We start from the raw sequence: 57,671 nt of genomic DNA, 5'->3' as shown, positions 1-57,671 counted from the left end.
TGAGCCTGAAGTACAACCTGAAGAGGAACCGGTAAAAGAGGAAGAGCAGACTCCTGCGCCTGAGCAGGCCTCATCCAGCATCCCGGCTTTTGTGATCTGGGCTGCGGGAGCCATCATTGTATTGTGGGTGGCTTATATGTTCTGGCGGAATCGCCTCTCACTTCGATTCTTCGTGCTTCGACTGCGGACAGGTGGACCGCTGACACCTGAACAAAAGGTTGTGGCAGAGACCGAGCGCTGGATTCGTTATGCGAAGCGCAAAGGATTAACCCGGAGCGGGGACGAGACACTACGTGAATCGGTAACCCGCTGGAGTCAGGCGAAGCCAGCTGCAGCAGCGACATTGTACGAACTTCTCGCGAAGTTTGAGCAGACTCGCTATAGCCCTGCGTCTGTAACTGCAGACGACTGGAAGGCCGTCTATCAGACAGCCTCGAAGCTGCGTAAGGAACTTAAAGCGGAACGGGCTTAATGTTGCCCGTCCCGTTTTTCCTTTTTTCCTAAGCTATCAGGCGCTGTATGCATTTTCAGGAAAGACGGATTTGTGATATAGTGTGTCGTATGAAACTGAGGTGACTTCTTTGTTTGAAATGTTAATGCCCAAGCTGCGTGTAGACACGGTTTTTGACATTAATCTGGAAGAGCTATACGCTCAAGGCTACCGTGGAATTATAACTGATCTGGACAATACGCTCGTTGGGGCCAAAGCTCCTGACGCCACGCCCGAACTGATCGAGTGGTTCGCACGCGTCAAAGAGGCTGGTTTCCAGCTCATGATTGTGTCCAATAACAATTTGAATCGTGTATCCCTGTTTGCGACGCCACTGGATATCCAGTTTGTGCATAGTGCACGCAAACCATCGAATGTTCCGTTTCGTAGAGCAATGAAAATGATGGAGTTAACTCCAGAAAAAACGATTGTGGTAGGCGATCAGATGCTTACGGATGTCTATGGAGGTAATCGGCTGGGACTCTATACGGTTCTGGTGCTGCCGATCTCCATTGGAGATGAAGGCTTCATGACCCGCTTCAATCGGCGCGTGGAACGGATTGCTCTAACGAGTTTGCGCAAGAAAGGCTTATGGCTTGAGGAGGAAAAGAAGAAATGACAGAACCGCATAACGGCAATATTGCCGTAAGGTGCAGCGGATGCGGAGTGCATCTGCAAACGGAAAACCCGGAATTACCAGGATTCATCCCTGAGAAAGCGTTGGATCGTGAACCTGTTATTTGCCAGCGCTGTTTCCGTATCAAAAATTACAATGAGTCATCATCCGTTACAGTGGATCAGGATGAATTCCTGGCCCTGCTGAGCAAAATCGGGGATAAGGATGCACTTGTCATCCATATCGTTGATCTGTTTGACTTTGATGGCAGTATCATCTCTGGTTTACAGCGTTTTGTAGGCAACAATCCGGTATTGCTTGCCGTGAACAAAACGGACTTGCTCCCGAAAGTAACCAATTGGAACAAGGTTCGCAACTGGGTACAAAAGCAAGCCAAAGAACAGGGCTTGCGTACGGTAGACGTCGTTCTGTGCAGTGCGAAGCAAAATCAGGGCTTCGATCGATTGCTTGAGCTAGTCGGAACGTATCGCGGAGATCGTGACGTATATGTGGTTGGCGGTACGAATGTGGGTAAATCCACACTGATTAACCGTCTGATTCGTGACTACAGTGATCTTGAGCAGGAACTCACAACATCCCGTTATCCGGGAACGACGCTGGATATGGTTAATATTCCGCTGGATGATGGAAAAGCTATTATTGATACGCCGGGAATTGTATACCCTTGGCGTTTCAGTGAGATTGTATCCCGTAAGGATCTGGCTGCCATTATGCCTGAAAAACCGCTTAAACCTGCTGTTTATCAATTAAATTCTGGTCAGACGCTGTTCTTTGGCGGCATGGCTCGTTTTGACTTTGTGGAGGGGGATCGTCAGTCCTTCACTTGTTTTATCAGCACTGCGCTTGATATTCACCGGACGAAGCTGGAACGTGCAGACGACTTGTACCGTGACCATCTGGGTGAATTGCTGTCTCCGCCAACGCGTGAAGATGCAGCGGATATGCCTGAGTGGACCAGACATGAATTCCGTATCAAACGTGGCAGTCAGTCGGATGTATTCATTTCCGGTCTGGGCTGGATTAAGGTTAACGGAGAGAATGGGGCGCTTGTTGCTGTTCATGCTCCAAAAGGTATTCGTGTACTGATCCGTCCATCCTTGATCTAATGTAATCTCAGCAGCATTTTACTCAGATCGGAGGCGGAAGTATGTCGGAACCGAAAAAAGCCAATCCTTCACTCCCCGTCCTGCTTGGCGTTATGGGTGATCCCATTGCACATTCCAAATCGCCTGCCATGCATAATGCGGCCTTGCAGGCCGCAGGAGTGAATGGAATGTATATGCCATTGCATGTTCATCCCGAGCAGCTGGAAGCAGCCATTCGTGGCATCGTGGCGCTGGGGTACCGTGGTGTGAATGTAACTATTCCTCACAAGGAACAGGTCATGCAGTATCTTGATGTGATTGATGAAAGTGCACGTCTGATTGGTGCGGTGAACACCATTGTCAATGAAGAAGGCAAGCTGACAGGGTATAATACGGATGGCATCGGTTATGTGCGTTCTTTGAAGGAAGAAGCTGTTCCGGAACTCGCAGGTAAGCGTATCGCTGTTCTTGGGGCTGGAGGAGCAGCAAGAGGTGTGATCTATGCCCTCGCTTTGGAGAAGCCTGAACGAATTAATATTCTTAACCGTACAGCCGACAGAGCCGTCGCGCTTGCTTCCGATCTGCAGGCTCATGGACTGGGTGAAATCACAGGTGGCGGAATGGAAGAGGCCGCTGCGGTGCTGGCTTCGGCCGATATTGTGATTAACACAACAGCCGCAGGTATGCATCCGCATATAGATGACGTACCTGTTGATCCTGCTCTCATTCGAGCAGGCGCAGCAGTAAGTGACCTCATCTACAATCCCCTGGAAACTCGCCTGCTCCGTGAGGCAAGGCAGCGTGGATGTACTGTGCACGGTGGCCTGGGTATGTTTATATATCAGGGCGCGGTAGCGTTCGAGCACTGGCTCGGCATCCCGGCTCCCGTGGAGACGATGAGACGAGCTGTATTAGACAGTTTTTGATATTGTAAAATGAAAATAAGATTACACGATGACGAAGAGTGCAGAACCAATCTGAAGATCGCCTTTATCACCGGATTTCCCCCTTTAGAAAATGAAATGAAGAAATCCGGGGATAACAGCGATCGTAAGATGGTACTGCAATCGTAGTCACACTGTGTAAACTTTGTTAGTTCGTTTTATGAATGTAAAAATATAATTGAACGGTCAAGCCTCGGACAGACATTGTACTGTTACTGAGGTTTGCTCACCATAAGGAGTATGGAGTATTCATGTTAAACGGTAAACAAAAGCGCTTTTTGCGTTCACAAGCACATCATCTGACCCCTGTGTTTCAAATTGGTAAAGGGGGAACGAATGAGCACCTGTTCCGTCATATCGAAGATGCGATTGAGAAGCGTGAATTGATGAAAGTGCAAGTGCTGAACAACAATCTGGATGACAAAAATGAAATCGCGGAAGAAGTTGCCCGTGAAACAGGAAGCGAACTGGTGCAAGTCATCGGTAGCACCATCATCCTGTACAAAGAATCACGTGACAACAAACAAATTGAACTACCTAGGTAAGGGAGAGTGACACGGGTGAAGATCGGCATCATGGGTGGTACGTTTGATCCGATCCACATGGGGCACCTGCTGGCAGCCGAAGCGGCCAGGGATGCATATGCATTGGATGAAATCTGGTTCATGCCTTCCCATGTTCCCCCTCATAAACGCGGAACCGGGGCATCGGGACAGCAACGTCTTGAAATGACGGAAGCGGCTGTGAAAGATGTGCAGCATTACGAAGTGCTTGGCATTGAGATGGAGCTTGGCGGCGTGTCTTATACCATTGATACGATGAAGGAGCTTTGGAACCGTTATCCGGAGCATGAATTTTACTTCATTGTTGGAGCGGATATGGTGAACTATCTTCCCAAGTGGGAACAGATCGAAGATCTCGCCGAACGCTTGATCTTCATCGGTGTGGGACGCCCGGGATTCCAGCTGCATCTGGATGACCTGCCTGACGTATTACAGGATCGGGTACTGTTGGCAGAGATGCCTTTGGTGGACATATCATCCACGGCAGTACGCAGACGTTTCTCCAAAGGGCATTCCGTGCGCTTTATGATTCCTGACGCGGTCCATCAATACATTGTAAGGAGCGGTTTATATGGAACTAAGCCGTGACGAACTGATCCGCGCTGTTTCCGGTCAAATGCCGGAGAAGCGTTGGAAGCATACGCTTGGTGTCATGGAGTCGGCAGTAATGCTGGCTGAAAAATACGGTGCTGACCCTGTAAAAGCGGATCTGGCAGCGATATTGCATGATGTGGCCAAGTATTGGCCTGTATCGGAGATGGAAGCGGTCATCCGTGACAATGGATTGAACGAAGAACTTTTGCAGCATGACAAGCAGCTCTGGCATTCCGAAGTGGGTGCTTTTGTTGCAGAGCGTGACTACGGCATTGATGATGCCGAAATTATTAATGCCATCCGCTGGCATACCTCAGGTCGGGTGGGCATGAGTCTGTTGGATAAAGTGGTATGTCTGGCGGATTATATTGAGCCTGGGAGAGACTTCCCGGGAGTGGATCATATCCGTGAACAGGCTGAGCATAGTCTGGAAGAGGGTTTAATTGCCGGTTTTGACTCGACGATCAGCTTGCTGATCTCGCAGCGCCGTGTCATTTATCCTTTGACCATGTTGTCGCGAAATGACTTGATTGCACAATTATAGATTAAATTATGGAGGTTGGTTCATGACAGTATCATCGAAAGAACTTATGAATATGGCGGTTGCTGCCGCTGACGATAAAAAGGCATCTAACATTGTAGCGCTGGATCTGATTAACATCTCGCTGGTAGCGGATTATTTTGTTATCTGTCACGGGAATTCCGATACACAGGTACAGGCGATTGCAACAGAAATTCGCAAACAGGCACATGCAGCCGGAGTAAACATCAAAGGCATCGAAGGTATGGATTCTGCACGTTGGGTATTGATGGATATGGGTGATGTGGTTGTTCATATCTTCCACCGCGACGAGCGTGAGTATTACAACATTGAACGACTGTGGTCTGATGCCAAAGTGGTGGAAACGGTATGAGTTTGATCGCAGGAACAGTTGTCAATTTGCCGGTTTCACGTGAAGTGTCTCCGTTTGGCTACTTTTTGACGACAGGATCGGAAGATGTACTGCTTCACTATACGGAGCTTACACGGGACGTTAAAATTGGTGAAATGCTGGAGGTCTTTCTGTTCTTTGATACGGAAGATCGTCTCGCGGCAACCATGAAAAAACCATATCTCACACTCGGTGAAATGGGACGACTGGTTGTGGCTGATATTCATCCACGCCTCGGCTGTTTCCTCGAAATGGGGCTTGGACGGCAATTGCTGCTCCCGATTCGTGAATTGCCTGAGTTGGAAGAATTGCGTCCCCATGTGGGGGATGAAGTTTTTGTTATTATGGAGCACGACAAGCAAGGACGTTTGCGGGCAAAATTGGCTGGGGAACGTGAGCTTGCGCCATTGTCTTTCCATGCGCCAACCTCTTGGGTGAACGAATGGGTTGAAGCAACAGTGTACAAGCCACTTCAGATGGGTACTTTTGTACTTGTTGACGGTGGTGTGCTCGGCTTTGGCGCGATCGGCATGATTCATTCCTCGGAGCGAAATCGTATGCTGCGCCTTGGTGAAAAGGTGAAATGCCGGGTAACCATGGTACGTGAAGACGGACGTGTCAATCTGGCGATGTCTCCTCTCAAAGAGGTAGGTCGCAATGAAGATGCGGACAAACTGCTCGCTTTCATGAAAGAGCGCCCTACGGGCGGCATGCCTTATTCGGATGCTACCCCGCCGGACATTATCAAGGAGCGTTTTGGCATCAGTAAATCTGCTTTCAAGCGTGCCTTGGGCAAACTGATGAAGGACGGTCTGGTCACTCAAAAGGAAAACTGGACCTATCTGACAGAGTCTGTACCCCAGGATCAGAACGAGGACAAGTAAGCAAACAGCTATCATGGATCAAGCATGTGCTTGAATCCACACGTAAAGGCAGGGCAAGGCTGGGTGAACTCCGGACGCCCCTGCTTTTTCTTTTGTTCAAATGAGCTTCGAAAATGAAATTGAAAGTGCGGTGCCTGACATGTCTTACCGGAAATTTGCCTATGTGTACGATGAATTAATGGAGGATATGCCTTATCCGGACTGGATAAGGTTTGCGAGAACAGCTTGGGAACGGCATGGCATGCCGAAAAGTGTGGCTGAACTGGGCTGCGGTACGGGTTCAATTACGATCCCCCTGGTCAACTCCGGCTTCGAAGTTACAGGCATTGACCTGTCAGCGGACATGTTGTCTGTTGCACGCAGTAAAATGGAGGCTACACCTCAAGGTCACCGCTTATATCGGGAGGGCAGCGTCCGCTGGGTGCAGCAAGATATGCGGGACTGGAGAGTACCGGAGCCCGTGGACTCGGTGATATCGTTCTGTGATTGCGTGAATTATTTGCTTGAAAAAGAAGATGTTGTCCGTACATTTCAGCGTACTTACGAGATGCTGAAGCCAGATGGGACTTTCCTGTTCGATGTACATCATCCGAATACCCTTATTCGATACGAAGAGGAGCAACCTTTTGTGTTGGATGAACGCTCCGTGTCGTATATTTGGACCTGTGATATGGATCATGATCGGTGTGAGATTGAGCATCATCTGAGTATCTTTTCACGTACGGCTGAGAGCGGCAAGGATATGTACCAGCGGTTTGAAGAGGTTCATGTTCAGCGTGCATACGATCCAGACTGGATGAAGCTGGAGCTCACCAAGGCTGGTTTCAGAGATGTGCGTGTGTATGCTGATTTTGAGTGGAAAGAAGCGGGAGAAGGCGCACAGCGTCTGTTCTATGTAGCTGTGAAATAAGATTATGATGTTGAACTGTCCTTATGATACATAGGGGCAGTTTTGTTACAACAGATAGCAAACGGAAAATAAGAAGGTTATATGAACTCTACTTTGATCTGGCGCTGAGAATCGAGTGGCCTTATTGTCATACGATAACAAGGAACACATTCAGTGGACGATGGATAACCTGGAAGAAGGAATCAAGCGATTCCGGTCGTCTTGAAGTGTATACTCATGCATGGCATTGTTTATAGTCAACAAACAGTGTAATATTGACTTTAATGCTTCTTTTTTATATAATGTTCCCGATCATATCGTATACATATTTCGATGATAAGGATCAGTAGTGAGTCCTGTACATTACAGAGAGCCGGCGGTTGGTGCAAGTCGGTTGACAGTATTTCACGAACTCGCCTTGGAGAAATGCGGTGATTACACCATCTTGCAACCGACGAAGCAACACTCGTGTTCAGGAATGGAAATCCGCATCGGTTAACCGCCGTTACAGGTCCAAAGGGAGTGGATGACGAAGCACGATAAGTCCGCTAACTAGGGTGGTACCACGGGAATTCAACCTCTCGTCCCTAGCGCTGCAAACGCTACGGGATGCTGAGGTTTTTTTGTTGCAATAAATGTGAATAACCAGAGGAGGAACAATAGATGAGCGAGAATCAACAGCCAAAACACGGCTATAAGCCACAAGTTATGGAAAAAAGTTGGCAGCAATACTGGGATGTCAATAAAACGTTTAAAACGGGTGAGGACCCTTCTAAACCGAAGTTTTACGCACTGGATATGTTTCCGTATCCATCCGGCTCAGGCCTGCACGTAGGTCACCCGGAAGGATACACGGCAACGGATATCGTATCCCGTTTCAAACGTATGCGCGGCTTCAATGTACTGCATCCAATGGGTTGGGACGCTTTTGGCCTGCCTGCCGAGCAGCATGCATTGGATACGGGAGAGCATCCGCGTGATATCACCTTCCGCAACATTGATAATTTCCGTCGTCAAATCAAATCACTCGGTTTTTCCTATGACTGGGATCGGGAGATCAGCACAACTGACCCTGAATATTACAAATGGACGCAATGGATCTTTATCCAGCTGTACAATAAAGGCCTGGCTTATGTTGATGAAGTACCTGTGAACTGGTGTGAAGCTTTGGGTACGGTACTGGCGAACGAAGAGGTTATTGACGGCAAGAGTGAGCGTGGTGGACATCCGGTCGTTCGTAAACCGATGCGCCAATGGGTATTGAGAATTACGGAATATGCAGAGCGTTTGCTGGAAGATCTGGAGGAGCTGGATTGGTCAGAGAGCATCAAGGATATGCAGCGCAACTGGATCGGCAAATCGACCGGGGCAGAAGTTACTTTTGCCATTGAGGGTCATGAAGAAGTTATCAAGGTGTTTACGACACGTGCAGATACGTTGTTTGGCGCTAGTTATGCTGTATTGGCACCTGAACATGAGCTGGTGGAAGTCATTACAACCCCAGAACAGCGTGAAGCAATCAAGGCATATCAGGAACAGGCTGCTCGCAAGAGTGATCTGGAACGCACCGACTTGGCTAAAGACAAATCAGGTGTGTTCACAGGAACTTACGCAATCAATCCGGTAAACGGAGCGAAGGTGCCAATCTGGATCGCCGATTATGTTCTGGCTGGTTACGGCACAGGGGCAATCATGGCCGTTCCGGGGCATGACACTCGTGACTGGGAGTTTGCGAAACAGTTTGGTCTGGACATCATCGAGGTTGTACAGGGTGGCGACGTAACCCAAGAAGCTTACTCTGGAGACGGACCGCATGTGAACTCCGATTTCCTGAACGGATTGAACAACGAAGAAGCGATTGCGAAGATGATTGCCTGGTTGGAAGAGAACGGTAAGGGACAAGGCAAAACGACCTATCGTCTGCGTGACTGGTTGTTCAGCCGTCAGCGTTACTGGGGTGAGCCAATCCCGATTCTGCATCTGGAAGACGGAACGATGAAGACGGTGCCGGAAGATCAACTGCCTTTGCTGCTGCCGGATATTGACCAGATCAAACCTTCGGGTACTGGAGAATCACCGCTGGCTAATGTTACAGAATGGGTTAATACCATAGATCCGGAAACAGGAATGAAAGCACGTCGCGAGACGAACACGATGCCACAATGGGCCGGTAGCTGCTGGTATTACCTGCGCTTTATCGATCCACACAATGACAAGGAACTGATCTCTCAGGAGAAACAGCAGCAGTGGCTGCCGGTTGATCTGTACATTGGGGGAGCTGAGCACGCGGTGCTTCACTTGCTGTACGCTCGTTTCTGGCATAAAGTGCTGTATGATCTGGGTGTGGTGCATACCAAAGAGCCATTCCACAAATTGGTCAACCAAGGTATGATCCTGGGAACCAACAACGAGAAAATGAGTAAATCCCGTGGTAATGTTATTAACCCGGATGAGATCGTCAATGAATTTGGTGCAGACACATTGCGTCTGTATGAAATGTTCATGGGGCCTTTGGAGGCTACAAAACCGTGGAACGCTAACGGGGTTGAGGGCATGCACCGCTTCCTGTCACGTGTATGGCGTCTGTTCATCAATGAAGATACAGGTGCAATCAATGACAAGATTACAGCAGATGGTGGTACCGATGAGTTCAAACGGACGGCTCACAAAACCATCAAAAAGGTTACAGAGGATATGGAACATCTGCGTTTCAACACAGCAATCAGCCAGTTGATGATTTTCATCAACGATGCATACAAAGCAGATACGCTGCCACGTGAAGCGATGGAGAACTTTGTACAGTTGCTGTCACCACTGGCACCACATATGGCAGAGGAGCTGTGGAGCCGTCTCGGTCATGAAGGTGGAATCTCTTACGTAGCTTGGCCTGAGTATGATGAGTCCATGACGGTGGATGCCGAAGTGGAGATTGTTGTTCAAGTGAATGGCAAAATTGTAACTCGTGCTACGATCGCGAAGGATCTGGACGCACAGGGCATGCAGGACTTTACAATGGAACTGGCACCTGTGAAACAGGCACTGGAAGGCAAGACCGTTCGCAAGGTCATTGCCGTTCCAGGCAAACTCGTTAATATTGTTGCCGGTTAATCTCACCGGCTTTGAATAGCTCATCCAGCTTCAATAAATCTTCATCATATTTGTCATGAGTCGTCTGGATCAGGCTGTCAAAAACACCATCTAGACTCACCTTCAGCAGGGCAAGTGCCTGTGCGGTGATGCCGCCAGGTACAGCCACGCGAGCCTGAAGTTCTTGCGGGGTATATCCTCCTTCGGTGAGCAGCTTGCCTGTTCCCAGGAGCATCTCGCCAGCAAGAGCGCAGGCATCGGCTCGTTTGATATCTGTAAGCTTGACAGCACTCTCGATCCATTGCTCCAGAAAGAACGATATGAATGCAGGTCCGCAGCTGGAGAAGTCGGATGTGATCCGGGTACAGGCTTCATCCACTTGATAGGGTCTGCCGATATGACTGAGCAGCCCTTCCAGCAAAGCGCGGTCTTCGGTAGTCATTCGCTCACCGTGTATACACAGGGACGCTCCGCTGCCGACCTGGTGCGTAACACTGGGGATAACTTTGGAGACTTTGCAAGGAAGTGAAGATTCCAGATGGCGCAGCTGCACGGGACTGGTGATCGAGACGATTATATGATTGGGATTCACGACAGGCAGGATGTCGTCAATAACATGTTTAAATTCAAGCGGCTTCACGCATAGAAAGACGATATTGCTGCGGATGACGGTTTCCCGGTTGCTCTGTGATTCATGCAGACCAGGGTAACGGAGGGCTAGCTGCCGTACTTTGGAAGGGGTTCGATTGCTGGCGGCAATCTGCCGTGGCTCAAGTGCACCGGATTGAATCAAGGCATAGATCAGCAGGCTACCCATGCTGCCGGTTCCGATAAATCCAACCTTCATTGTTCAGGCCTCCTTTCATGCTTTACGGTAATGGCGCAGTTCTTTCCCTCTAGTGTATGCGTCAGGACCTGCTTGACATGACATGAAAAAAGTACAGCTTGGTTTACCAGGCAAGTCCAACGGTTCGGAAGCACCGCCCGTGTTCAGAATAGATTTATTTTGAAACTAGGGAGAGGTGTGGAAGACATGAGATGGAACAAGGGAATGACCATTGTTGCTGCGGTGGTTGGATGTATATTGATATTATGGTCGGGCAAAAGTGAACAGCCACCTTCTGGCTGGGAACCTATGCAGCTCGCCACCGAGAAGCCGACGATAGAGCAGGAAACCTCTGCTGTACAGTCGGCTACTTTGGTTCAGGAACAAACGAAGGCTCCCGGTGCAGATCAAAGACCTTCAACTACTGAGGCCTCCGCAGAGACGAACCAGATTAATGCCACGACGGAAAAGGTAGCTAATCAGAGCGTTGCAGGCAACAACCAAACGGATGTCTCAATAGATGTGGCAGAAACGAAATCGGATGTACCTGTGGTTTCACCAGACAATAATCAAGCATTGGTCGGCAATGAAGCTGTTGACAATGGTAAAATTGATGTCAATACAGCTCCGGTAGCCAAGCTTATGGACCTCCCTGGAATTGGGGAGAAAAAGGCGCAAGCCATTATTGATTATCGTAATTCGCATGGACCTTTTACCAAAGTCAGCGACCTGACCAAAGTGAAAGGAATCGGAATGAAGATGCTGGAGAAAATGGCTCCTTATGTGCAGATCAGGTAGTAACAATATATTAAATATTACGATATAAGTTGGATTTGATAAGTTGGATTCGAAATGACATTACAGCAATCGAAAGGTTTTCTGTACGCTGAGTGTCTAGATGTCAACTATATGGATTCAACTTGTATCAGACGGGAGGGAAACGGTTATGAGTACAACAGACGTACGCAAAGACTGGGATACGTATTTCATGGACATCGCATATATGGTCTCAACCCGTTCCCGCTGTTCACGCCGTCATGTTGGCGCCGTACTTGTTCAGGGGAAGAAACTGCTTGGAACAGCTTATAATGGTGCGCCCATGGGAGTTCCGGACTGTTCTGAAGCAGGGTGCATGATCTCGGAAGAATATGAGCTGGTAGTGACCGACGGTCAGGAGGAAATGGTCAAAAAGCAACGCTGTATTCGTACCATTCATGCGGAGCAGAACTTGCTTTTGTTCACTGATCGCATTGACCGCGAAGGCTCTTCTGTATATGTTACGGATGAACCTTGCTGGACTTGCTCCAATATGCTCGCGAATAGCGGCATTACAGAAATCGTATTTCATCGCCCATATCCCAAGGATACAGGCAAGGTTACGGACATGATGAAGCAAAAAGGCATTACGTTTCGCCGACTGGAAAATTACCAGCCTCCGCGTGAGACGATGATGACGGTAAGTGACTAGAACACATATAATATCAAATTTGCGGGGAAGAACCTCCGGTTGCTGGAACAGCTGCCGGGGGTTTTTTTGCGTTCATACGCGCAAAAAGAAGGAGGCAAAGAAAATGAAAGGCAGACCTTTGCTGGTATTTACCGTCTGCTGGTTATGCGGTAGCGGGATAGCATGTGCGTTATCAGGGTGGTCCCTGTTCGTAGGAATGATCGGGGCGCTTGTTTGTCTGCCGTTGTTGCTACGAATGATTGATATACGCGGTTGGTCCATCTTGTTACTGATCGGAGCACTCATCGGCGGTGCTGTGCACTGGGAATGGAATGATACACGTAATCGGAGCAGCCTGCCCGAGATCACACATACGGCTGCCGAGAATTTGGATGGTTATGCAGCTACATTTGAAGGAACCCTGATGTCGGATGTACGCATAGATGGGGATCGGGCCGATTTTGAAATGCAGATTACCTCCATGCTCCCGCAATCCGATACAACATCGGCACCAGCGTCGGAAGCGCGAACTGAGCCTAACTTGAGAGAACGTCTAATGGTCCAAGTTCGTCTGGCTGAGGAAAAAGAACAGCAGGTAGCAGCAGGCTGGAAGCGAGGGGATACGATAACGTTGACGGGTGCGCTTGCGCTTCCCGGCGAAGCCAGAAACTTTGGCGGATTTGACTATCAAAATTACTTACGGACTCTTCATATCCATTGGTTGTTTAAAGTGAAGGGTGCCAACTCGGTAACCAACATTCCGCCTGAAGGGCTGGAGAAATTCAATATTCTCCGGTGGAATGACGTGGTCAGATATAAGCTCGGCGCAGCGGTAGAACAGTTATTCCCCGAACCTCATGCAGGCTATATGAAGGGTCTGATAATCGGGATGTCTAAAGATATCGATCCAGATACGTATGGTCAGTTTTCACAGCTTGGTTTAACTCATATCTTGGCGATCTCCGGAACACATGTTGCGGTGTATGTAGCATCGCTGCTGCTCCTTTTATCCTGGCTTAGGTTAACCCGGGAAACATCGTTAACGATTGTGTTGCTGTTAATACCCGCATACGTACTGTTGTCCGGGGGTTCACCGTCGGTGATTCGTGCGGGAATTATGTCGATGATTGGTTTGTATATGGCGCGGCGTGGGCTTGCCAGGGATGGGTTGCAGATGATTAGTGCAGCAGCGTTGTTGATGATGTGGTGGAACCCGTATTTTTTATTAAGCGTGAGTTTCCAGCTATCCTTTCTGGTAACAGCCGGACTCATGATATATACGCCGCTGATTAATCGACTATTTAGCAGTTGGCCCAAAGGCCTTGCAGCAACAGCTTCCGTGACGGTAACAGCACAGTTGATTTCTTTTCCGGTAACGATTCTGTATTTCAACCAGTTTTCACTGCTGTCATTTGTTGCAAACTTCCTGCTAGTCTCCTTGATTAGCGCGATTGTGCTTCCGCTTGGAACGGTCGCCCTGATTTTATCGCTTCTTTGGATGCCTCTGGCTAAACCGTTGGCGTGGATTGCTATTTTGCTGAACAAAATGACCTTTGCAAGTACGGAGTGGATGAACAGCTTGCCTGGCTTTGTGCTGATCTGGGCTACACCTTCGTTGCTCTGGATTGCAGCATATTATGCCGTTCTCTATACGCTTTTGCGTACCCTTTATCGTGGCCCGGGTGAACAGCCTATTGCCCAGGGCACAGAAGAGGACACGGCTCCTCTGGTTCATCGGCATGCTGGAGGATCGTCCAGAGCGGCTCTGGGGCTATCTGCGTTGTCTAACGTATCATCACAAGGATTAAATAAAGGTGGACATGAAGCTAATCATGGTTCAATGACCATATTAAGTGCAAGCATTGCCTGGCCGGAATATAGCAGTGCATTTGCTGCACGTGGGGCGGGTTTTTACTCTGGTGAACGGATGAACATCTTCCACAAATGGATGTGTGCCCTGTTGGCCATTAGCTTTGTAGCTGGACTATGGTGGGCATACCAGACGCCCCAGCCTGCGGGTGCGGGAGTGGTGCAATTTTTGGATATTGGACAAGGCGACAGCACACTAATTACAACTCCCGGAGGTAAACATATTTTGGTCGATGGCGGGGGCACGGTCCAGTTTGGAAAGTCCGAACAATCCTGGAAGACACGGCGTGATCCATATGAAGTAGGGGCCAAGGTGGTAGTTCCTTTATTGAAAAAACGGGGCATTCATCGGCTGGACGCCGTAATCGTAACCCATGCTGATCAGGATCATGCCGGGGGATTACAGGCAGTGCTCGAACAGATTCCGGTGAAACGATTCATGTTCAATGGAACAACCAGCGGTACAGCCAATTTTGAGAAATTGTTGGATACAGTTATCGAGAAGAAGATTCCGTTATATGCCATTCGCCAAGGGATGTCCTACGCGCCGGATGGAGAGACCAGATTACATTTTATATATCCGGATCTGGAGAAAACGATGGATACAAGAGAAAGATTGCCCGTCTCGGAACATCAGAATCATGATTCGGTTGTCTTTATGCTAGAAATGGCAGGCGCCTCCCTATTGTTCACAGGAGACATGGATGCTGCAGCCGAGCAGGATCTGCTCTATATGATTCAGGATGGATCGCTCGCAGCCTCATTTGGACAGCAGGGTGCAAATGCTGCATTAGCAGATGTTTCTGTTCAGGAGATGTTTACACGTCAGGCGGGGGAAAATCATGAGGATGCTCCGGTCACCATTGATTTGTTAAAAGTTGCACATCACGGGAGCAAAACTTCTTCTACCGAAGCTTGGTTACAGTACTGGAATGCATCGGCTTCCGTGATATCTGCAGGAGCCAACAATACATATGGACATCCCAATCCTGGAGTGCTTGAACGTCTTGTAGATTCGGGTACAGACATCTATCGTACAGACCAGATGGGGGAGATTCAGATGAGGATTAAAGACGGGGAGATTGATGTGCGTTATAAATTGGTTCCAAACAGCCCATAATGAAATTTTTCATCGTGCAGGATAATGGTTATTTTTACCGAATAATAGTTAGGCTCGGTTTTGATTAGAGCAGAGATACCTAGTGATCGTAGCAACATACATAATAAGAAGGGATCAAAAAAATGGAACTTGTAGAATTCACTCAACGCAACAACAACGCAACACAGAAGAGTAGAGCTAGATGGATCAAAAGGACAATAGCATTATGGATGGGACTTTTAGTTATCGGATTGATAGCCGGTCAGTCCCCTGTGGTTGCGGCATCCAGCTCCAACAGCTCAATCTCTTCCGTGCTGGATCGTAATGACTATTTACTTGATAATGGTACAATTTGGTCCAAAGGGATCACCAGTGGAGTATGGACACAAAGTCGAGATTTGATCGGTATCTCAAAAGCTGACACTCACTCAGTCTTTGGGTGGACTGCTAATGGACAAGTCTATCGCTGGGATAAGGACAACGCGGATAAGCCAGATGTTTATCAATACAATGGAATCGTGAAGGTATATGGGCATGGTCTGGTTCTTCTTCAGGATGGAACACTTCATACTAAAGGGGAACAGATTAAAGGTCTGGATTCCATTATTGATGTTGGCCCATATGATGAGGAATATGCTTATAGCGCATTATCCTCGTCAGGAGACGTTTATTATGCCGACTATCGAAACAAAGTGCGCAAAGCAGACAAGGTACCTGATGGTAAAGCTATCGCAATGAACAGCGCATACGCAGCAGTATTAAAGAACGATGGTTCTGTAGTTATTGTAAGTGTGATGTACGAGGACGAACAGGTGACTATTGCTAGTGACGTCCAATCCATGATCTGGTGGGGAAGAACACATAAGCTGCTCACGGTGAAGAATGATGGAACCGTATGGAGTTATGATCGAACCGCTAAATACAAGTCGGAACAATTGCCAGGATTAACTAATGTGAATCGGCTTATACATTCGTATGATCTGGATGAACTATATGCACAATTACAAGACGGATCTTGGGTCATTTATGACAATGGGAAAATTACTCCACTCGTAGCTCCTTCTTTAAATAAAGTAACGTTGATTGCATCTTCCAAAGAAGCATTTATTGGAGATAAAATCACACTTACTGTTCAGGAGAACTACAGCAATGGGTTCAAAATTAAGCGTATACCTTTGCCAGAAGAAATTATAGTAGAGCAACCTCAAGTTGCACAAATTGAAGGAGAAGGCAAACTAAAGGTTAGCGGAATGGGAACAACCCAAGTAACTTTAAAGATAGGTGATCTGACTTCGAGCATTCAACTGAACGTTAAATCAGAGCAAAAGCTTACAGGCGCTGCATTGTTAGACGGAACTGTATATTTACCAGTGCAGTCTGTTTTTAAAACAATGGGAGCCAAAGTTGATGTTAAAGGTTCATCTTTTGAGATTCAATTCGGAAATGAAAAAATTACTTTGCAAAAAGGAAGTGCAATTGCACATTTTAACAACAAGGAAATCAAGATGAAAGGAAAAGTGCAATCCCTCGATGGACAAACGGTATTCCCTGCACATCTGTTAAGCCAGATTGCAGGTATTCAAGTTCGATGGGACGCAGAGTTTAAACAGGCAAAAGTGCTGGTTGGAAAGTCATCCATCCTTGTTGAATCGAAGGATACCCTTGCTTTGATCAAGAAAAAAGAACTGGGTAGCCTTAGTAAATTGATTGGCAAGTCTTATTGGATCAATGATTATACGGATCTTGGACAACGTTTCAGCAGAGTGACCATAACAGATATTAAGATTGAGATGTCTGACTCTGGAGATAAGAGTTATTCCGTTGTGTTCCGTAATGCAAAAGGAAAAACGGTTGTTGCTTATGCAGGAGGGACTGCATCTAAGGTCACGGGTATGCTGTCAGATACCAATCAATTCTTTGCATACGATCCTTATCAGAAATACAAATGGTCTCAATCCACGTGGAATAAGATTATCGCTGGGGAAGTGGACTTGGGGATGAATATAACACAGGCTCGTTTCGCCTGGGGAGATCCAACAAGTATAACCCAAGAGATGAGTTCAAAGGGTAAAATTGAAGTGTGGGTATATAGCAGTTCAGCAGGTATACGTGCTTTAGGTTTTGTTGGCGGAAATCTGATTGTCATTTATTAATTGTATGTATGAAGAGTATCATCTACTCTTAGAATGAAACCAAAAGCCCTCTTTCCGTTATACTCCTCGGGGAGAATAACGGAAAGAGGGCCATTTTTTAAACATTTGGAATAATATAAGAATTATTCAACGCCATCTTTGAAATGTTTGCTCCAATGTTTGTCGCCTTTGTGCAACAGATCTTCTACTGTTTTCTCAAGCGTCAGCAAGAGCTGTGCTCGTACATCAAGCACGGTTTCTCTGTACAAGCGTTCTTCCGTTCCGACGATTTTGTCGCCGTATAATGCTTGTGCAGCGGTGTACTTCCGATGTTCCTCAACCAGGGTATCAATAGACTGCAATGCATGTTCCACAAAATGGGATATGCTTTGATATTCTTTGGGCATTTGTTCTTTTAACGCTTGAATTTTTGCAAGAGCTGGCATGCTCATCACCTCGTGTTATGAATGTAAATTTACAATACACTGTTTTCATGAAAATTACATTAAAATGAGCTTAAATTTGTACAAAATTTGAACTTTTTTATTTTCAATGCTATAAGTGTTGTTAGCTATAATGTATGCCATTGTAATTAAATTGAGTCGTGTAAGTACTGGAATGACTTTTGAGCTGGCTTGATGACTCGTTATGCAATTTCTGTTATTCTAAGAGAAGATTTCAGCGGCCCCAATACATAAGCCGTTATTTTGTTATGGCAATATAAAAATATACTTAACTTTGCAACAATTTTATTGATGGTCACGTCTGTAAGGTTGCAGGGAGAGGGGGATCCTTTGTGGTAGAGCCGGAACTCATCAGAGCCGCTCAATCGGGCGATCGCGACGCTCTAATTACCCTATTGCGGGACATTGAACAGCATGTTTATCGGACCGCATATTACATTCTAAATAATGAACAGGACGCTTTGGATGCTGCTCAGGAAGCGTTGATCCGAATTTACACCAAGATTAACTCATATGAGGAAAAGGCCCAGTTTAAGACGTGGGTACAGCGCATCGTCACGAATATCTGTATTGATAAATTCAGAAGAACCAAGCCTTCCGTCTCCATTGACGAGCATGATATGGTTTTTCAGGACAATCAGGACGTGGAATTCGAAGTGATGTCCACGTATGTGGCAAAGGATATACAGGATGCTATTAATAAGCTACCTGAGCATCACCGTACCGTTATTGTTCTAAGATATTTGCAGGACTTATCCTATAACGAAATTGCGGATTGCCTCGATCTTCCGTTGAATACGGTTAAATCTTATTTATTTAGAGCCAGACAGCAATTACAGAATCTACTACAGGAGTATCAGAAAGGTGGTGTGACAGGATGAAATGCGAAGAGGTGGTGGAATGGATGCACCGGTATCTGGATCATGATCTGGGTGAGGCCGAAACCGCGCAGATGCTACAGCATGTGGCCCAATGCGCGGAGTGCGCCGAAAATTTTAGTTTGCTCAGAGCTCTCTCCAGAGAACTGGAAGATTTGCCGCAGGTAACCCCGAGATTCAGTCTGGTTGACGCCATTATGCCCCAATTGGATGCAATCGACGAAGCGAAAAGAGAACAAAGCAGTACAATACAGGAAATGAGTCCTGTCCCTGCTGCATTTGAGAATTTACAGCGTTCAAGTGAGCGGAAACCGAAGCAAAAATGGTTGAATTCCATGGCTGGTCGGATGTCCTTGGGTGCAGCAGCAGCAGCTGTTGTTCTCGGTATAGCAATCTTTGGATATCAGCCAGAGAAGATAGAGAATGCCGAAGTGATGATGAGCACTGGAAGTAATCAAGAAGGCGGAAATGCCGATCAAAATCCAGTGAGCAGAGAGATTAACAACGATGAACCATCCGCTGCATCGAGTGATAGCAGTTCATTAATTGAAGATTTTAACCAGCCATTTGTTGAAGATAAAAAACTTCAAGAGACTGCTCCTGAGGAAGATGGCTCCGAGAAGGCACAGGAACCTGTAACAAAGGAAAATCCAACGCCTAAACAGCCAGCTTCCGGGTCCGAAACGAACAAGAGTACTGATACGAAGGGCACTCCTTCCAGTTCCGATTCTGCTGATAGTACGAAAAGTGTGAATCAGCAAAAAAATGAGGATACAGGAACTGCTACCGCACCACCAGCAGGCTCTGATGGAAACGGAGCAACGGAGCCTGAAACTGGGGACGCACAATCATTCACTTCTCAGGATATGCCCGACATTAAGGTAGAAGAGCCAACGGAGAGTACGACGACTCCTGATTCCGAGACGGGTATGGATGCAGCGGGAGGCAACAAAGGATTCGCTGCCACAGATTCGGGTGCCCTTTCCAATACAACTCCAAAAGAATGGAAGTCACCAGATGGCTCCTATCTGGTCATGCTGCTCGACGATCAGATCAGCATCTACTCTAAATCTGCCAATGACCCGGATGTGCTTAATTTGGTCGAGCAGCGAAATGTGGGGGGGACGCTAAAATCTGCGAGTTGGTCCACGGATAGTACCGTATTCAATTATGAGACGGATAAAGATGGGACAACAGTGAAGAAATCATTTAATGTTTCCACTGCTTCGAGTGGAACATCTGCCAAATAGGCGGTAAATCACACATTTGGACTCCAGACTTGCCGAACATTTCTGTTGCATTGAGAATATACTGGGAGTAACAACAACGTCCTATCTCAGTTACAACAACTGACGTCGTATGACCGCTATACCAGCCTTTTCTAGAATTGTTGGTGTTAGCGTTTATATAGATGTAGGACAGGGGGCCTTCATCCGTTAAGCGGATGTAAGGTCCCTTTGTTGTCTGTCACGTTTTCTGGTAGGATAAGAGGATAAGGGGGCACCGTGATGGATGTAAAGAGTGCGACAAAGGCAATACGTAGTGGGGAAACGGCTCCGGTATATGTGCTGTACGGAACGGAGAAATACCAGATACAGCAGTTTACGGATATGTTAAAAGAACAGGTTATTGAAGAAGAACACCGTGATTTTGCAATCATTCCATATGATCTCTCCGAAACAGCTGTGGAGGTGGTCATCGAAGAAGCGGAGACGGTTCCTTTTCTTGTTCCACGTAAACTTATCATTGTTCGCGATGCCAATTTGTTTACAGCGGGCAAGGATTCTAAAATTGATCACCAGGTCGACCGACTGCTTACATATATGGACAATCCGGCAGATTATAGTACTATAGTTTTCCTGGCACAAGGGGATAAGCTGGATGAACGTAAAAAACTGGTGAAGGCAGCCAAGAAACAAGCGGTTGTCCTTGCATTTGCTCCGCTGAGCGGTGAGGAGCTGCTGAGTTGGATTATCAAGCTGGCGAAGCAACGGGATGTTTCTTTTGAAGCTGGAGCGGCTGACACGCTTGTGAGTTATGCAGGCACAGGCCTGCAGACGTTATCTGCGGAAGTGGACAAGTTGTGTTTGTTCGCTGGTAACGGAGGCACGATCAAACGCGAAGATATCGAATCACTGGTGGCACGAAGTACAGAGCAGAATGTATTCGCAATGGTGGAAGAGCTTGCTAACTTGAGGCTGGAGAAGGCTTTGGGCCTTTTTTATGAGCTTCTGAAGCAGCGTGAAGAACCAATCAAAATTGCAGCGCTGATCGCCCGTCAATTCCGAATCATGATCCAGGTGAAAGAGTTAGGTCAGCAGAGTTACTCTCAACAGCAGATTGCCAGCCAGCTTGGTCTGCATCCGTACGCTGTGAAGATCGCCGGCGAGCAGGCACGTAAATTTCAGGCGGAACGTTTAAGGCTGATTTTGAGTCATCTCAGTGAACTGGATTATCAGATGAAGACGGGGGCAGTGGATAAAGTGTTGGGATTGGAGCTGTTCTTGTTAAGGCTTGGTGCATAGATATAGATATAACTGTAAGACAAAACGGCCTCTATTCCGTTGATCGTATGATCATCGGAATAGAGGCCGTTTTGTATGTGGGAAGCTTATAGAATCAGATACTAAAAAATCCTGAAAGCTCTTGCTGTTCAGGATTTTTCCATTAGATCGTATAAGTAACGCTTCTTACGCTTGTGCGGAAAGAGCGTTCAGTTTTTTCGCCAAGCGAGACTTTTTGCGGGCTGCAGCATTTTTATGAACCAGACCTTTAGTTACAGCCTTGTCCAGCTTTTTGGAAGCAGCTTGAATCGCAGCTTTTGCAGTATCAACTTCGTTACTTACCAGAGCAGCATCAGCAGCTTTAACAGCTGTACGGAGTGCAGATTTCTGGGAAGCGTTGAGTGCGCGGCGCTTGTCGCTCGTTTTTACGCGTTTAACAGCGGATTTGATGTTTGGCATTACATTCACCTCCTGTAAGGCATTTGCATGAATACAAACGTTTCACAACTTAAAATATTCTAGCATGCTGGCATGCAAATTGCAACAGATTTTCCTATGATATTCGATAGTGCTGCATAAAGCACACCATTTTCCCACACAATATGCTCAAATGCGGTAAGGGAGGCAGGGACAGATGACACTGGATTTGCAAAATTATGCAGTTCGCACCGACTTGGCGATTGACTCCAAGGAAATGGCGCAGGGTGGGCAGAAGCAGACGATTCCCGGGCTACGGGAAGATGTGGAAAAGAAAGATGGTATCACTATTACGCGTATTGATGTGCTGAATGAAGCAGCTGCTACAGCCATTGGACGTGTGAAGGGGCACTACGTCACATTGGAGGTCCCTTCGCTTCGTAACGGGGATACCGATCTTCAGGAACGGGTGGCTGCAGAATTTACGCGAGAGATGGAGGATTTTTTGGCAAAGGCGGGCATCAACAAGACGTCCAAGGTGCTGATTGTCGGTTTGGGCAACCTGAACGTCACACCCGATTCACTGGGTCCGCTGGTGGTGGAGAATTTAATGGTTACGCGCCAGTATTTTGAACTAGTACCGGATCAGGTTGCACCCGGTTATCGTGAAGTCAGTGCCATTGCGCCGGGTGTATTGGGCACAACAGGTATTGAATCCAGTGACATCGTGCAAGCGATTGTGGACCGGACGAAGCCGGATGCAATCATTGCGATTGATGCGCTGGCCTCACGCTCTCTGGAACGTGTCAATACAACGATTCAGGTCGCAGACATCGGCATCCATCCCGGCTCGGGCATTGGTAACAAGCGACGTGGATTGACACGTGAAATATTGGGTGTTCCCTGCATCGCCATCGGTGTGCCTACCGTATGTTATGCGTCCACTATCGTGAATAACGTCATTGAAATGATGCGTACTCATTTTAGACAAGAGACCGATCAGACGAAACAGATCATGGGCATGCTGGACGATATTGGTGAAAATGACCGCCTAAGTTTAGTAAAAGAAGTATTGGAGCCGCTGGGTCATGATCTGATTGTAACCCCCAAGGAAATCGACGAATTTGTCGAAGATATTGCCAATATTATTGCAACAGGTCTGAACGCAGCTCTCCATGATGCGGTAAATGCTGAGAATGTAGCTGCCTACACTCATTAATTGAAATTTGTAAGTTAAATGTTTGAGGCTCCTGAGAAGAAGGTCCGAATCTATCGGACTTTCTTTTTTTGTGCAATCTTCTTTTTCCTGTTCTATCAAATCTGGCAGGCTCATAGAGTTGAAGTATAAGCGTTGTCCAGCAGGGAAGGAGACAGAAGCAATGAACAAAATATTGGCATGGAATATTGGTAAATGGAAAAAAAGATGTTTGCACGTGCTGGCCATGGGTCGTACGTTGTTGTTGCTTATGATTATATCGGCTTTGTTTTTTGTAGTCCTCGGTCTGGGAGGTATGGCAGAGAAGCGTTTGAATAACTCGCCAGTCTCTTCTATGAAAGGATTTGCGGGAGCTGTATCAAGCAGCTTTTTTGTGGACATGCTCGGCATGGAGATGCCGCATTTAACTCAAAAGGAACAGGCTTCTGCATTTTCTGGTGAAAATCTCACTTCATTTGTATTTCAACTGCTAACGAATGTGAACCCGCAGGATCCCAAAAGCCTGATTGCTAGAGAAATGCCAGGCATGGGTTCCAATCAACCAGTACTGCTTCGACCGGGGTCAGGTAACGCCAAGGCTGAAGCCCCAGAAGATTATCAGCCGGGTCCGGGACTCATTGATACCGCCTCCGCAGGCGGTGGAAAGTTAGGTGGCGAGCAGCATGTTCCGTCAGGTCAGGATAATACTGATCCATCCGATCCGCAGGGATCGGGGGATGGCGAAGTCAAGGGAGATCCACCACCGAAGAGTGGCGGGAAGGAACCTAGCACACCAACAACAGGGAAAAAAGCGATCCTTGTCTATCATTCCCACCCACGTGAAGGATACAACCCACTTTTGGGCACGAAAAGTGACAATCCTTCCTCTGGTAAATCTACGGGCAATGTTTTTCAAGTGGGAACCTACTTGTCCGACAGTCTGGAGAAGCTGGGCATAGGCGTGGAACACGCTCAGGAAGATTACCCGACGAAGGTTAAAGATTATAACTGGAATTATTCCTATAAATACTCCCGTCAGACCGTAAAAGCTGCTCTTGCTCAAAATGACGATCTTACGTATCTCATCGACATTCATCGTGACTCACAGCGTCATAACAAAACAACGACGACCATTAATAATTTGGGCTATGCCAAAGTATATTTTATTATCGGACATGAGAATCCAAACTGGCAGCAGAATGAAGCCTTTGCAGCGAAAATTCATAAAAAGCTGGAAGCAAAATATCCAGGGGTATCTCGCGGCGTGTGGGGTAAGGACGGTGGCGGAGCCAACAATGGCGAGTACAATCAGACGCTCTCACCCAACAGCATATTAATTGAGATTGGCGGCATCGACAATACAGCTGCTGAACTGGAGCGGACATCCAAAGTGCTCGCCGACATGATTGCAGAGGTGTACTGGGATGATCAGAAGGTGGACAAAGCGAGTGCGGAAAAAACATCTCAAGGCGGCTAGTATTCTTAAATAGAAGAATCAAAGATATAACAGGAGGCGAGGAATGTGTCCAGATTCGGTAAAAGATTGTTTTCCATCTGTGTATTAATGTTGCTGGGTGTTCTGTTTGGAATGCAGCTGGCAGGCAGCAACTTTAATAGAGGCGATGATTCGGCCGGCAACCCTGCAGTTGTGAAAACTCAGCCGGTGTCACCGTCTGCCGAATCTGTCCCGACCGAGCCCGTACAACAGGAGGTCAAAGAACCTCCAGCTGTACCAGTTCCGACACCGAGTCAGTTGCTTGGCGCAGAACAGAGTAAAGCACCCGTGGACGTGCTTGCAGACAAAACGGCAGGACTTCTCCAAAATCTGTCTCATAACGGAATGAAGTGGGTTGTATCCTTATTTAGCGGAGTCGCTGAATAAAAGACGATGAAATACAGGCACAATAAACCCTTGGGAGCTTGCGAATATGACGCATATTATAAAGTTGAGACAACGCGGGATTGATGCACCCTGCATCAACTGTTATAATGAAGTGATTGACACTAGGCTGTTTCTGGGGGTAAGGAATGACTGACATTCGGGCAAGACAACGTAAAATTCGTAACTTTTCTATTATTGCACATATAGATCACGGCAAATCAACACTTGCGGACCGGATCTTGGAGTACACAGGTGCGCTCACTTCACGTGAAATGCAGGAACAAGTTCTGGATAAGATGGACCTTGAACGCGAACGTGGAATAACGATCAAGCTACAAGCAGTAGCACTGACTTACAAAGCAGATGACGGTGAAGAGTATTTATTGAATCTCATTGATACACCGGGACACGTAGACTTCACGTATGAAGTCTCACGCAGTCTTGCTGCATGTGAAGGTGCTCTGCTGGTTGTGGATGCGGCACAGGGCATTGAAGCCCAGACGCTCGCTAACGTATATCTGGCATTGGATAACAATCTTGAAATTTTACCGGTTATCAACAAAATTGACCTTCCAAGTGCTGATCCTGAACGGGTGAAACAGGAAGTGGAAGATGTCATTGGCTTGGATACAAGCAATGCAGTTCTGGCTTCGGCCAAAGCAGGAATCGGAATTAAAGAGATTCTGGAGCAAGTTGTACAGAGTGTACCGGCACCTCAAGGTGATCCTGACCAGCCTTTGAAAGCACTGATTTTTGACTCGCACTATGACCCTTACAAAGGTGTAATCGTCTATGTGCGTGTGATCGATGGCATGATCAAATCGGGTTCCAAAATCAAAATGATGGCAACAGGTAAATCGTTTGAAGTGATTGAAGTTGGAGCGTTCAAACCTCGCATGACCATCGTGGACGAGCTGAACGTCGGGGACGTTGGATTTATCGTTGCAGGTATCCGGCATGTAGGCGATACACAAGTCGGGGATACGGTAACAGACGCCAAAAATCCAACGCTTGAACCGCTGGCGGGCTACCGCAAAATTAATCCAATGGTATACTGCGGTCTCTATCCGATTGAAACATCGGACTATGTTGACCTGCGTGAAGCACTTGAGAAATTGCAGTTGAACGATGCGTCTCTGAGCTTTGAACCGGAAACATCCAGTGCACTCGGTTTTGGATTCCGTTGTGGATTTCTTGGACTGCTTCACATGGACGTTATCCAGGAGCGGATCGAGCGGGAGTTTAACATTCCGTTGATCACAACTGCACCAAGTGTAATCTATCATGTAACCTTAACGAATGGTGAAGTGATGAGAATCGACAACCCATCCAATTATCCTGAGGTGGGACGGATTGATTACGTCGAGGAACCATACGTCAAGGCAGATATTATCGTACCGAATGATTATGTAGGTACTATTATGGAGCTGTGTCAGAATAAACGCGGTGAATATGTGAATATGGAATATCTGGACACCACGCGGGTTACCATTACCTATGAGATTCCGTTGTCCGAGATTGTATATGACTTCTTCGACCAGTTGAAATCCGGTACCAAAGGATATGCATCCCTGGATTATGAACTGTCCGGTTACCGTCAGTCCAATCTGGCGAAAATGGATATTGTACTTAATGGCGAACAGGTTGATGCTCTGTCCTTCATCGTTCACCGTGACCGTGCCTATAACCGCGGACGCATTGTCTGTGAGAAGCTGCGCGAGCTGATTCCACGGCAAATGTTCGAGGTGCCAATTCAGGCATCTGTAGGTACCAAGGTCGTTGCTCGTGAAACGGTAAAAGCCATGCGTAAAAACGTACTTGCCAAGTGTTATGGCGGTGACATCTCGCGGAAACGGAAACTGCTTGAGAAGCAGAAGGAAGGTAAGAAGCGGATGAAGCAGGTCGGTAACGTAGAGGTGCCGCAGGAAGCGTTCATGGCGGTGCTGAAAATTGATGATTAAACAATCTATTTTGAGGTACAACACTGAATGTGTGTATTCAAATTAGATTAATAAATCTTTTTGGGTACATCACACAGTGTTTGTATCAAAGTTGAATTGCAAGACGTTTGCTTGCAAACATGGGTACAACACAGAATAACCAATAAACCAAGCTGAAAGGGAAGCCGGATGGCTTTCCTTTTTTCAAATAGAGGGGGACTTGCCATGACATTGGCAGCACACAGCCGGAAAACAGGTGCACCCCAAGCGGTGTATCTTCACATTCCCTTTTGCACAAATAAATGTTTCTACTGCGATTTTAACTCCTATGTATTGAAGGACCAGCCTGTTATGCAGTATCTTGAAGCGCTGGAACGGGAGATGGAACATACAGTTAAAGCGAATCCGCCGGGAGAAATCAAAACCATATTTGTAGGCGGTGGCACGCCGACTGCACTGAAACCGGACGAAATGGCCGTATTCCTGAAGTCCGTTAAAACCTATTTCCCAAACTGGGCAGATGATATCGAGTTTTCAATGGAAGCTAACCCGGGCACGACCGATGCAGAGAAGCTCGCAGTCATGAAAGAAGGCGGAGTGAACCGCGTCAGCTTTGGGGTACAGGCTTTTCAGAATGACCTCCTTACAGGCATTGGCCGGATTCATAATACAGATGATGTATACCGCAGTTTGGAAAATGCCCGAGCAGCTGGATTGCATAACTTGTCCATTGACCTGATGTTTGGTTTGCCAAACCAGACTGTCGAGATGCTGAACGAAAGTATCGACAAAGCGCTGGAACTGGATCTGCCGCATTACTCCATATACAGCCTGAAGGTGGAGGAGAATACTCTTTTCCATACGTTATATCAGAAGAACCAGCTGCCGCTTCCTCATGAAGATGACGAGTTGCAAATGTATCTTCTATTAATGAAGCGTATGAAAGAAGCAGGCTACGGACAATACGAGATCAGTAACTTTGCCAAACCCGGCTTCGAGAGCCGTCACAATATCACGTACTGGCGCAATGAAGACTATTACGGTCTGGGTGCAGGTGCACATGGATATGTAGGCCGCGAACGCCATATGAATATAAAAGGTATAAACCCGTATGTTGAAGCTTCCAAAGGAGGCCTGCCGCGTCTCGATCATTTTGAAATCAGTCGTGCCGAGGCCATGGAAGATTACCTGATGGTTGGGTTGAGAATGCTGGAGGGTGCTTCCTCCTCACGGTTTAGCGATCAGTTCGGGGAGCCTATGGAGGAAGTGTTTGCGAAGCCTTTGGGCAAAATGTTGAACGCAGGACTGCTGGAGAAGACGCCAGACGGCTTCCGGCTTAGTGAACAGGGCATCCTGTTCGGAAATGATGTTTTTGCCGAGTTTATCGGGTCCATATCGCTGAATTCGTAGCTTGAAATTCTATACGCTCTGTTGTATATTTATTCATATTGATTTTACAGAGCGTGTAATTTATACAACTACGAAGTCGGCTTTCCTCTGGAAAGCTTCTATAGGAGGAGAGCTGGATGTCGGCCATATGCAGAAAAGCCGTACCGGAAGATGTTGAACCATTATTTGAAATGATTAAGGGCTATGCAGAGCGTGGGATCATGCTTCCGCGTTCACGGGAAGTACTGCAACGGCAGCTGGATCACTTTGTCGTAGCTGAAGTGAATGGTGAGGTTGTGGGCTGTGGGTCTCTCTGTCGTTTGGGCAATGATCTGGTGGAAGTCAGATCGCTCGGCATCTCCGAAGGTCACAAAGGCATGGGCATTGGCTCACTGCTGCTGGATCGGCTGGTAGAGGAAGCGGAGAAACAACAGATTCCCAAGGTCATGGCGTTAACATATGAAGTCTCCTTTTTTCTCAAAAACGGTTTTGCCGTGGTGGATAAGGAGATTTTCCCAGAAAAAGTATGGACGGACTGTGTTCATTGCAGCAAACAGGATTGCTGTGATGAGATTGCCGTATTGAAAGAGTTGAACATTTCAGCCTGATAAACGAATGAACCGTATGGATTGAGCCGAGTAACACTCTATCTCACCTGCGGTTCTTTTTAATTCATGAGATGTACAGTAAAGTGGTTATGTCTTGGAGACATTGGTCTATACTATAAATAGATGAGCGTACTCATCAAACTGACTTGACAATGTTCACGTCATTTTGGTATTTTTGTATTACCGCTTAGCACTCATCTAACCGGAGTGCTAACGACATGGGACAGTGCAGTCAGAAGGAGGGAATACTCACCATGTTAACAGAGCGTCAACGAATGATTCTGAACGCTATAGTGGATGACTATATCCGTTCAGCTGAGCCCGTAGGGTCCCGAAGCATTTCCAAAAGGGGAGATGTTGGATACAGTCCGGCGACGATCCGTAATGAAATGGCGGACCTTGAAGATATGGGCTTTCTGGAACAGCCGCATACATCTGCTGGACGCATTCCTTCGCACAAAGGCTATCGATATTATGTCGATCATTTGGTTCCGTGGAATCAGGTGGAGCCGCAAGAGCTGGACGATCTAAAGTCATTCTTTGCGGAAAAGCTGAACGTGATGGAACAAGTGATTCAGCATGCCTCGGTCATTTTGTCTCATATGACGAATTATACTTCGATCCTGCTCGGACCGGAAGTTTTTCACACGTCACTTCGTCATTTTCAACTGCTTCCGCTTAATGAAAGCGAGGCTGTGGCCATCATCGTAACGAACACGGGTCAGGTGGAGAACAAGACCGTTCAGATTCCACCCGAAATTTCGGTAGCGGAGATGGAAAATGTAGTTCGTTTATTAAACAGCAAGCTGGTCGGCGTGCCGATTTACAAATTAAAGTCTCGTCTCTACACCGAGCTTGGGCAAGAGATGGAACGGCATATTACACGTTATGAGGAAGTCATGCAGGTGCTGAACAGCGCCTTTGACAACGAGCATGACAATCGTCTGTTCCTTAGCGGTGCCACCAATATGTTGACCCAGCCAGAGTTTAAGGATATCGAAAAAGTAAAAGATATTCTGGACCTGCTAGATGAAACACCAACACTCATGAAATTGATGATGCCCGTGCAGGGTGGATCTGGTATTCAGGTGCGAATAGGTACCGAGAATGATCATGAAGCCTTCGCCAATTGCAGCCTGATAACGGCATCCTATTCATTGGATGGAGAGGCTTTGGGCTCCATCGGAATATTGGGACCTACGCGAATGGATTACGCACGTGTCATTCATATTTTAAATACATTATCCCGTGATTTGACTGCTATGCTAACACATCGCTTCAAATAAGGGATTGAACCATTTCATTCTTATAAGGAGGTGAACATCTTGAAAGAGGAGCAATCATTCGCAGCAGAAGAACAGGAAGCAACTACAGCAGCGGAGCAGGAGCCTGTCAACGAAGCCGGAGCTGCAGAAGCACAGGCGGAAGAGATGACAGATCAGGAGCAAGATGAGATCGCACGTTTGAAGGCGGAAGCTGAGGAACATCAACAACGTTTTGTTCGTGCGCAAGCTGATTTTGATAACTTCCGTCGTCGTACTCAAAAGGAAAAAGAAGAACTGGCGAAATACGCTTCGATGAAGCTGGTCACCGAACTGGTGCCGGTCATTGATAACTTCGAGCGTGCCATGGCTACTGTACCGGAAGGTACTGAAGTCGAGTCCTTCTCCAAAGGCATCGAAATGATCTTCCGTCAGCTGGAGACAGTACTGAGCAATGAAGGTCTGACGTCAATGGATACGGTAGGACAACCGTTTAATCCCGAATTCCACCAAGCAATCATGTCCGTGGAGAGCGACGAGTATGAAGAAGGTACCGTTGTTGAGGAAGTCCAAAAAGGCTATATGCTGAAGGATAAAGTACTTCGTCCGGCTATGGTTAAAGTTAGCTCATAATTTCTGTTACAGAATGAATTGAGTTCACTCTTGATTGTACGATGCCACCGAAGTTTAATATAAAGGTCAGTACACACATAGAGCACGATTAGGAACAACAAATACAAATAAGGATCAATCTGATCCATTTAAATTGTCGAGGGAGGAAATTTTCCGATGAGCAAAGTAATCGGTATTGACTTAGGAACAACAAACTCATGCGTAGCGGTTATGGAAGGCGGCGAGGCTGTCGTTATTCCAAATCCGGAAGGCGCACGTACAACCCCATCCGTAGTAGGTTTCAAAAAAGATGGAGAACGCGTTGTCGGTGAAACGGCTAAACGTCAAGCAATCACAAATCCGGATCGTACAATCATCTCGATCAAACGTCATATGGGTACATCCCACAAAGAAACAATCGATAGCAAAGATTACTCTCCACAAGAGATCTCTGCAATCATCCTGCAAAAACTGAAATCCGATGCTGAAGCATATCTGGGTCAAACGGTAACTCAAGCGGTTATCACGGTACCAGCTTACTTCAATGACAGCCAGCGTCAAGCAACCAAAGATGCAGGTAAAATCGCAGGTCTGGAAGTTCTGCGTATCGTCAACGAGCCAACAGCAGCAGCTTTGGCATACGGTATGGAGAAATCCGAAGACCAAACGATTCTCGTATATGACTTGGGTGGCGGTACATTCGACGTATCCATCCTTGAACTGGGTGACGGCTTCTTCGAAGTTAAAGCGACCAGCGGTGATAACCAACTGGGTGGCGATGACTTTGACCAAGTAATCATTGATTATCTCGTAAGTGAATTCAAAAAAGATCAAGGCATTGACTTGAGCAAAGATAAAGCAGCGGTTCAACGTTTGAAAGATGCAGCGGAAAAAGCGAAAAAAGAACTTTCCGGCGTATTGACTACAACGATTTCCCTGCCGTTCATCACGGTAGCTGATGGCGTTCCTCAACATTTGGAGTTGAACCTGAGCCGTGCGAAATTCGAAGAAATCTCTGCTGGTCTGGTTGAGCGTACGCTTGAACCAACTCGTCGTGCACTGAGCGATGCTGGAATGACAGCTAATGATATCGACAAAATCGTATTGGTTGGTGGTTCCACACGTATTCCTGCAGTACAGGAAGCAATCAAAAAACTGACAGGTAAAGAGCCTCACAAAGGCGTTAACCCGGATGAAGTTGTAGCTTTGGGTGCTGCTGTACAAGCGGGCGTACTGACAGGTGACGTGAAAGACGTTGTATTGCTTGACGTAACTCCATTGTCCCTGGGTATTGAAACTGCGGGTGGCGTATTCACTAAGATGATCGAGCGTAACACAACGATCCCTACAAGCAAATCCCAAGTGTTCTCCACTTACGCAGACAACCAACCGAGCGTTGAGATTCACGTTCTGCAAGGGGAGCGCGAAATGGCAGCGGGTAACAAATCCCTCGGTCGCTTCATGCTGGGAGACATTCCACCGGCTCCACGTGGCGTTCCGCAAATCGAAGTTAGCTTCGATATTGATGCCAATGGTATCGTTAACGTATCTGCAACAGACAAAGGTACAAACAAAACTCAAAAAATCACCATCACTTCTTCCAGCGGTCTGAGCGATGCTGAAGTTGAACAAATGATGAAAGATGCTGAGTTGCATGCAGAAGAAGACAAAAAGCGCAAAGAACTCGTTGAAGCGAAAAACAGCGCAGATCAACTGATCTACTCTGTTGACAAAACGATCAAAGATCTTGGCGAAAAAGCAGATGCTGGTGAAGTTGAAAAAGCGAATGCTGCAAAAGAAAAACTGCAAGGCGTCCTGGCTTCCGACAATCTGGAAGACATCAAAGCTGCTACAGAAGAACTGACAGAGATCGTTCAACAACTGTCCGTAAAACTGTATGAGCAAGCACAAGCTCAAGAGCAAGCAGCTCAAGGCGCTGAAGAGCAACAAGGTTCTGCAAAACGTGACAACGTCGTAGACGCTGATTACGAAGTTGTGGATGAAGATAAAAAACAAAACTAATTCACGTTTTTTGGTGAATTAATCATCGGTGACGTTCGGATCGAGGGGAAAGTCATAGCCGGGGCTCCCGTGCTTTGGCTTTCCTTTTGTCACGATGTGCGATATGGTGAATGATATGGGGGTGGAAGAGTGGCTGAAAAACGTGATTATTATGAGGTACTCGGCGTCAGCAAAAATGCCAGCGACGAGGATATCAAAAAGGCATACCGCAAGCTTGCCCGTCAGTATCACCCTGACGTAAACAAGGCTGCTGACGCGGAAGCCAAGTTTAAGGAAGTTAAAGAAGCTTATGATGTAGTCAGTGACGGCCAGAAGCGGGCACAGTATGACCAATACGGTCATATTGATCCGAATCAGGGCGGCTTCGGCGGCGGTGGCGATTTTGGCGGCGGCGGCTTTGGCGACATCTTCGATATGTTCTTTGGCGGCGGCGGTGGACGACGTGATCCGAATGCTCCGCAACGGGGGAACGATCTGCAATACACCATGACGATTGAATTCAAGGAAGCGGTATTCGGTAAGGAAACCGACATTACCATTCCGCGCACCGAAGGCTGTGATACTTGTCATGGTTCAGGTGCCAAACCGGGAACCAAACCGGAAACCTGTTCCGTCTGCCAAGGTAGCGGTCAACAGGAAGTAGTCCAAAATACACCGTTTGGCCGTATGGTCAACCGTCGCGCTTGTTCGAACTGTAACGGTTCCGGACAAATTATTAAGGAAAAATGTACAACGTGCAGCGGCAGCGGTAAAGTACGCAAACAACGCAAAATTCATGTTCGCATTCCAGCGGGTGTAGATGACGGCGCTCAATTGCGTATGACTGGTGAAGGAGAAGGTGGTCTGCGCGGAGGACCAGCAGGAGATCTGTATATTGTCATCCGTGTGAAATCACATGACTTCTTCGAGCGTGAAGGCGATGATATCTATTGCGAAATTCCACTCACCTTTGCTCAGGCAGCACTGGGAGATGAGATTGAAATTCCAACGCTGTCCGAGAAAGTGAAGCTGAAAGTACCTGCCGGTACACAAACGGGAACGTATTTCCGTCTCAAAGGCAAAGGCGTACCACGCTTGCGCGGCATGGGACAAGGGGATCAGCATGTGAAAGTCGTTGTAGTTACGCCTAGCAAGCTGAATGACGAGCAGAAAGATCTGCTACGCCAAATCGCTGCGCTGGATGGAGAACAAACTCATGAGCATGAGCAATCCTTCTTTGACCGGGTGAAACGGGCCTTCCGTGGAGACTGAGTCTTAATCATTAATATAAAAGGACACCACAGCGGTTTTTTCCGCAGGGTGTCCTTTTTTGCATAATATGGGCCCGGTTGAGGAAAGATACCAGACATGAGCATTCAGTGGTTTGCTGTGTGCCGAATCTAGGGAAGCAGGTGAACCAGATGACCGAGAAAAATATTTTGGCTTATTTCAATAGCCCGGAGCAGGCGGAAGGGGCGGCCAAAAAACTGGAGGCATTACGAGTGGAAGACCTGTCCATCAATCGATTCAGTCGTTATGCGGGTGTCGGGCCAAGCGGAGCATCCTATACGCCAGGTGTATCAGGCAGTTTTTCTTCCTGGGTACCAGGTGCTCTAGGCACGAATGCCAGCGCGGGAATCATGGCTGCAGCAGATCCTTCTGCGAGTGGTATGAGCGATGGCGGACAAGAGGGTCCGACAGGCAGAGATGTATTGCTGACCGTCGTCGTTGACGAGGCAGTTCATCACCGCGCCCTATCCATTATTGAACAAGCCGGCGGTATGATCTAGTTTCACAAAATCTATATAAGATGGACAAAGAATTACACTTTAACGGAGGGTGTAGAACCAATCTGAAGAAGCGAAGCATTCGCCTGAAAGCTTTCGTAAGAAAGCTACTTCGGAAGCATATGCTATCCCCGGTTTTCTCCCTTTAAGAAGGGAGATGAAGAAATCTGGGGATAACAGCGATCGGAGGATGGTACTACAATCGGAGTGGTACAGTGTAACAAGTATTAGTTCATTTTATATAGATACCTATTTTGAAGGAGGAGCATAACGATGGCAGAACATGAACGTCCAGGCAAGATTTTGACGAAAACGGAAAAGATGAAACGAATGCAGTCCGCCAAAAATGAGGATGTAGAATTCAGTGCCGAAGCTGCGGATCATGAAGATATAGAGGCTTTGCGCCGCAGTGAAGCAGCCGATCGTCGTCAGGGTCGGGAGATTCATGACTGAAGATCGCTCTGTAGTAATTATCGAAGCGGTATTTACGAGCTGGTCCGAGGCTGAATCTGCACGCAGAGCGCTGGAATTGCTGCACCCGAACCAACTGAGTATCGAGAGTCTGAATGGCTCGTCATCTTCAATGGATTCAGGAGCGTCTGAGGGTACGGATAACTCGACCATGGCTGTGATTGGGGGATTCAGTGGTGAGCTGAATGTACTTTCGCTCATTAGCGATGAGACCGAGGTGTTGTCGGGTGGACAGGTGTATGACGATACGGAAGCTGGCTCTGAAGGCAGGACCAAGCAAGAAATCTTGCTGACCGTATCCGTATCCAGTGACTCTCTCCCGCAAGCTGCAGAGATGATTACGCAGAATGGTGGACGCTTTTATTAACAAGTTAATCAAGTCATGTCAGAATTAAAACAGGGTATTCGAGCAGTGAAAGCTGCGGGTATCCTGTTTTTGTTGTTTCTTTTACTGCCGCGGTTTTGTACTCCTGCTCGCTTGTGTAGTACAATGGTGGGGATGTTTGAAAAATGAGGAGGAAAAACGAAGTATGTTATGGCATGAACTAACAATACATACCACAGAAGAAGCTGTGGAGATGATTTCGAATTTTTTACATGAAGCGGGTGCTGGAGGGGTCTCGATTGAAGAGTCCGGTACTTTAAATAAAAAACGGGATACGACGTATGGCGAGTTGTACGAGTTTCCTTTGAATGATATTCCTGAAGGCTTTGCCGTCATTAAAGGATATTTCTCCGAAGGTACGGATATGGAGGCATTGCAACTGGAAGTAAGTCCACGAATTGAACAGCTTTCCGAATTCGATATCCAAACGGGTGAGGTACGTTTTGAGACTCGAACAGTGGATGAAAATGACTGGGCGAATGCCTGGAAACAATACTTCAAACCGGTGCGTGTCTCGGAGCGTCTAACCATTAAACCAACATGGGAAGAGTATACACCGGAAAGTCCGAATGAGAAAATAATTGAGCTTGATCCAGGCATGGCATTTGGTACGGGAACACATCCAACCACTTCGCTATGTCTGCGCACACTGGAATCGGTCATTCAGGGTGGCGAAGAAGTTATTGACGTAGGTACAGGCTCTGGCATTTTGGCGATCGGAGCGATCCATCTTGGTGCAAAACATGTATTGGCGCTGGACCTCGATCCTGTTGCCGTAATCAGTGCCAAGGAAAATGTGGAACTGAATGGGCTGGAACAACAAATTACGGTTAAAGAAAGTGATCTACTGTCGGTTCTGGGTAGTCAGGACCCTGCGCTGGGCGTGAAGCTTCCGGTGAAAGTTATCGTTGCCAATATTTTGGCCGAGGTTATTATGATGTTTGTGGATGATGTCTACCATGCGCTTGAGTCAGGCGGCGTTTATATTACTTCAGGCATCTGGAAAAATAAAGAACAGATTGTCCATGATGCGCTCGTTGCTTCCGGCTTCGAAATCAGTTCGGTGCACCGCGATGAGGACTGGATCGCGTTTGTGGCCAGAAAGAGGTAACCGATGGATTTGAACTCGTTCTTTCGTTATCCGCTGGATCAACTGCCGTTTTTCCTGCTGACCATCCTGATTGCTTTTACCGTGCATGAATTCTCTCATGCGTATTTTGCCAACAAATTTGGTGATCCGACGGCTAAGCTTCTAGGTCGGGTCACACTGAATCCGGTCGTACACTTTGACTTGTTCGGTGTACTGCTGCTCGTTATTGCCGGTTTCGGTTGGGCCCGTCCGGTTCCGGTCAATCGGGCCAACTTTGATAAACCGAGATTAATGGGTGTCATTGTATCCGTTGCTGGGCCTGTAAGCAATTTGCTGCTGGCGATCATCGGTACGATCATCTATGCTTCGTTGGTTGGTTCGGGAGCACTGGGTAGTATTGAAAATGAGCGTTTGCTTACAGCAATTTCCATGTTTTTCTCCATATTTAACCTAACGAACTTTTTCCTGTTTCTCTTTAACCTGATTCCGTTGCCTCCATTGGACGGATATCGAATTTTGGAGGATATTCTGCCGCCTTCGATAAGCCGGAAGCTGCAAGGGGTAGAGCAATGGTCCATATTTATTTTCCTTTTGATCCTTGTCATTCCTCCATTGCAAAATGCGACGATTCAACCTTTATATCAATTTGCCCAGAATATGTATGTAGATCTGGCAAGGTTAATCATCGGTTTATATCGTTAGAAACGTATAGTGTATGGGACTGAAATACTGGTCAGAAGCACATAAAAGTTGTATGATCATCTGTGGCGATTGGATTCACGCCTGCCTTTAGGCGGGGTGAATTCCAGTCATAACAGGATAGAATGGGTGGACAGACTTATGCAGCGTTATTTTGTATCTGCAGAACAGTTTAATGAACATTCCGTGGTCATCACGGGTGATGATGCGCGCCATATCGGCAAAGTGATGCGTGGTAAACCTGGAGACAAACTGATTGTCAGTGACGGAAACTCCAAAGAAGCTTTGGTGGAGATTGAAAGCATCGAGGCCCAGCAAGTAACAGCGAATATTGTGGAACCGCTCGAAATGGACCATGAAGCACGTATACGTGTAACCGTGGCTCAAAGCTTGCCCAAAGGCGATAAGATGGAGACGGTCATTCAAAGATGTACAGAGATCGGAGCAGTTTCCTTTGTTCCTTTCCTGTCTGAACGTACGATTGTACAATATGATGCCAAGAAAGAAGGCAAACGGTTGGAGCGGTGGCGGAAAATCGCCAAGGAAGCCGCTGAACAAAGCCATCGGAACCGCATTCCATCCGTCGAGCAGCCACTTTCCTGGAAAGGGCTGCTATCTTCTTTTGAGGGCTACAGTCTGGTATGTTATTGTTATGAAAAGGAAAACGGCAAGCAGTTAAGAGACGCTTTGAAACCGTTTGTAGAGCAGCTTGCACCTGGTGCGAGTGCTGAAGTGTTGATCGTTGTTGGACCTGAGGGCGGATTTTCCGAGAAAGAGACGATGGAAGCCGATCAGGCGGGTGCTGTATCCGTTGGACTGGGCAAACGCATCTTGCGGGCCGAGACAGCCGGAATGGCGGCGCTAACTTGTGTCTTATATGAATCCGGAGAAATGGGGGGAATGTAATTATGCCATCCGTGGCGTTTTACACCTTAGGCTGCAAAGTTAATTTTTACGATACAGAGGCGATTTGGCAATTGTTCAAAAACGAAGGATACGATCAGGTAGACTTTGACGAACAGACAGCGGATGTATACTTGATTAATACTTGTACAGTAACCAATACCGGCGACAAAAAGAGCCGCCAGATTATCCGTCGTGCCATTCGGCGCAACCCGGATGCGATTGTAGCCGTTACAGGCTGTTATGCGCAAACTTCTCCGGCAGAAATTCTGGACATCCCTGGGGTGGATCTTGTCATCGGTACACAGGATCGAGACAAAATCTTGCCATATGTCAAAGAAATTCAGGAATCACGTCAGCCTGTCAACGCGGTACGCAACATTATGAAAACGCGGGTATTTGAAGAGATGGATGTACCGGATTTTGCTGATCGTACCCGTGCTTTCCTGAAAATTCAGGATGGCTGCAATAACTTCTGCACATTCTGCATTATTCCGTGGTCGCGTGGACTGTCCCGCAGCCGGGAAGCAAACAGCATTATCCAACAGGCTCATCAACTCGTGCACGCCGGATACAAGGAAATTGTCCTGACAGGCATTCATACCGGTGGATACGGCGATGACATGGAGAATTACGATCTGACGGATCTGTTATGGGATTTGGACAAAGTGGAAGGCCTGGAGCGCATCCGGATCAGCTCGATTGAAGCGAGCCAGATTGACGACCGGATGCTGGATGTGATCAAACGTTCAGACAAACTTGTACGTCACTTCCACATTCCGCTGCAAGCGGGCGATGATACCGTACTGAAACGCATGCGCCGTAAATATACGACCGAAGAGTTTTACAATAAAATGCTTCGCATTCGGGAAGCGATGCCAGATGTAGCGATTACAACTGACGTTATTGTTGGGTTCCCGGGTGAAACGGATGAGATGTTCCGTAACGGCTATAACCTGATGAAGAAAATCGGTTTTTCCGAAATGCACGTATTCCCATATTCCAAGCGGACTGGAACGCCAGCAGCACGTATGGAGGATCAGGTGGATGAGGAAGTCAAAAATGCACGCGTGCATGAACTGATTGATCTGTCTGAGCAAATGCAACTGGCATACGCCAAGCAATTTGTGGGGCAGGTACTGGATGTCATTCCTGAAGGTGAAGCCAAGGGCCGTGAGGGCAGTGGTAAACTGCATGGCTACAGTGACAACTACATTCAGCTGGTCTTTGATGGTTCCATGGATATGGTTGGCAAAGTGTGCCGTGTCAAAGTGACCGAGGCGGGTGTGAATGAAAGCCAGGCTACGCTGGTTCGTGTGTTGGAGGAAAATCTCAAGTCCGCAGCGATGTAATCGAGGCGTCAGAAACAAGGATTTCATTTCCTTGGGGAGCGTACCCGTGGAGATGAGGTCCTTCTTTTTCCAAAAAAAGATGAAGACAATTCCGTAATGGGGGAGAGCAACATGAACAGAAAAGAAATTTCGGCAGGCGGAGTCGTCTACCGCACGGGAGAAGACGGAAAGCTTCAAATTCAACTGATTGTAGATCGCTACGGCAAAACAACTCTCGCCAAGGGCAAGATGGAAGACGGAGAAACGGTGGAACAGACCGCGCTTCGTGAGATTCTGGAAGAGACGGGCATGGTTGGCCGCATTATAGAACCCGTCGATATCATCGCCTATACGTATCAGCATGCTGAGTTTGGTCCAGTGGACAAGGAAGTTCATTATTATCTCGTTGAAGCGGAAAGCGGCGATCTGCAGCCTCAGATTGAAGAAATCAAAGGTGTGGATTGGTACACTCCGGAAGAAGCTTGGTCGAGACAGCAGCATAGCGGATACGATAATAACGATGACATTTTACGTGTGGCGCTGAACAAATTAGGCATTACCGTATAGCGGTTTTCTTTTGAGTGATGATGTATCGCTGCTGATTGTCGAGAGAGTTCTAAACATCAGGCCACGGGTGACTTCGCCACTGGGGTGGAGACCGGTGGTTTTTTGTGCCAAATCGGCAAGTAACAGAACGGCAAGGCAAGCAGTGAACTGGTGACGTTAAAAAGGGTCTGGGCATGTGCAATCTGTGCCCCGTTATCCGCTGACAGCCAGGCCGAAGCTGCATGCAGCTGGCCGATCAGCGGCATAAACAGCAGCGCCCCCGCTATGTTTAATACAACATGGGAAGCTGCGACAAATTTGCCTGCGGATGCTCCGCCAGCGGCAGCAATCACGGCGGTGATACAGGTCCCCACGTTTGACCCGATCACAATGGCAATGCCGATCTCCACAGGCAGTACTCCTGTGGCTGCAAGCGTAATGGCCATGCTGATAACGGCTGCGCTGCTATGAATGAGCGCTGTCAGACAGGCACCTGCCAGAAAACCCCACCACAAGCTGTCGGCTGAGCGGTCCAGGAACCACTGGAATACGCCCATACTTCGCAGCGGTACGGCAATGGATTGCATCACTTGAATGCCTGTCATGACGAGGGCAAATCCGGCGGACGCGAGAAAGCTGTATTGCATGGTAACCAGCGTCCGGCGTGTGCGCTCAGGAGCCAACTGATTTCGTTCACCAAGCACAACTAAGACGGCCCAGCCCGTCAGGGACAGGGCAAGCAGAGGCAGTGAGACTCGTCCGATTTGCAGTCCGACCAGCTCGGTGGTCAGGCACGTCCCGATGTTCGTGCCAAGAATAATGCCAAGTGTGCGTCCATAGGTAATCAATCTGGCGTTTGCCAGTCCAATGGTTAGCACCGTGACAGCCGTACTGCTTTGCAGCAGGGCTGTAGCGCCTGCACTGAAAGCCATGCCTTTCCAGGGTGCAGAGGTGGCCCGGCCCAGCCAACCAGCCAGCATCGGCCCGGCCATCCGTTGCAAGGCTGTTTCCATCAGCTTCATCCCACCAAAAAAGATAAGAAGCCCATATAATAGGGGCAGCACAACATCTCTGAACATGAGTTAACATCATTCCTTCCGTGCATGTCCTTATCTCATCCTATGAGAAAGCATGGACAACCATGACAGGCTAACGGAATTCTGGAGACAATAGCGATCGGAAGGTTGTTCTGTCATCGTAGTGGTAAGTGTGAAATTTGAGATTCATCTTTACCATGCAACAGCGATCGAAAGTCCGACCCATCACCGTAGCAGTCACCGAAATTACCGCGCCCCTATTCGAAAGATACGGAGATTCTGCAACGGAGCGGAGAGGATGGAATTGGAACTGTAGAAGCGAAGCGTTCGCCTTTGTCTCCGGATTTTCCCTTTGGAGAAAGGGAATCAGAAAAATCTGGAGACAACAGCGATCGAAAGTCCAATCCATCCCCGAAGCGGTCTCCTTTGCACCAAGCCTATCTTTTGAACAATAAATTAAAGGAAGTGGATCTATCTTGCCATCAGTTACACTGGAACGCAGTCGCAAAAAGCGGCTTGAACATGCACATCCATGGATATATAACAATGAAATCGCCTCAGTTGAAGGAAACCCCGAGCCGGGAGATCTGGTCAACGTATTAAATCATCAAGGTCGCTATCTCGCGACAGGATACTATAATCCTGCATCTCAAATCACAGTTAGAGTCGTGGCCTATCAACCTCTGGAGTTTGAACAAATGGATACCGCGTTTTTTGCAGCGCGTTTCCGCGATTGCTTGCGCCACCGGGAGCGTTTTATCCAGGATGGAGAGGCATACCGTCTCGTTTATGGGGAAGCCGATTTTCTGCCAGGACTGATCGTTGACCGTTTTGGTAGCATTCTTGTTGTTCAACTTCTCACACTCGGTATGGACCGTTGCCGCGAAGCGATTGTACAAGCTCTAATTGAAGTGATGCAGCCGGAAGGCATCTATGAACGCAGTGATGTGTCCATTCGTGAACTGGAAGGTTTGGAGCAGACGAAAGGGCCACTGTATGGGGATTGCCCGCGTCATGTCACGGTAACGGAAAACGGCTTGCTTATTAAGGTAGATATCGTGGAGGGTCAGAAAACAGGGTATTTCTTCGACCAGCGCGAAAATCGCGCAGCCATCGAACCGCTTATGAAGGGCTGGGGTTACAAGAGTGGTATTACGCTCCAACAGACCGAGCAGGATGGTACGCAGCAGTTACTTCCTGTCAATAAAAGCGGCAAGGTTGTGACGTTCCCTTATTGGGACGGAGCCACTGTGTTGGAATGTTTCTCCCACACAGGCAGCTTCACATTGAACGCCTGCAAATATGGAGCCAAAAAAGTAACATGCCTTGATATCTCAGAGCATGCGATTGAAAGTGCACGAACCAACGTAGAGCTGAACGGTTTCACTGACCGGGTCGAATTTGTCGTTGCGGATGCATTCCAATACTTGCGTGAGCAGGTCAAAGGACTTGATGATCGTAATGTACGTGCGCGTGCTGGTGAACAGAAAGTGGATACTTCCAAAGCGCTTGCAGCCGGTGGTAAAACTTTTGATGTGGTCATCCTGGACCCGCCAGCGTTTGCCAAAACGAAATCAGCAGTCAAAGGCGCATGCCGTGGATATAAGGACATCAATCTGCAAGGAATGAAGCTGGTGAATGAGGGCGGGTATCTGGTAACGGCAAGCTGTTCTTACCATATGCGTCCGGATCTCTTTCTGGAAACGATCGCAGATGCAGCCGAAGACGCAGGCAAAGTGCTGCGTCTGATCGACTGGAAAGCAGCCGGTAAGGATCATCCCCAAATTTTGGGTGTAGACGAAGGTCACTATCTGAAATTTGCCATCTTCGAAGTGCGCAGCAAAAAGAATTAATTGAGCGATTTCAATCTAAATCGGACATACATTTAAGCAAAAGCCCACAGTTTGGATAAGCTGCGGGCTTTTTGCTATGCTGCACAGATGATCTCTAGAATTGCCGGATAGTGGCAAACGTATGTTCCGAACCAAGTCAAATATGTTATACTGGGAATTAAAATCTTGTTCGTGATGATTTGGAGGATTAAACATGTCCGTACGCTTTGTTATTGGCCGGGCAGGCAGCGGTAAGAGCGCGCTGATTACCCGGGAAATCACATCCCTGCTTCAAAAGGAACCACAAGGTAAACCGCTGATTCTGCTGGTTCCGGAACAGAGTTCGTTTCGAACCGAGCAGTCACTGGTGTCTTCAGGGGCTATTAAAGGTACCATGCGTGCTGAAGTGCTTGGTTTTCGCCGATTAGCCTACCGGGTAATGCAGGAGGCAGGTGGTTCTGCGCGTATTCCCATTGGCGCTGAAGGAAAAAAAATGCTGCTCTATAAAGTGCTCCAGCGCCGTAAAGAAGAATTGAAGCTGTTTGGAGCATCGGGCAGCCAGCTGGGATTTATAGGAGAACTGAATGACTTATACAGTGAGTTTAAACGTTATGAACTTGACCCCACTTCGCTGGAAGAAGGACTTTCCGCATGGAATACTTCCTCCTCCTCAGCACCGATTCTGGGAGACAAGCTGCATGACTTGCTTCTTATATACCGCGACTATGAAAAGGAATTGACTGAACTATATATCGATGATGAAGACACGTTGACTGAACTGACAGAGCGGTTGACGGAAAGCACGTTTCTGCAAGATGCACAGATCTGGATTGATGGATTTCAAGGATTTACCCCGCAGGAAATGAGTGTTATTGGAAGATTAATGCTGCAAGCTTCTTCCGTCACAATTGCATTGACGTTGGATCGTTCTTACGACCACGGTGCACTTCCAGGAGAATTGGAGCTGTTCCATCCTACAGCGAGTGCTTACACGCGCCTCAAAGGCATGGCAGAGGATTTGGGGGTCCTTAGTGAGACAACCGTGCTTCAACCGGAAATTTTGCCTAGATATGAAGGCAGTCCTGGACTGGCTCATTTGGAGGCTGGTTTTGATCGCAGGGTTCGCTGGATGAGTGAAGGTCGCGATGCAGGTATCCGAATTTACACAGCTGAGAACCGTCGGGCTGAGATGGAAGGGGCACTCCGTGAGATGCGTCGTCTGGCTCAAGATGAAGGTGCGCGTTACCGTGATATGGCAGTGCTCGTTCGTCAGCTGGATACATATGCGGACATTGCTGAGCCCCTATTTAGGGACTATGGTGTGCCTGTCTTTCTGGATCGGAGAAGAAATGAACTACATCATCCATTATCTGAATTTATTCGTTCGGCACTGGATATCGTTCGCCGCCGCTGGCGTTATGAGGATGTATTTCGCTGTGTCAAAACGGATCTGCTGCTTCCACAAGACGGATCCATCACACGTGAAGATATGGACCAGCTCGAAAATTATATACTGGCTTGCGGAATTCACGGGTACCGCTGGACAGATGGAAAGCCATGGAAGTACGTGCCCAGTCTTTCTCTGGAAGACAATGATCAGGATGTCCGCAGTCGGGGACGGGAGCAGATGCTGTCTTTAATGGAAAAATGCCGAACAGTGATTGTTGATCCACTGGGTGCTTTTGAGAAACGAATGAGCAAGGCAAAGACAGCCAAAGACCAATGTGCGGCGCTTTATCGATTGCTGGAGGATGCCGAGATTCCCTGGAAGCTGGATCATATGTCTGCTGAAGCCAAGGTCCAGGGTGATCCGGAACGATCGAGAGAGCATCGTCAAATGTGGGGTGCCGTCCTTGATCTGTTGGACCAGATGGTCGATATGATGGGGGCGGAACGGCTGGATATCGATCTGTTCGCCGGGCTTATGGAGACCGGGTTAACCGAACTGAAGCTGGGACTCGTTCCTCCAGCGCTCGATCAGGTGTTGGTTGGATCGATGGATCGTACACGTCTTCAGGATATCAAGTACGTATTTATTCTGGGTGCGGTAGATGGGGAGCTGCCTGCCGTGCCTCAGGATGATGGTGTATTAACCGAGCAGGAACGACTGCTCTTGACGGAGAGAGGTATGGGGCTTGGACCAGGGGCAACAAGACAAATGCTGGACGAACGCTTTTTGATATACACCGCCCTGACAGCGGCGAGCAAGCAGTTATGGCTCAGTTACCCTGTCGCAGATGATGAAGGCAAAACACTATTGCCCTCGGAAATTGTACGACATGTGCGGAAGATGTTCGGTCTGAATGAGCAGCCATTACTTGCCCAGCCGCCGGTCACGGATGTGGAAGAGGTACACTGGTCTTACGTTATCCATCCTGATCAGAGTCTTTCCTATCTCATCGGACAATTGCGCAGATGGCGTCGTGGAGAAGATATTCCTGAAATGTGGTGGGCGATCTATAACTGGCATGTCTCTCGTGAGACGAGCAGGCCTCAGCTGGAGCAATTGCTTGGATCGGTCTTTTATCGTAATCGGGCGTTACCACTGCGTACCGCTACCAGCCGTAGATTATATGGCACAGAGGTAAGGACCAGTGTCTCGCGAATGGAGCGTTTTGTGGCGTGTGCGTTCTCCCATTTTGCATCTCATGGACTGCGGCTGAAAGAGCGCCAACTGTATCGCTTACAGGCTCCCGACATTGGACAACTGTTCCATGCTGCCTTGAGTCAGCTTGCAATACGTTTGCGTGAGCAAAATCGCAGCTGGGGGAGTCTGTCTCCGGAGGAATGCCGGAAGGAAGCGGAGCACACCGTGGAGCAGATTGCACCACAGCTGCAGGGAGAGATTTTGCTCAGCACAAAACGGTATGGTTACATCTTCCGCAAGCTGAAGGACATCGTTAGCCGGGCGTCGGTTATATTGGGTGAACAGTCCAGACGGGGAAGTTTTGAGCCGATTGGCTTGGAGCTTGATTTTGGCCCAGGTAAACCGCTGCCACCACTGCGTTTTGAATTGGAAAATGGCTGTGTGATGGAGATTGTGGGTCGGATCGACCGTGTGGATGTGGCTGAAGGAGAGAACGGCCTGCTGCTGCGAGTCATTGATTACAAGTCGAGCCAGACCGATCTCAAACTGCATGAGGTGTATTATGGGCTATCATTACAGATGCTCACGTATCTGGAGGTGCTGCTTAGTGCTGCCGAGGAATGGCTTGGAGAATCGGCGATGCCTGGAGGAACACTCTATTTCCATGTGCATAATCCGTTGCTTCAATCCGCGAACGGCATGACATCTGAGCAGGCAGGACAAGAACTGCTGAAACGATTCAAAATGAAAGGCCTGCTGCTGGCGGACCGGGATGCGATCGCTCAAATGGACAACACCCTGGACAAGGGTTATTCAGCCATTATTCCGATTGCGCTTAAGGCGGATGGCAGCTTTTATAGCAGTGCGGCTGTAGCTACACCAGAGCAATGGGATACCTTGCTTGCTTCAGTTCGAAGTAATATCCGCGAGATTGGCACCCGAATTACGGAAGGGGATGTGGCGATTGAGCCTTACCGTATCCAGCAGGAGGTTGCATGCACCTTCTGTCCGTACAAGCCAGTCTGTCAATTTGATGAAAATATTGAAGGTAATGAATATAATCTGTTGTCCAAACCGGGCAAACAGCAAATCTGGGACATGCTGTCTCAGGGCAAGGGAGGGGAAACATCATGACGAATATGCCAAAACCGGAGGGAAGCTTCTGGAGTGATGACCAATGGAGTGCCATCTCACAGAGTGGAGAAGACATTCTGGTTGCTGCTGCAGCGGGTTCCGGGAAGACGGCTGTATTGGTTGAACGGATTATTCGCAAGATCGCAGACCCTTCCCGTGGATTCAGCGTAGATCGTTTGCTGGTCGCCACATTTACCAAAGCTGCTGCTGCCGAGATGAAGCAGCGGATTCGGGAAGCGCTGGAACGTGCACTTGAAGAGCAACCTGCGGAGGAACATCTGCGCAAACAATTGTCCCTGCTTGGGCGCGCTTCGATTACGACACTGCATTCATTCTGTATGGAAGTCATCCGTCGGTATTATCAGCAAATACCACTAAACCCGGCTTTTCGAATTTTAAATGAAAATGAAGCCGAAATCATGCGCCAGGAATTGTTGGAGCAGTTGTTCGAAGAAAAGTACGGGGAAGAAGACGAAGGCAGTACATTCCGTGAGTTGGTGGATTGGTTCAGTGGGGAACGAAATGATGATGCGATGCATCGACTTGTGCAGCGATTGTATGATTTCTCGCGCAGTCATTCCTGGCCTGATCATTGGCTTGCGGAGATGGCATCTGCTTTTCAGGTAGAAAGTGTCGAGGCGCTTGGCCATTCTGCATGGGTTCAGAGTATATTGCGCGATGCCGCTCTTGCCCTGAGTGGTGCGGCGGGACTTCTGCGCCAAGGAATCAGCATATCCATGCAGCCGGAAGGCCCAAAACCTTATGCAGATACGTTAAAAGAAGATTTGGTGATGGTGGAAGAGCTTCTGTCTGCTGTTGAGGTGATGCCTTGGGAAAGATTGCCTGAAGTGTTTCAGCCGGCAGCTTTTGGCAAGCTGAAGCCTTGCAAAAAGGACCAGACGGACCCGGGGTTACAAGAACAGGTCAAGGAACTGCGTGAGGCTGCGAAAAAAGCCGTTACGGACCTGAAAGGGTCGTTGTTTGGAAGAGGTGCTTTTTCTTTCTGGCAGGAGCTGGAACAGGCGGCACCACTCATGCAAGAGCTGTCCAAGCTGGTCAGTGTATTTGGAGAGCGATATCGACAGGCCAAGCAGGAGCGCGGTCAGGTCGATTTCAGTGACCTGGAGCACTATTGTCTTCACATTTTGCGTCATGAGGATTCTACGCCTGAGCTTTCCATGCCTTCGGATGCAGCAATGGAATACCGGGCGCGTTTTGATGAAGTGCTGCTGGATGAATATCAGGATACCAATACGGTACAGGAAGATATCGTCAGACTGATCTCCAGAGAAAATCCGGGGAACCGCTTTATGGTCGGTGATGTAAAGCAGAGCATTTACCGTTTTCGTCTGGCTGAACCCGGCCTATTTCTGAATAAATACCGTCAATATGCAGCGTATACGGATGCGGACGGAGAGAACGGCTCATTACGTGCAGGACGACGTATTGATCTTGCGCGGAACTTCCGCAGTCGCGCAGAAGTAGTCCATTCGGTCAATATGTTATTCAAGCAGCTCATGAACGAAGGGGTTGCCGAGATTGCCTATGATGAACGAGCGCAGCTCGCTTATGGGGCTACTTTCCCGGCAGAGACGCTTGGAGATGAGGCATATACGCCTGAACTCATGCTGATTGATCGTCAAGGTGGAGGGCCTGATCTGACAGAAAGCACGGACGAAAATGGGGATGCTCTGCCTTCTGCTGAGCTGGAGAGTGCCGAGCTGGAAACCGCTCAGCTGGAGGCTCGAGCCATGGCTCGCCGTATTCGTGAAATGGTCGGAGATACGGATAAACCAGCCCTTAACGTTTATGATAAAGCCCTCAAATCCATGCGACCTGCGCGTTATGGAGACATTGTCATTTTGCTGCGTTCTGCCCTGATGTGGGCTCCACTCATGATTGAGGAATTCAGACAGCAGGGTATTCCTGCAGGAGGGGAACAGAGCAAAGGGTATTTTCAGGCGACGGAAGTGGAAGTAATGTTGTCCCTGCTGCAGATTGTGGATAATCCAAGACAGGATATTCCGCTTGCTTCCGTGCTTCGTTCACCAATTGTCGGACTGGATGAAGAGGAGTTGGCCCAGATTCGCCTTGGGGACAAGAGACAGTCTTTCTATGATGCTGTTGTATCCGCTACAGGAGCGTTCGCAAGTTCGTCGAACATCTCCAGCCATGGAGAGCACGCTTCGCATCCTGATTCATCCGTAATTCAGCTGCAATGGCCGGAAGTCTGGTCAGAGATTGAACAGGGGCGGCGGGAATCGGCGGTATCCGCCGAGGCAGACGTTATGGAAGGCATACATGAATCCTCTGTACATGCAGATATAGATGAGGTTATGGATGCTGGTCTAGATGCAAGCATGGGTGGACGTATAAGCGATGATGCGGATAGGGAAAACGGTACCAGCACAGAGCTGCAGCAAAAGTTAATTCGTTTTATGCGTCAGCTGGAGCAGTGGCGGCTGGAAGCCAGACAGGGCAGCTTGAGCGAACTCATTTGGCGAATGTATCGGGAAACGGGTTATCTGGACTGGGTTGGTGGCCTACCTGGAGGTATGCAGCGTCAAAGTAACCTGAAGGCCCTATATGATCGCGCGCGGCAATATGAGGAGGCAACGGCCAACCGTGGATTGTTCCGCTTCCTGACCTACGTGTCCAGACTACGTGAGAACGGTGGAGATCTTGGGACTGTGGCAGGTGGTACTGGTGAACAGGACAATGCAGTACGCATCATGACGATTCACCGGAGTAAGGGCTTGGAATTCCCTATTGTTTTTGTCGGGGGCATATCCAAAATGTTCAATCAGCAGGATCTGAATTCGCCGTTTCTGATGCATAAGGAGCTGGGATTTGGCCCGAGGTTTGTAGATCGTGAGATTCGGGTTGCCTATCCGACCTTGGCAAATCTGGCGATTCGTCGTCGTGCCCAGTTTGAGCTGCTTGCCGAAGAGATGCGGGTGCTCTATGTGGCTCTGACCCGTCCAAAAGAGAAAATGATTTTGGTCGGTACTGTGAAAGACGTTGTTAAAAAGGCAGTCGCCTGGTCTCAGATTAAGGACAGTCCGGAACGGGTGCTGCCTGACTACCTGCTTGCAGCAGGACGGAATTATCTGGACTGGATCGGTCCATCCCTGATGAGACATCCAGATGCAGCTTTGCTGCGTGAACTTGCGGGAGGCACTGATTCATTTGCTGCCTGCCTTGTGGATGATGAATCACGCTGGGGCATTTCCGTCATTTCAGCTGATCAAGTATCCCGAGAAATAGTTGTGGATCAGACGCTTGGTGAGGATGAAGGCATGACAGAAGTGCGGAAAGAGCGTATTGCTGCCCTAAAAGCAGTTCAGCCTGTGGAGCTGTTTCCCAGCCCAACAGAAATAGAGATGACCGAGGATGGACAAGATGCAGCCCTACGAGACATCGGGGATGAAGATGTATCTTCAGCAGCAGGTGCGCAAAAGGGAGTACAGCTAATTCGCGAGGTTGATAAACGACTGTCGTGGACATATCCCCATCAAGCAGCAACGCAAGTGGCTGCCAGCACATCGGTCACCGAGCTGAAAACATTGCTTGCGATGCAGGACCATCCGTCCGTTCAGATGATGGATGAAATGGAAGAACAAGTGGAGGCTTTCACGGTTTCTGAGAACCGTGGGCTGAAGGATGGAAGCTCAACCTTTAAATTGCATCTGCGTCGTCCCAAATTTATGGAGGAGAAACAACTGACCGGAGCCGAACGGGGAACCGTATATCATACGTTGATGCAGCATCTTCCTGTAAATGGCTCACTCGTTGATTCGCAAATTGTTGAGCAGACACTTTTGCGGTTAGTCGAACTTCAGATTCTGCTTCCCCACCAGGCAGAGGTGATTGATTCTAAACAACTTGCTGAATTCTTCTATACAGCACCTGGCACAGAATTGCTGCGTGCGGAGTGGGTGAAACGGGAGATTCCATTTATTTATGGACTTCCGGCACATCAGTCTCCTGCCGAATGGCTTCATGAACTGTCACCGAATGCCGGCATGCAAACGCTGGAGGAAGACGGTAAGATGCAGGCATCATTAGAAAATGAAACGGTGCTGGTACAGGGGATTATCGACTGCCTGTATGAGGTGGATGGCGAACTTGTTTTACTTGATTACAAGACAGATCAGGTGTTGGAGCATCGTGGCGGATTGGACAAACTGACGGAAAACTATCGTTTTCAGCTGGAGTTGTATGGCCGGGCCATTGAAGATATCCTGGGTCGGAAAGTCGACCGGAAGTGGCTGTACTTTTTTGATGGTGGAGATGCTGTGAAGCTATAAAGCGAAAATTTTCAAACGGCCGGATGAAATTTGTATCATTTGATATTGCATGAGAGAGGAGTTGAACGGACGATGCGTATTTTGCACACAGGAGACTGGCATCTGGGAAAAACGCTGGAGGGACGGAGCCGGCTGCGAGAGCAGGAGGATTTTGTGGATGAGCTTGTTAGACTCGCGGATGAGCAGCAAGCCGATGCCATTTTGATGGCTGGAGACGTGTACGATTCCGTTAATCCACCTGCATCGGCGGAACAGTTGTTTTACGAGGCAGCGGCGCGTCTGACGGAACAGGGAAGACCACTTGTGGTCATTGCCGGAAATCATGATCAGCCGGAGCGAGTGGCTTCGGTGACCCCGCTTGTGAACAGACAGGGAATTACACTTGTAGGTATGCCTACTTCAGAAGCAGTAACCATCCATGCAAAGAGAACTGGAGAGACTGCACAGATTGCTGCATTGCCATATCCCTCGGAAGCGCGATTGAACGAACTGCTGACAACGGATGGGGACGAGAATGTGCTTCGTCAGGCATACAGTCGCCGGGTTGGCATGTTAATGCAGCGTCTGGCTGCTTCTTTTCGTCCGGAGACGGTGAATTTGGCGATGAGCCATATTTATGTTCTGGGCGGGGTTGAAAGTGATTCGGAACGTCCGATTCAGGTAGGGGGCGCCTATACGGTTGACCCTTCCGCACTATCGACAGGTGCGCAATATACAGCTCTGGGTCATCTCCATCGTGCGCAGGCCGTTAAAGGGGAAGGTGTGATCCGATATAGTGGTTCTCCGCTGGCCTACAGTTTCTCCGAAGCGGGGCAGAGCAAGTCCGTCACGATGGTTGATCTGGCACCAGGTGGGGCTGCAAATGTGGAGGAATTACTGTTGACCTCGGGCCGCCCACTTGTGCGCTGGAAGGCGCGTGGCGGTCTGGCTGAGGTCTATCGGTGGCTGGATGAAGGGCGCGATCCTCAAGCTTTTATCGATATGGAAGTATGGCTGGATGATGCCATGTCTCTGAAGGAGATCCAGCAGCTGCGGAAGTCTCATGAAGGGATCATACATATTCGTCCGGTCTATCCCGAGATGGCGGCAGCGGGGCTTCTGGAGCAACGTTCCGAGCTTCCGGTGCATGAGCTTTTTCGCAAATTTTATCAGCGTCAGACGGGTGGAGCATTACCTGAAGACAGTCTGGTACAGCTGTTCCTTGAACTTGTCGATGAGGACGAGCCGGGTGTGCGTGAGGAGGTCGAAGGAAATTGAAGCCTATTCTATTAAAAGTTGCGGGTCTGCAAAGCTATCGAGAGACACAGGAGATTGACTTCACCGTATTGACTGAAACGGGTTTGTTCGGCATTTTTGGTCCTACAGGCAGCGGCAAATCTTCCTTGCTCGACGCGATTACGCTCGCGATGTACGGAAAAGTGGAACGTGCGGTTAACGGTACCCAAGGGATTATGAATCACGCGGAGGATTCATTGTCTGTTGCCTTTACATTTGAACTCGTATCAGCAGAAGGCACAAGAAGATTTCGGGTGGAACGACGCTTCAAACGAAACAATGAGATTTCGGTAAGCAACACAATTAGCAAATTCATCGAAACTGTCAACGGAGAGGAACAGGTGCTGGCTGACAAGCTGGCAGACGTGAATCGCTGTGTTGAAGACGTCATCGGGTTGAAAATGGATGATTTTACGCGGGCCGTTGTGCTTCCGCAAGGGAAATTCGCAGAGTTTCTGTCACTGAAAGGCAGTGAGCGGCGCCAGATGCTGCAACGATTGTTCCATCTGGAGAAGTATGGAGATCAGCTTGCTATCAAGCTCAGCCGGCGGGTGAAGGACAATGATATGGTTCATCAAGCACTGGCCGCGGAGCAGCAAGGGCTCGGTAATGCCAGCAAAGAGACGTTGGCAGAAACGGAGCTTCTTCTTCAAGCTGCTGTGAAGCAGTCCGAGCTGTCGCGTAAAGCGCTTGATGAAGCGATGAAGGAAGCCGAACAGCTCGGCAAAATCCGTGAGTTAAGCCAAGAACGACAGGTACGCACGGAGGAACACGAAAAGCTGAAAGCACGTGCACCACAGATCGAAGCAGGTGAACAACGGCTGAAGCAGGCAGGGGCTGCAGATGCGATACTCCCTTCATTGCAGACGATGCGTGATGCAGCAGCGCAGCAGAAGTTGCGTCAGGATGCAGCCGAGATGGCTCACCAGCAAGCAGTGGAACATGAACGGCTGTCTGTGCTGGAAGGCGAGAAGGCCGAAACGGCTCGTGTGCAGATGGCCGAGGAAGAACCCAAGTTGCTGCTTCGATTGGAACAGCTGGAACAGGCCAAGGCGTTGCAGCGGGAACGAGACGGGCTCCGAGAGGATAGTACCCGTCTTAAGCAACTTCTGGACAAAGGACAGGCGGAACAGAACGTCATTGGACAACAGCTGGAGAAGGAAAAAGAACTTCAGCAGCGTGGCCGTAAACGACGGGAAGAATTACAGGAAAGCCTTAAGCCGAATGAAGTGAAGTCCGAAGAACGCAGACAGCTGCAGGCTGCACTGGAATTGAGACATCGTCTGGATACGGCGGCGGAGCAATTACGCCAGAACAAGGCCGAGATGGTAGCCAATAAGCAGTCGGCTGAGCAGGGTGCTGACAGGCTGAAGCTGGCTGCCCAGGAAGAGGGCCGTCTGAGTGAACAGCGTCAGCAGCTGATTGAACAGGCGGCAACGGGTCTTGAGGCCTTGCTTGCCTGTGAGCAGGACATTGGCCGCGAACAGAGCCTGCTGGCTAGGGCGGAGGAGCAGCTGCGCGGAACGATGCGCGAGCAGGAGCTGCACCGGCTCTCCTCCGCATTGCGCGCCGAGCTGCGCGACGGCGAGCCATGCCCGGTGTGCGGCTCCGCACACCACCCGCTCCCGGCTGCGCCGCCGGGAGAAGGTCCGCCCGCAGGCGATGCGGACCTGGAACTGCTGCGCAGCCTGCACGCGGAGCTGCAGGAGCTGCGCTTTGGGCTGCGCCAGCAGCTGCACGAACGTCGCAGCCTGCTGACGCAGCTTGGCGCTGCGGCCGGCGAAGCCCCGGCCGCAGCCGAGGCCGCACCTGCGGCTGCGGAGCCAGAGCCCGCCGGGTCGCCCGTACACGGGCGCTCCCCGGCGGACTGGGCGGAGCGTGCCGCCGCACTGCGCGAAGCCGCGCGGGCGCTGGCTGCTGCCGCAGCGCCGCTGCAAGCGGAAGCCGCCGCGTTGCAGCAGGCGGCTGTGGGCGCGCAGCAGCGCCGCATGGAAGCGGCTGCTGCGCAAGAGGCCGGCCAAGCCGGGCTCGCCCAGGCGGAGCGCCGACTGGCCGAGAGTGAGGCCGCCGCAGCCGCCTTGCACGGCCGCTGGGCCGCGGAACTGCCAGGCATCGCTCAAGAGGAGGCCATGGCCCTCCATCAGGCGATGCAGGAGCGCGACGCGCGCGCAGAAGACATCAAGGAACGATTGAATAAGAGCGTGACGTTCCTTGAAGAGAAAGAACAGCTGGTACAGTCTCTCCAGCAGAAGCTGGTCGAATTGGACAAACAGCTGATTCAGTGGCAGACGGAGTGGCAAGGCAACAGCAAACAGCTTGCTGAGAAGGAAGAGCGTCTGCGTCAATGGGTTGGCGAGCAACGGGTCGAGGACTTGATTGCTGCGGCCCAGACTCGACTGGATGAACTGCGAAGAGTGGCTGCTGAGTCGGTACAGCGTTTCAAGGAAGCAGATGCGTTGAAGCAGGAATCAGCCAAGAAGGATGTCATGGCCCATCAAGCCGCAGCCTCGGCAGCAGAGCATTTGCAGCAGGCGCAGGAACGCTGGAAACAATTACTGGATCAATCACCATTTGACTCCGAGACTGCCGTGGTGGAAGCAGCCCTTCCTTCCAAGGAAGCGGAGCAGCTGGCCGCGGAAATTCAGCAGCATCGTGATCGTGATCGTGAACTTGTTTCTCAATTACGTGAGCTGGAACAGAAACTGGGCGGAGCCGTTGTATCTGAGGAACAATGGTTGGCATGCACAGAGCGACTGCAGATGTCTCGTGCAGAGGATGAAGCAGCCCTTAGAGCCAAGGCGCGTGCAGAACGGGATCTGGAAGATGTGCAGCAGCGACATGTTCGATGGACCGAGTTGGAGAACAAACGAGTGGGAGTAAGCCGGCAAGGTGAAATGCTTAGCAAATTGCAAGCAGCTTTCAGAGGTAACGCATTTGTCGAGTATATTGCAGAAGAACAGCTGATGCAGGTTAGTCAGGCTGCTTCACAGCGACTGCGCTTTCTGACCAAACAACGCTATTCACTTGAGGTGGATTCGGGCGGTGGCTTTGTCATCTGTGACGATGCAAACGGCGGGGTTAAACGTCCGGTGTCTACCTTGTCCGGTGGAGAGACGTTCCTGACTTCGTTATCACTGGCCCTGGCTCTGTCTGCCCAGATTCAGCTGCGCGGTCAATACCCGCTGCAATTCTTCTTTCTGGATGAAGGCTTTGGCACATTGGACCCTGAACTGCTGGATACTGTCATTACCTCGTTAGAAAAACTGCATGATGACCGTCTTGCCGTCGGTATTATCAGCCACGTTCCGGAGCTGCGGGCACGCTTGCCACGCAAACTTGTGGTTATTCCCGCGGGTGAAGCCGGAGCTGGTTCTCGTGTGGTTCTGGAAACGTTATAGGAAACGGAACACATTACGGTTTTAAATGAGTCCCAATTGTGACTCCCTCAGGAACCAACCTTAGAAGGTGTTGATCCTGAGGGAACTCTTAACTGACTAAGTTGGGTTGAATCTCATTTTTATACTCGCTGAGTCAGTGGAGTGAGATAGCTCACAGATACAGGTTCATCCTGTTGTTATACTACAGTTAAGCCGACAAACTTTATGTTAAGTACCCCGGCGGACGTCTGATCAGGAATACTCCTGGTTAGACGTCCGCGACAGCAGAACTCCGTATGGAAACTGCAACGGGGTGCTTCTTTTTTTATTTTTTATTTCACAGGCACAACTTCTATACTGATTTCACTCTTTTGGACCCCGATTCTGAAACTCTTGTCATTCACAGTGTCATTTCGCCCAGATCTGAATACCATGAAAGGGTGATGAAGAGAAGAGCATATCCGGAGGCGATGAAACGTGGAAAAGGTAGAAGCGAAGAAACTGTGTAAGGAACACATGCATCGCTATGTGTGTGTACAGATGCATGACGGTGCCCATTATGATGGCATTATGGAAAACGTGGATGATGACATGATTTATTTGGCTGTTCCCGTGGGAAATGAAGCCATGGTTAATCAAGCGAACTGGGGACCCAATATGATGCCAGTTACTTATCCCGCTCATTCGCGGGGATTCTTCCCGGGCTTCGGCTATCCATACCCCTATTATGGTTACGGTCGCAGACGGTTTAACAGACTGGTACTACCTTTGGTTGGACTGACTGCATTATCCTTATTGCCTTATTATTAATAGAAAAAAATGAATCATCATGCATGTAGCCAATATAACCGTTCACATCTTTGGTGTACGCTCTCAGCAGTCCACTAAGATGTGAATGGTTTTTTTGTCCATCATCCCGGTTTGAATGACATAACTGAAGAGGTTCGATTGGAATTTGCTTTTCAGTTCCGGTATGATAGAAGGGTATACATAATTTTTAATCCAAAGGAGGGTATGAACAATGGATTGCTTATTTTGCAAAATTGTAGAGGGCAGCATCCCCTCCAATAAGGTACTGGAGAATGACCATGTCATCGTCTTTCATGACATCCAGCCCGCTGCACCGACCCATGTACTCGTTATTCCCAAGAAACATATTGCTTCCATGAATGAAGTAACCGCAGAAGATCTGCCGTTGATCGGTGAGATTCATTTGGCTGCGCAAGAAGCGGCCAAGCGTCTCGGTGTGGAAGAAACAGGTTACCGACTGATTAATAACTGTGGCAAAGATGGAGAACAAACCGTTCATCATCTGCACTATCATTTGCTTGGTGGGACTCGACTCGGCGTGTTGACAAGTTTGTCTGACTCCCACAAATAAACGAGCAAGTTTACTCAGTTTACTCTGATTCAGGACTTATCCATATATGCTTAAAAGGCATGAATATGGAGCTGAAGTTCACATAAAATAAATGATCATTACGTTAAGGTTGACACGTTTATTACCTTTCGCCTATAATGAAAGGTGATGAACCGTGTTATTGCTCTTGGACGGTCTGGTCGGAGGGAGGGAAAACTGGTGTCTGAAACTAAAGTTCGCAAAAACGAGACTATTGATGCTGCACTTCGTCGCTTTAAACGTTCCATCGCAAAAGATGGCGTATTGGCTGAGGTGAAGAAACGTAAGCATTATGAGAAGCCAAGCGTAAAGCGCAAGAAAAAGTCCGAGGCTGCTCGTAAGAGAAAGTTTTAGGAGGATTTTAACTACATGAATCTTAGCGAACGATTGAACGAAGATATGAAGCAAGCGATGAAGAGCAAGGACAAGTTCAAGCTCTCCAACATTCGGTTGATTCGTTCGACGATCAAGAATCTTGAAATAGATTTGAAAAGAGATTTGGATGATAACGAAGTGCTTGATATTCTGAGTCGTGAAATCAAACAGCGCAAAGATGCCCTCCAAGAATTTGACAAAGCGGGCCGTGATGACCTCGCGGCAAATGCAAAAGCGGAAATTGAATTACTCAGTCAGTACCTTCCCGCACAGCTTACCGAAGAAGAAATTAAAGTTATTGTACAGCAGACCATCCAGGAAACCGGTGCTTCTTCGAAAGCCGAGATGGGGAAAGTCATGTCTGCCCTTATGCCGAAAGTCAAAGGCAAAGCGGATGGCAAACTGGTAAATCAAGCAGTTCAACAATTTCTGCAATAAAGCAAATCAATGAACACCTCCTGACTTGTCAGGGGGTGTTTTTTCCGTTTACACCATTGGATACG

Annotated in this window: 50 protein-coding genes and 1 other annotated feature (1 of these 51 cut by a window edge); of the genes, 46 read left to right on the top strand and 4 right to left on the bottom strand. The window is 48.5% G+C overall.

Features of this window, described 5'->3' with window-relative positions; translation table 11 throughout:
• From QP794_RS16870 to leuS, 12 genes are all read left to right on the top strand, one after another.
• Nucleotides 1-472 carry the 3' portion of a DUF4129 domain-containing transglutaminase family protein gene (locus tag QP794_RS16870; protein ID WP_285078155.1) on the top strand. 1,742 nt of this gene lie to the left of the window's left edge, so the window shows 472 of its 2,214 coding nt (coding positions 1,743-2,214); its start codon lies off the left edge, out of view; the stop codon is at nucleotides 470-472.
• Nucleotides 473-581: 109 nt separating this feature from the next.
• Complete coding sequence (locus QP794_RS16865; protein ID WP_064636329.1) at nucleotides 582-1,109, top strand: YqeG family HAD IIIA-type phosphatase; 528 nt, start codon at nucleotides 582-584, stop codon at nucleotides 1,107-1,109.
• Nucleotides 1,106-2,233, top strand: a complete 1,128-nt coding sequence (gene yqeH / locus QP794_RS16860) for a ribosome biogenesis GTPase YqeH (protein ID WP_024628522.1) — start codon at nucleotides 1,106-1,108, stop codon at nucleotides 2,231-2,233. The genes QP794_RS16865 and yqeH overlap by 4 nt, the downstream gene beginning before the upstream one ends.
• 41 nt (nucleotides 2,234-2,274) lie before the next feature.
• Nucleotides 2,275-3,138, top strand: coding sequence for a shikimate dehydrogenase (aroE, locus tag QP794_RS16855; protein ID WP_285078154.1), 864 nt, complete (start codon nucleotides 2,275-2,277; stop codon nucleotides 3,136-3,138).
• A gap of 9 nt (nucleotides 3,139-3,147) precedes the next feature.
• On the top strand, nucleotides 3,148-3,285 hold the full coding sequence (locus tag QP794_RS16850; protein ID WP_285078153.1) for a hypothetical protein: 138 nt from the start codon (nucleotides 3,148-3,150) through the stop codon (nucleotides 3,283-3,285).
• A gap of 122 nt (nucleotides 3,286-3,407) precedes the next feature.
• On the top strand, nucleotides 3,408-3,701 hold the full coding sequence (yhbY, locus tag QP794_RS16845) for a ribosome assembly RNA-binding protein YhbY (RefSeq protein ID WP_024628520.1): 294 nt from the start codon (nucleotides 3,408-3,410) through the stop codon (nucleotides 3,699-3,701).
• 15 nt (nucleotides 3,702-3,716) lie between these two features.
• Nucleotides 3,717-4,307, top strand: coding sequence for a nicotinate-nucleotide adenylyltransferase (locus tag QP794_RS16840; RefSeq protein ID WP_285078152.1), 591 nt, complete (start codon nucleotides 3,717-3,719; stop codon nucleotides 4,305-4,307).
• On the top strand, nucleotides 4,291-4,857 hold the full coding sequence (gene yqeK / locus QP794_RS16835; RefSeq protein ID WP_285078151.1) for a bis(5'-nucleosyl)-tetraphosphatase (symmetrical) YqeK: 567 nt from the start codon (nucleotides 4,291-4,293) through the stop codon (nucleotides 4,855-4,857). Before QP794_RS16840 ends, yqeK begins: the two co-directional genes overlap by 17 nt.
• Nucleotides 4,858-4,879: 22 nt before the next feature.
• Nucleotides 4,880-5,227 carry a ribosome silencing factor gene (rsfS, locus tag QP794_RS16830; protein ID WP_024628517.1) on the top strand — a complete coding sequence of 116 codons (348 nt, stop codon included), beginning with the start codon at nucleotides 4,880-4,882 and terminating at the stop codon, nucleotides 5,225-5,227.
• Entirely contained in the window at nucleotides 5,224-6,129 is a 906-nt protein-coding gene (locus QP794_RS16825) for a CvfB family protein (protein WP_285078150.1), read from the top strand. Before rsfS ends, QP794_RS16825 begins: the two co-directional genes overlap by 4 nt.
• A 139-nt stretch (nucleotides 6,130-6,268) precedes the next feature.
• On the top strand, nucleotides 6,269-7,039 hold the full coding sequence (locus QP794_RS16820; protein WP_285078149.1) for a class I SAM-dependent DNA methyltransferase: 771 nt from the start codon (nucleotides 6,269-6,271) through the stop codon (nucleotides 7,037-7,039).
• 303 nt (nucleotides 7,040-7,342) lie between these two features.
• Nucleotides 7,343-7,610, top strand: a binding site (T-box leader).
• 71 nt (nucleotides 7,611-7,681) lie between these two features.
• The gene (leuS, locus tag QP794_RS16815; RefSeq protein ID WP_285078148.1) at nucleotides 7,682-10,126 is read left to right on the top strand and encodes a leucine--tRNA ligase; all 2,445 of its coding nucleotides are present in this window, start codon (nucleotides 7,682-7,684) and stop codon (nucleotides 10,124-10,126) included.
• Here the strand turns inward: leuS and comER are convergent.
• Nucleotides 10,107-10,952, bottom strand: a complete 846-nt coding sequence (gene comER, locus QP794_RS16810) for a late competence protein ComER (RefSeq protein WP_024628513.1) — start codon at nucleotides 10,950-10,952, stop codon at nucleotides 10,107-10,109. The two genes, leuS and comER, sit on opposite strands and share 20 nt — an antisense overlap.
• 186 nt (nucleotides 10,953-11,138) lie before the next feature.
• On the opposite strand from comER, the gene QP794_RS16805 reads away from it, so the two are divergent.
• From QP794_RS16805 to QP794_RS16790, 4 genes are all read left to right on the top strand, one after another.
• The gene (locus QP794_RS16805) at nucleotides 11,139-11,729 is read left to right on the top strand and encodes a ComEA family DNA-binding protein (RefSeq protein ID WP_285078147.1); all 591 of its coding nucleotides are present in this window, start codon (nucleotides 11,139-11,141) and stop codon (nucleotides 11,727-11,729) included.
• 148 nt (nucleotides 11,730-11,877) lie between these two features.
• On the top strand, nucleotides 11,878-12,399 hold the full coding sequence (locus tag QP794_RS16800) for a deoxycytidylate deaminase (RefSeq protein WP_024628511.1): 522 nt from the start codon (nucleotides 11,878-11,880) through the stop codon (nucleotides 12,397-12,399).
• 103 nt (nucleotides 12,400-12,502) lie between these two features.
• Nucleotides 12,503-15,367: a ComEC/Rec2 family competence protein gene (locus tag QP794_RS16795; protein ID WP_285078146.1), complete on the top strand. Its 2,865-nt coding sequence runs from the start codon at nucleotides 12,503-12,505 to the stop codon at nucleotides 15,365-15,367.
• Nucleotides 15,368-15,489: 122 nt separating this feature from the next.
• Nucleotides 15,490-17,499: a copper amine oxidase N-terminal domain-containing protein gene (locus QP794_RS16790; protein WP_285078145.1), complete on the top strand. Its 2,010-nt coding sequence runs from the start codon at nucleotides 15,490-15,492 to the stop codon at nucleotides 17,497-17,499.
• Nucleotides 17,500-17,621: 122 nt separating this feature from the next.
• Here the strand turns inward: QP794_RS16790 and QP794_RS16785 are convergent, their stop codons facing one another.
• Nucleotides 17,622-17,924, bottom strand: coding sequence for a hypothetical protein (locus QP794_RS16785; RefSeq protein WP_024628508.1), 303 nt, complete (start codon nucleotides 17,922-17,924; stop codon nucleotides 17,622-17,624).
• A gap of 350 nt (nucleotides 17,925-18,274) precedes the next feature.
• Between QP794_RS16785 and QP794_RS16780 the strand changes: the two genes are divergently transcribed.
• The 3 genes from QP794_RS16780 to holA all read left to right on the top strand — a co-directional run bounded on the left by QP794_RS16780 (nucleotide 18,275) and on the right by holA (nucleotide 21,345).
• The gene (locus QP794_RS16780) at nucleotides 18,275-18,823 is read left to right on the top strand and encodes an RNA polymerase sigma factor (protein WP_024628507.1); all 549 of its coding nucleotides are present in this window, start codon (nucleotides 18,275-18,277) and stop codon (nucleotides 18,821-18,823) included.
• Nucleotides 18,820-20,070: an anti-sigma factor family protein gene (locus QP794_RS16775; protein ID WP_285078144.1), complete on the top strand. Its 1,251-nt coding sequence runs from the start codon at nucleotides 18,820-18,822 to the stop codon at nucleotides 20,068-20,070. The genes QP794_RS16780 and QP794_RS16775 overlap by 4 nt, the downstream gene beginning before the upstream one ends.
• A 258-nt stretch (nucleotides 20,071-20,328) precedes the next feature.
• The gene (gene holA, locus QP794_RS16770) at nucleotides 20,329-21,345 is read left to right on the top strand and encodes a DNA polymerase III subunit delta (RefSeq protein ID WP_285078143.1); all 1,017 of its coding nucleotides are present in this window, start codon (nucleotides 20,329-20,331) and stop codon (nucleotides 21,343-21,345) included.
• Between the two features lie 165 nt (nucleotides 21,346-21,510).
• Here the strand turns inward: holA and rpsT are convergent, their stop codons facing one another.
• Nucleotides 21,511-21,783 carry a 30S ribosomal protein S20 gene (rpsT, locus tag QP794_RS16765; protein WP_024628504.1) on the bottom strand — a complete coding sequence of 91 codons (273 nt, stop codon included), beginning with the start codon at nucleotides 21,781-21,783 and terminating at the stop codon, nucleotides 21,511-21,513.
• A 175-nt stretch (nucleotides 21,784-21,958) separates the two neighbouring features.
• On the opposite strand from rpsT, the gene gpr reads away from it, so the two are divergent.
• The 18 genes from gpr (at nucleotide 21,959) to QP794_RS16675 (ending at nucleotide 39,863) form a co-directional block, all read left to right on the top strand.
• Nucleotides 21,959-22,960 (top strand): GPR endopeptidase, encoded by a 1,002-nt coding sequence (gpr, locus tag QP794_RS16760; RefSeq protein ID WP_094937947.1) that lies wholly within the window; start codon nucleotides 21,959-21,961, stop codon nucleotides 22,958-22,960.
• 160 nt (nucleotides 22,961-23,120) lie between these two features.
• The gene (locus QP794_RS16755) at nucleotides 23,121-24,413 is read left to right on the top strand and encodes a stage II sporulation protein P (protein WP_285078142.1); all 1,293 of its coding nucleotides are present in this window, start codon (nucleotides 23,121-23,123) and stop codon (nucleotides 24,411-24,413) included.
• Between the two features lie 45 nt (nucleotides 24,414-24,458).
• Nucleotides 24,459-24,818 (top strand): hypothetical protein, encoded by a 360-nt coding sequence (locus QP794_RS16750; RefSeq protein WP_285078141.1) that lies wholly within the window; start codon nucleotides 24,459-24,461, stop codon nucleotides 24,816-24,818.
• Nucleotides 24,819-24,964: 146 nt separating this feature from the next.
• Nucleotides 24,965-26,779: a translation elongation factor 4 gene (gene lepA / locus QP794_RS16745; RefSeq protein WP_024628500.1), complete on the top strand. Its 1,815-nt coding sequence runs from the start codon at nucleotides 24,965-24,967 to the stop codon at nucleotides 26,777-26,779.
• A gap of 204 nt (nucleotides 26,780-26,983) precedes the next feature.
• Entirely contained in the window at nucleotides 26,984-28,168 is a 1,185-nt protein-coding gene (gene hemW, locus QP794_RS16740) for a radical SAM family heme chaperone HemW (RefSeq protein ID WP_024628499.1), read from the top strand.
• Nucleotides 28,169-28,284: 116 nt separating this feature from the next.
• On the top strand, nucleotides 28,285-28,755 hold the full coding sequence (locus QP794_RS16735; RefSeq protein ID WP_094937945.1) for an N-acetyltransferase: 471 nt from the start codon (nucleotides 28,285-28,287) through the stop codon (nucleotides 28,753-28,755).
• 254 nt (nucleotides 28,756-29,009) lie between these two features.
• Entirely contained in the window at nucleotides 29,010-30,041 is a 1,032-nt protein-coding gene (gene hrcA, locus QP794_RS16730; RefSeq protein ID WP_062328691.1) for a heat-inducible transcriptional repressor HrcA, read from the top strand.
• Nucleotides 30,042-30,080: 39 nt separating this feature from the next.
• Complete coding sequence (gene grpE, locus QP794_RS16725) at nucleotides 30,081-30,650, top strand: nucleotide exchange factor GrpE (RefSeq protein ID WP_285078140.1); 570 nt, start codon at nucleotides 30,081-30,083, stop codon at nucleotides 30,648-30,650.
• A 156-nt stretch (nucleotides 30,651-30,806) separates the two neighbouring features.
• On the top strand, nucleotides 30,807-32,651 hold the full coding sequence (dnaK, locus tag QP794_RS16720) for a molecular chaperone DnaK (RefSeq protein WP_079349668.1): 1,845 nt from the start codon (nucleotides 30,807-30,809) through the stop codon (nucleotides 32,649-32,651).
• Between the two features lie 129 nt (nucleotides 32,652-32,780).
• A complete protein-coding gene (gene dnaJ / locus QP794_RS16715) occupies nucleotides 32,781-33,902 on the top strand; it encodes a molecular chaperone DnaJ (protein WP_024628494.1) in 1,122 nt (373 codons plus the stop codon).
• A 149-nt stretch (nucleotides 33,903-34,051) separates the two neighbouring features.
• Nucleotides 34,052-34,420, top strand: a complete 369-nt coding sequence (locus QP794_RS16710) for a hypothetical protein (protein ID WP_285078139.1) — start codon at nucleotides 34,052-34,054, stop codon at nucleotides 34,418-34,420.
• Nucleotides 34,421-34,690: 270 nt separating this feature from the next.
• Complete coding sequence (locus QP794_RS16705; protein WP_024628492.1) at nucleotides 34,691-34,870, top strand: YfhD family protein; 180 nt, start codon at nucleotides 34,691-34,693, stop codon at nucleotides 34,868-34,870.
• Nucleotides 34,863-35,255, top strand: coding sequence for a hypothetical protein (locus QP794_RS16700; protein WP_285078138.1), 393 nt, complete (start codon nucleotides 34,863-34,865; stop codon nucleotides 35,253-35,255). The genes QP794_RS16705 and QP794_RS16700 overlap by 8 nt, the downstream gene beginning before the upstream one ends.
• Nucleotides 35,256-35,418: 163 nt before the next feature.
• Entirely contained in the window at nucleotides 35,419-36,384 is a 966-nt protein-coding gene (prmA, locus tag QP794_RS16695) for a 50S ribosomal protein L11 methyltransferase (protein ID WP_024628490.1), read from the top strand.
• Between the two features lie 3 nt (nucleotides 36,385-36,387).
• Entirely contained in the window at nucleotides 36,388-37,065 is a 678-nt protein-coding gene (locus tag QP794_RS16690; protein ID WP_024628489.1) for a site-2 protease family protein, read from the top strand.
• A gap of 138 nt (nucleotides 37,066-37,203) precedes the next feature.
• Entirely contained in the window at nucleotides 37,204-37,968 is a 765-nt protein-coding gene (locus QP794_RS16685; protein WP_024628488.1) for a 16S rRNA (uracil(1498)-N(3))-methyltransferase, read from the top strand.
• Nucleotides 37,969-37,970: 2 nt separating this feature from the next.
• Nucleotides 37,971-39,317, top strand: a complete 1,347-nt coding sequence (gene mtaB, locus QP794_RS16680) for a tRNA (N(6)-L-threonylcarbamoyladenosine(37)-C(2))-methylthiotransferase MtaB (protein ID WP_024628487.1) — start codon at nucleotides 37,971-37,973, stop codon at nucleotides 39,315-39,317.
• 111 nt (nucleotides 39,318-39,428) lie between these two features.
• Nucleotides 39,429-39,863, top strand: coding sequence for an NUDIX hydrolase (locus QP794_RS16675; protein WP_024628486.1), 435 nt, complete (start codon nucleotides 39,429-39,431; stop codon nucleotides 39,861-39,863).
• Between the two features lie 56 nt (nucleotides 39,864-39,919).
• Here the strand turns inward: QP794_RS16675 and QP794_RS16670 are convergent, their stop codons facing one another.
• Entirely contained in the window at nucleotides 39,920-40,921 is a 1,002-nt protein-coding gene (locus tag QP794_RS16670; RefSeq protein ID WP_285078137.1) for a Na/Pi cotransporter family protein, read from the bottom strand.
• Between the two features lie 434 nt (nucleotides 40,922-41,355).
• Here QP794_RS16670 and QP794_RS16665 point away from each other — a divergent pair, with 434 nt between their 5' ends.
• From QP794_RS16665 to QP794_RS16625, 9 genes are all read left to right on the top strand, one after another.
• Nucleotides 41,356-42,732, top strand: coding sequence for a class I SAM-dependent rRNA methyltransferase (locus tag QP794_RS16665; RefSeq protein WP_079349661.1), 1,377 nt, complete (start codon nucleotides 41,356-41,358; stop codon nucleotides 42,730-42,732).
• A 193-nt stretch (nucleotides 42,733-42,925) separates the two neighbouring features.
• Nucleotides 42,926-46,432, top strand: a complete 3,507-nt coding sequence (gene addB, locus QP794_RS16660) for a helicase-exonuclease AddAB subunit AddB (RefSeq protein ID WP_285078136.1) — start codon at nucleotides 42,926-42,928, stop codon at nucleotides 46,430-46,432.
• Nucleotides 46,429-50,742, top strand: a complete 4,314-nt coding sequence (gene addA / locus QP794_RS16655) for a helicase-exonuclease AddAB subunit AddA (protein WP_285078135.1) — start codon at nucleotides 46,429-46,431, stop codon at nucleotides 50,740-50,742. Before addB ends, addA begins: the two co-directional genes overlap by 4 nt.
• Nucleotides 50,743-50,814: 72 nt before the next feature.
• The gene (locus QP794_RS16650; protein WP_285078134.1) at nucleotides 50,815-51,999 is read left to right on the top strand and encodes an exonuclease SbcCD subunit D; all 1,185 of its coding nucleotides are present in this window, start codon (nucleotides 50,815-50,817) and stop codon (nucleotides 51,997-51,999) included.
• Nucleotides 51,996-55,415 (top strand): SbcC/MukB-like Walker B domain-containing protein, encoded by a 3,420-nt coding sequence (locus QP794_RS16645; RefSeq protein ID WP_285078133.1) that lies wholly within the window; start codon nucleotides 51,996-51,998, stop codon nucleotides 55,413-55,415. Before QP794_RS16650 ends, QP794_RS16645 begins: the two co-directional genes overlap by 4 nt.
• 495 nt (nucleotides 55,416-55,910) lie before the next feature.
• Entirely contained in the window at nucleotides 55,911-56,204 is a 294-nt protein-coding gene (locus QP794_RS16640; protein WP_285078309.1) for a hypothetical protein, read from the top strand.
• Nucleotides 56,205-56,415: 211 nt separating this feature from the next.
• Nucleotides 56,416-56,775: a histidine triad nucleotide-binding protein gene (locus QP794_RS16635; protein ID WP_024628477.1), complete on the top strand. Its 360-nt coding sequence runs from the start codon at nucleotides 56,416-56,418 to the stop codon at nucleotides 56,773-56,775.
• Nucleotides 56,776-56,973: 198 nt separating this feature from the next.
• The gene (gene rpsU / locus QP794_RS16630) at nucleotides 56,974-57,147 is read left to right on the top strand and encodes a 30S ribosomal protein S21 (protein ID WP_005547957.1); all 174 of its coding nucleotides are present in this window, start codon (nucleotides 56,974-56,976) and stop codon (nucleotides 57,145-57,147) included.
• Nucleotides 57,148-57,162: 15 nt separating this feature from the next.
• The gene (locus QP794_RS16625) at nucleotides 57,163-57,606 is read left to right on the top strand and encodes a GatB/YqeY domain-containing protein (RefSeq protein ID WP_024628476.1); all 444 of its coding nucleotides are present in this window, start codon (nucleotides 57,163-57,165) and stop codon (nucleotides 57,604-57,606) included.
• The last annotated feature ends 65 nt before the right edge of the window (nucleotides 57,607-57,671 follow it).

Source organism: Paenibacillus sp. UMB7766-LJ446 (assembly GCF_030226665.1).
GTDB lineage: Bacteria > Bacillota > Bacilli > Paenibacillales > Paenibacillaceae > Paenibacillus > Paenibacillus vandeheii.
Note: the sequence above shows the minus strand (reverse complement) of the source record. Positions and strands in the feature narration are given on the sequence as shown.

What these genes read in the sequence shown, in the direction of transcription:
- QP794_RS16650 (WP_285078134.1), top strand. Translation starts at nt 50,815, where the DNA reads ATGCGTATTTTGCACACAGGAGACTGGCATCTGGGAAAAACGCTGGAG.
- QP794_RS16700 (WP_285078138.1), top strand. Translation starts at nt 34,863, where the DNA reads ATGACTGAAGATCGCTCTGTAGTAATTATCGAAGCGGTATTTACGAGC.
- QP794_RS16705 (WP_024628492.1), top strand. Translation starts at nt 34,691, where the DNA reads ATGGCAGAACATGAACGTCCAGGCAAGATTTTGACGAAAACGGAAAAG.
- QP794_RS16670 (WP_285078137.1), bottom strand. Translation starts at nt 40,921, where the DNA reads ATGTTCAGAGATGTTGTGCTGCCCCTATTATATGGGCTTCTTATCTTT.
- leuS (WP_285078148.1), top strand. Translation starts at nt 7,682, where the DNA reads ATGAGCGAGAATCAACAGCCAAAACACGGCTATAAGCCACAAGTTATG.
- QP794_RS16800 (WP_024628511.1), top strand. Translation starts at nt 11,878, where the DNA reads ATGAGTACAACAGACGTACGCAAAGACTGGGATACGTATTTCATGGAC.
- QP794_RS16735 (WP_094937945.1), top strand. Translation starts at nt 28,285, where the DNA reads ATGTCGGCCATATGCAGAAAAGCCGTACCGGAAGATGTTGAACCATTA.
- QP794_RS16820 (WP_285078149.1), top strand. Translation starts at nt 6,269, where the DNA reads ATGTCTTACCGGAAATTTGCCTATGTGTACGATGAATTAATGGAGGAT.
- QP794_RS16775 (WP_285078144.1), top strand. Translation starts at nt 18,820, where the DNA reads ATGAAATGCGAAGAGGTGGTGGAATGGATGCACCGGTATCTGGATCAT.
- addB (WP_285078136.1), top strand. Translation starts at nt 42,926, where the DNA reads ATGTCCGTACGCTTTGTTATTGGCCGGGCAGGCAGCGGTAAGAGCGCG.
- hrcA (WP_062328691.1), top strand. Translation starts at nt 29,010, where the DNA reads ATGTTAACAGAGCGTCAACGAATGATTCTGAACGCTATAGTGGATGAC.
- QP794_RS16675 (WP_024628486.1), top strand. Translation starts at nt 39,429, where the DNA reads ATGAACAGAAAAGAAATTTCGGCAGGCGGAGTCGTCTACCGCACGGGA.
- lepA (WP_024628500.1), top strand. Translation starts at nt 24,965, where the DNA reads ATGACTGACATTCGGGCAAGACAACGTAAAATTCGTAACTTTTCTATT.
- rsfS (WP_024628517.1), top strand. Translation starts at nt 4,880, where the DNA reads ATGACAGTATCATCGAAAGAACTTATGAATATGGCGGTTGCTGCCGCT.
- QP794_RS16825 (WP_285078150.1), top strand. Translation starts at nt 5,224, where the DNA reads ATGAGTTTGATCGCAGGAACAGTTGTCAATTTGCCGGTTTCACGTGAA.
- yqeK (WP_285078151.1), top strand. Translation starts at nt 4,291, where the DNA reads ATGGAACTAAGCCGTGACGAACTGATCCGCGCTGTTTCCGGTCAAATG.
- addA (WP_285078135.1), top strand. Translation starts at nt 46,429, where the DNA reads ATGACGAATATGCCAAAACCGGAGGGAAGCTTCTGGAGTGATGACCAA.
- mtaB (WP_024628487.1), top strand. Translation starts at nt 37,971, where the DNA reads ATGCCATCCGTGGCGTTTTACACCTTAGGCTGCAAAGTTAATTTTTAC.
- QP794_RS16710 (WP_285078139.1), top strand. Translation starts at nt 34,052, where the DNA reads ATGACCGAGAAAAATATTTTGGCTTATTTCAATAGCCCGGAGCAGGCG.
- aroE (WP_285078154.1), top strand. Translation starts at nt 2,275, where the DNA reads ATGTCGGAACCGAAAAAAGCCAATCCTTCACTCCCCGTCCTGCTTGGC.
- QP794_RS16625 (WP_024628476.1), top strand. Translation starts at nt 57,163, where the DNA reads ATGAATCTTAGCGAACGATTGAACGAAGATATGAAGCAAGCGATGAAG.
- comER (WP_024628513.1), bottom strand. Translation starts at nt 10,952, where the DNA reads ATGAAGGTTGGATTTATCGGAACCGGCAGCATGGGTAGCCTGCTGATC.
- QP794_RS16755 (WP_285078142.1), top strand. Translation starts at nt 23,121, where the DNA reads ATGAACAAAATATTGGCATGGAATATTGGTAAATGGAAAAAAAGATGT.
- hemW (WP_024628499.1), top strand. Translation starts at nt 26,984, where the DNA reads ATGACATTGGCAGCACACAGCCGGAAAACAGGTGCACCCCAAGCGGTG.
- prmA (WP_024628490.1), top strand. Translation starts at nt 35,419, where the DNA reads ATGTTATGGCATGAACTAACAATACATACCACAGAAGAAGCTGTGGAG.
- dnaK (WP_079349668.1), top strand. Translation starts at nt 30,807, where the DNA reads ATGAGCAAAGTAATCGGTATTGACTTAGGAACAACAAACTCATGCGTA.
- QP794_RS16790 (WP_285078145.1), top strand. Translation starts at nt 15,490, where the DNA reads ATGGAACTTGTAGAATTCACTCAACGCAACAACAACGCAACACAGAAG.
- QP794_RS16690 (WP_024628489.1), top strand. Translation starts at nt 36,388, where the DNA reads ATGGATTTGAACTCGTTCTTTCGTTATCCGCTGGATCAACTGCCGTTT.
- holA (WP_285078143.1), top strand. Translation starts at nt 20,329, where the DNA reads ATGGATGTAAAGAGTGCGACAAAGGCAATACGTAGTGGGGAAACGGCT.
- yqeH (WP_024628522.1), top strand. Translation starts at nt 1,106, where the DNA reads ATGACAGAACCGCATAACGGCAATATTGCCGTAAGGTGCAGCGGATGC.
- QP794_RS16805 (WP_285078147.1), top strand. Translation starts at nt 11,139, where the DNA reads ATGAGATGGAACAAGGGAATGACCATTGTTGCTGCGGTGGTTGGATGT.
- QP794_RS16640 (WP_285078309.1), top strand. Translation starts at nt 55,911, where the DNA reads ATGCATCGCTATGTGTGTGTACAGATGCATGACGGTGCCCATTATGAT.
- QP794_RS16795 (WP_285078146.1), top strand. Translation starts at nt 12,503, where the DNA reads ATGAAAGGCAGACCTTTGCTGGTATTTACCGTCTGCTGGTTATGCGGT.
- yhbY (WP_024628520.1), top strand. Translation starts at nt 3,408, where the DNA reads ATGTTAAACGGTAAACAAAAGCGCTTTTTGCGTTCACAAGCACATCAT.
- QP794_RS16635 (WP_024628477.1), top strand. Translation starts at nt 56,416, where the DNA reads ATGGATTGCTTATTTTGCAAAATTGTAGAGGGCAGCATCCCCTCCAAT.
- QP794_RS16685 (WP_024628488.1), top strand. Translation starts at nt 37,204, where the DNA reads ATGCAGCGTTATTTTGTATCTGCAGAACAGTTTAATGAACATTCCGTG.
- QP794_RS16850 (WP_285078153.1), top strand. Translation starts at nt 3,148, where the DNA reads ATGAAAATAAGATTACACGATGACGAAGAGTGCAGAACCAATCTGAAG.
- QP794_RS16785 (WP_024628508.1), bottom strand. Translation starts at nt 17,924, where the DNA reads ATGCCAGCTCTTGCAAAAATTCAAGCGTTAAAAGAACAAATGCCCAAA.
- gpr (WP_094937947.1), top strand. Translation starts at nt 21,959, where the DNA reads ATGACACTGGATTTGCAAAATTATGCAGTTCGCACCGACTTGGCGATT.
- rpsT (WP_024628504.1), bottom strand. Translation starts at nt 21,783, where the DNA reads ATGCCAAACATCAAATCCGCTGTTAAACGCGTAAAAACGAGCGACAAG.